Origin of the sequence: Marinobacter sp. bablab_jr003 (genome assembly GCF_016464245.1) — a bacterium.
GTDB lineage: Bacteria > Pseudomonadota > Gammaproteobacteria > Pseudomonadales > Oleiphilaceae > Marinobacter > Marinobacter vinifirmus.
Window position 1 is genome coordinate 55,796 of the sequence record NZ_JADARC010000037.1, and the last position, 56,354, is coordinate 112,149.

Consider the following 56,354-nt stretch of genomic DNA (forward strand, 5'->3'; position numbering starts at 1 on the left):
ATAAAGAAGTGATTGCCCGGTTGTCCGGCGACGGCGTATACGGTGCCCTGAAATTCGAGTCTGGCGCGCACCGGGTACAGCGGGTACCGGAAACCGAATCCCAGGGCCGTATTCACACCTCCGCCTGCACCGTGGCGGTGATCCCCGAGGCGGATGAAGCCGAAGCCATCGAAATCAACAAGGCCGACCTGCGTGTGGACACCTTCCGTTCCTCCGGCGCCGGTGGCCAGCACGTTAACAAGACCGACTCCGCCATTCGCATTACCCACCTGCCGACCGGCATCGTGGTGGAATGCCAGGAAGAGCGCTCCCAGCACAAGAACCGGGCCAAGGCCCTGAGCCTGCTGGCGTCACGCCTGCAGAATGCCGAGCTGGAAAAACAGCAGAAAAGCATGGCGGAAACCCGTAAAAGCCTGGTGGGCAGCGGCGACCGCTCCGAGCGCATCCGCACCTACAACTTCCCCCAGGGCCGGGTAACCGACCATCGCATCAACCTGACGCTGTACAAGCTCGACGAAGTGATTGCCGGCGACCTGGATGCGGTGGTGCTGCCGCTGCAGCAGGAACACCAGGCCGAACTGCTGGCTGAACTGGCCAATGAGCAGTGAGCCCCCGCTGACCTGCGAAGCCCTCCTGAAGAGCGCCGCCGACCAGATTGGCGGCGACTCGCCCCGGCTGGATGCCGAACTACTGCTGAGTTACGTGACCGGCCTGGGCCGAACCAGCTTCCGGGCCTGGCCCGAACGGGAAGTGCCGGCGGAACAGGCTGAGCCGTTTATGAACCTGGTGGCACAGCGCGCCAGCGGCCAACCGATTGCCTACCTGCTGGGCGAGCAGGAATTCTGGTCCTTACCCCTGAAAGTCAGTTCCTCAACACTGATTCCCCGGCCCGATACCGAGTGTGTGGTAGAGGCCGCGTTATCACTGGAACTACCCGCTAACGCCCGGGTACTCGACCTTGGCACCGGCACCGGTGCCATAGCCCTGGCCCTGGCCAGCGAACAGCCAGGCTGGCAAATCCTGGCCAGCGACCGGGTTGAAGAGGCGGTAGCCCTGGCCCGGGACAACAGCCAGCAACTGGGCTTGCCCATCACCGTGGTACAGAGCCACTGGTTCGACCAGATACCGGCTGGAACCTTCGACCTTCTTATCTCCAACCCGCCCTACATCCCGGCCAGCGACCGCCATCTAAAGGAAGGCGATGTGCGCTTCGAACCCGAGTCTGCCCTGGTGGCCGGAGAAGATGGCCTGGACGACATCCGCCTGCTGGTCACCGAAGGCCTGGACTGGCTCAACCTGAATGGCTGGATGCTGCTGGAACACGGCTACGACCAGGGCGAAGCCGTGCGGGATTTGTTTGCCAAAGCCGGATGGCGCAACATAGAAACCCGTAAAGACTACGGCGGCAACGATCGCATGACCCTGGCCCGCAAGCCCGCCCGCGACCAATAGCGAGAACAACCATGCTTAGCGACGAAGAACTGCTCCGCTACAGCCGACAAATCCTGATGCCCCGGTTCGACATCGCCGGCCAGGAAAAACTCAAAGCCGCCCATGTACTGGTCATCGGCGCCGGCGGCCTGGGTTGCCCCGTGGCACTGTATCTGGGCGCGGCAGGCGTCGGTCACCTGACCCTGGTAGACGATGACCAGATCGAACTGGCCAACCTGCAGCGGCAAATTGCGTTTCAACAAAGCTGGCTAGGTGACTCCAAGGCCGAGCGGTTGGCAGAGCGGGTAAGGGCGATCAACCCGGAGATTACCGTTAATGCGGTGAATCGCCGGGTGGATAGTGATGACCTCAAACAACTGGTTGGCGAATCCACCCTGGTGCTTGACTGCACCGACAACTTCAACACCCGCTTTGCCCTGAACCGGGCCTCTGTTTTATCCAAGGTTCCGTTGGTTTCCGGTGCTGCCATTCGTGGCGAAGGCCAACTCTCCGTTTACGATCCCCGCCAGCTTGAGAGCCCCTGTTATCACTGTTTGTATCCCGAACAAGGCAATGAAGATCTGACTTGCTCGGAAGCGGGTGTTATAGCGCCACTGGTAGGCATGATCGGCTCAGCCCAGGCCATGGAAGCCATAAAGGTTATCTCAGAAGTGGGTAACCCACTGGTTGGCCGCCTGTTGATCCTCGATGCCTGGCAAATGGAATGGCGAGAAATGAAACTCGCAAAAGACCCCGACTGCCCGGTGTGCCGCTGACTTGGGCTGACTCCGGAGTGGGGCAGGGTTGGGTTCGCCTTTCCAAAAACCGCTCCTTACGGCACATCCCTGTGGCGCTTCTGCTCCGCCATCCATGGCTCCGCAAATTTTTGGAAAGGCGAACCCAACCCCGCCCACAAGCTTCTGAGTTAGTCCTTTAGCGCCTGAAACCTTGCTATGGCTTCCTTTCGGGATTCTTTCAGGTCCACTATGGGACGGGGGTAGCCTTTCGGAATGACGCCGCCCTTGGATGGATCATGAATCCGCTTGTTATCCAGTTTGGCCAACTCCGGCACCCACTGCCGGATAAATTCCCCTTTCGGGTCAAACCGCTCACTCTGGGTGACCGGATTGAACACGCGAAAATAAGGCGCTGCATCGGTACCGGTTGAGGCGCTCCACTGCCAGCCGCCATTGTTGGATGCCAGAAAACCATCCACCAGATTCTGCATGAACCAGGCCTCACCCAACCGCCAGTCGATAAACAGGTTCTTGGTCAGGAACATGGCGGTGATCATCCGTAAACGGTTATGCATCCAGCCGGTGGCTTTTAGCTGGCGCATAGCGGCATCCACAATCGGGATGCCCGTCCGGCCTTCTTTCCAGGCTTCAAAATTCTCACCGGGTTTATTCCACACCAGAGCCTCGGTTTCCTCTTTGAACGCCCGCCCCATGCTCACTCTCGGGTAGTGGTAAAGGATATTGATGTAAAAATCCCGCCAGGCGATTTCGTTTATCCAGGTTTCGATGCCATCACCAGAAACACCGGCCTGCCGGGCGGCAATCAGGCATTGGCGGCCGGAAAGCACGCAGTTGGCCAGGTATGGCGATAGCTGGCTGGTGCCGTCCAGGGCCGGGAAGTCGCGGTTGTCTTTGTAGTCTTTTGCTCGCTCGGCCAGGAATTCTTCCAGCTGGTCGTGGGCGGCGCCTTCTCCGGTGGGAACCAGGGGTTCCGGTGCATCGCTGAACGGTGCGGGTAGGGTGTCGGTCTGCTCAGGATGTACTTCAGGGCCCTGGGCTGAGGGCGCCGGGTACAGCGTGGGCTGGGTTTCTTCTATCCAGGTGCGCCAGCGCCGTGAAAACGGGGTAAACACCGAATAGGGTTCGTTCTGCTGGGTAAGGATCTGGCCCACCGGTGCCACGGTCTGGTCACGGTATTTGTTTACCTTTATAGACAGTTCGTCCAGGCGGTCGTGGACCTGCTTGTCGCGGCGGCGTTCGTTGATGCCGTATTCTTCGTTGAAGTGCAGGGCGGTAATGCCATGCTCTTTGCAGAAAGATTCAAGCGTGCCGAGGCTGTCGGCAAAGGTGTCGGCGTTCAGGAATGACAAGCCTATGCCCAGCCTGGCGAGCTGCCGGGCCAGGCTGTTGGCGTGTTCCAGCACAAACTGTACCCGGGCCGCAGACCAGTCGTGTTCCTGCCACTGTGTCGGGGTAACAATAAAGCAGGCCCGAACGGGGTTGCCGCTGCGGCAGGCCGCGGTCAGGGCGGGGTTGTCGGCAAGGCGCAGATCGTTGCGGAACCAGACCAGCTGTGTCATTGGAACATCCATTTTGGCCAGAGGGTGAATAAGGGTAATTACACTCTTAAATCATTGGCTTGTATATTCGCTGCCGGGGCGATACTGGATTATAGTTAAACATCACGGCCTGCAATGAAAAGGAGCATTTTCCGCAGCATGACTGTTTACCCCGAAGGCCAGCGCGATGGTGTCTGGGCACACCCGTATCAACTGGCTTCCGGCCAGACCCAGCAACACCGGTTGGGGCATACGCATTTGTGGGTCACCCTGCTGGACCAGGAGTGGCAGGTGCGTTTTGTGGTGCAGCAGCCGGAAGATTCGGCAGACCCGCTTACCTGGTTCGAGACCATCGGCCACAGCCTGCCGTCGTCGGAAATCCCTGTTCAGCGCTTCGTGCGTTCCGGTGATAACGGCGAGGTGTGTTTTATTCCGGCAATGGCCAGCTTGCCCACAGTCATCCGCCCGTCCCAGCCTTTAACGGTGCCGGCCGGTGGCCGCTGCGTGCTCTATGTGGGGACCAATCTCTGGATGAAGGTATGCGTGGGCGAAGGCCGTAGTGAGCTCACAGAAGTGCCGCTGGCGGTGCCTTCACGTACCTGGCTTGGCCGGAACTCGATGGAAGGGGAAATCTGTTACGCATCTTCCACCTATGGCCGGCTGGCCCTGGAGGCAGTACCCAAGCGGCCGTGGCGGGCGGTTACGCCAGTTACTATCATCAACCGCCGGGAAAGGCCTTTGTTGCTTGAGCGGTTCAGCCTGCCCACACCGCTGCTGTCGGTGTACCGTAACGGCCAGGGACTGCTCTGGACGCCGGGGATAACCGTCGAATGCGAAACGGATATGAACTCCGCCAGCCTGCGAATTGATCAATCGGCACCGCAGGCTGCCGGTGAATGCGAGTTGCTGGCACAGGCCAGGGAAAAACTCGCCAAGGGCCGGAGACTGGTGCGTGCGTTTGATCATATATTCGGTTAATCACGGCACAGGGAGCCGAGAAGGTGCTTGAAACGTTACAGACAACCATCGCACAGGTGATCGGAAGTATTGCCTGGGGCAAGTGGCTTTCGGCGGGCTTTTTGCTGGTGCTGGGTATTGTGCTGGCCACCTTTGTTGCCCGCAGTGTCGGCCGCCTGGTAGAAACCAGGACAACCCGCCATCACCAGGTGATGATCCGGCGGGTGTTCTTTTACCTGGTGTTCCTGCTGTTTGCCGTTGTCGCGCTCAGGGAAGCTGGCTTCTCTCTGGAAGTGGTACTGGGCGCCGCAGGTATTCTCACGGTCGCTATCGGCTTTGCCTCCCAGACCTCCGCCTCCAACATCATCAGTGGCCTGTTCCTGGTGATGGAAAAGCCGTTCGAGATTGGTGACACCATCGAGGTGGATGCCACCATCGGGGAAGTGGTAGCAATCGACCTGCTCAGCGTAAAGCTCAGGACGGCCGACAACCTGTACGTGCGCATACCCAACGAAACCCTCATCAAAACCCGGGTGATCAACCGCTCCCGCTTTCCAATCCGCCGGATCGACCTGGTTCTGGGCATCGCCTACGCGGAGGACGTGGAAAAAGTGCGGGATTTGCTGCTGGAACTGGCGCAGCAGAACACTGTGTGCCTGGAAGAGCCGAAACCTTTTGTTCTGGTTACCGGGTTTGGAGCGTCTTCCGTCGATTTACAGTTCTCCTTCTGGGTGCCCAGAGGAGAATTCCTTGATGGCCGGGGCAGCATGATGATTGCCGTCAAAAAAGCCCTGGACGAGCACGGCATCGAAATACCTTTCCCCCATACCAGCGTGTATGCCGGTAGTCATTCCGAGCCCTTCCGGGTGCAATTGATGGCCCCGGAACAACAAAAAGATAAGGATTCCCCGGATGTCGACAGAAACGACTGAAGTGATCAAAACCACTCCGCCCACCGAAGCTGAAAACAAGGTGTCTCTTGGCTGGCGCGAATGGGTGGGCCTGCCGGACCTCGGCATTGGCCGGATCAAGGCCAAGGTAGATACCGGCGCGCGCACCTCGTGCCTGCATACTTTCCGGACGGAACCCTACACTGAAAACGGCGAGCGCCGGGTGAAGTTCTGGGTGCATCCGATACAGAACGACCTGCACCACGTGGTGGAGTGCGACGCCCGGGTGCTGGATGAACGCACCGTGTCGGATTCCGGTGGCCACAAAGAACAACGGCTGGTGATCGCAACCACCCTGGTACTGGGTGACCAGAGCTGGCCCATTGAAATGACCTTAACCAACCGGGACTCCATGCGGTTCCGGATGTTGCTGGGGCGTACTGCCATGGCGGGGCGAACCACCATTTATCCCGAAGCTTCTTACCTTGCCGGCAAGCCGGCACCAAGGAACTGATTATGAAAATTGCGGTACTGTCACGAAACCGTCACCTCTATTCCACTCGTCGCCTGGTGGAGGAAGGCATCAATCGTGGCCATGAAGTGAAGGTGATTGACGCGCTGCATTGCTCCATGAACATCACGTCTGCCAACCCGCTGATCCATTACCACGAAGAAGTGCTGGAAGACTTCGACGTGGTGATTCCCCGGATTGGTGCCTCGGTCACCTTCTACGGCACAGCCGTGCTGCGCCAGTTCGAGATGATGGGGGTGTTTCCGCTGAACGAATCGGTGGCCATTACCCGTTCCCGGGATAAATTGCGTTCCCTGCAACTGCTGGCCCGAAAGGGCGTGGGCATGCCGGTCACCGGTTTCGCCAACAAACCGGACAACGTGCCGGAGCTGCTGAAGATGGTGGGTGGCGCGCCGGTGGTCATCAAACTGCTGCAGGGTACCCAGGGCATTGGTGTGGTGCTTGCGGAAACCCGCAAAGCCGCCGAGTCTGTGATTGAAGCCTTTATGGGCCTGAAAGCCGACATCCTGGTGCAGGAATTCATCAAGGAAGCCGGCGGTGCCGACATCCGCTGCTTTGTCATCGGCGACAAGGTTATCGCCGCCATGAAGCGCCAGGGCGCCGAGGGTGAGTTCCGCTCCAACCTGCACCGGGGTGGCACGGCCTCGCTGGTGCGGATTACTCCGGAAGAGCGCCGCACCGCCATTACCGCTGCCAAGGCCATGGGCCTGAACGTGGCCGGTGTGGATTTGCTGCGTTCCAGCCGTGGCCCGCTGGTGATGGAAGTAAACTCCTCGCCGGGCCTGGAAGGCATCGAGAATGCTACCGGCAAGAACGTGGCAGGCATGATCATCAACTGGACTGAAAAGAACTACAAACCCTGGAAAACCAAGACCCGGGGCAGAGGATAAGCGCGCATGGCAAGAGCACCGTTCGAGATTGCCGGAGTACAGGTAAAGCCGGGTACCCGTGTGACTGTGGAAGTTCCGGTAGCCAAACTCTACACCCACACCCCGCTGCATATTCCGGTGGAAGTGGTGCATGGCCGCCGTGACGGGCCTGTTCTGATGGTGTGTGGAGCCATTCATGGCGACGAGATCAACGGTGTGGAAATCATCCGCCGGGTACTGAAGAACGGCGTCTTGCGGCACCTTCGGGGCACCCTGGTGGCGGTGCCGATCGTCAACATTTTCGGCTTTGTGCAGCGCACCCGCTACCTGCCGGACCGGCGTGACCTGAACCGGTGTTTTCCCGGCAGCGAGAGCGGTTCGCTGGGTGGCCGTATTGCCTACCTGCTGCGCACCCAGATCATGGAAAACGTGACCCATATTATCGACCTGCACACCGGGGCCATTCACCGGTTCAACCTGCCGCAGATCCGCGCCGAGCTGAAGAACCCGGAAACCTCCCGCATGGCAGACGCCTTTGGTGCGCCTATCATTATCAATGCCGGTTTGCGGGAAGGCAGTCTGCGGGCCTACGCCGACTCACTGGATATTCCGGTGATCACCTTTGAAGGTGGCGAAGCCCTGCGCTTTGATGATGTAGTGATTGCCAGCGGCGTAAAAGGCATCATCCGGGTGATGCGCGAGCTGGAAATGGTGCCCGCCAAGAAAGGCCCGAAAGCGCCGAAAAAACGCTCGGAAACCGCTGCGAACTCACAGTGGGTGCGGGCAGATATGGACGGCATCATGCGCCCGGTGGCCAGCCTTGGCCAGAAAGTGCGTAAAGGCCAGAAGCTGGCCATGGTGGCCGACCCCTTCGGCGAAACCGAAGTGGCCATTACCTCGCCCTGTTCCGGCATTGTGATCTGCGTGAATAACCTGCCGCTGGTGAACGAGGGCGAAGCCATCTACCACATCGCCCGCTTTGACGAGCTGGGTGAGGCAGAAAAAGCCATGGACTATTTCCGAAGCTCGTTCGAGAGTGAAGTATCGGAAGATGCAGTGGTACCCGTACACCCGTGGGATGAACTGCAGAAATAGTTGTGATGGCCGCCAAAAGGAGTGCCAGATATGACATTACCGGTTCTTATCAATAACCAGTGGCAAGAAGGCAACGGGCCTTCGCTATCTTCCCTGAACCCGGCCACGGGAGAAGTGCTCTGGCAGGGTAATGCGGCTGATGAGGCCCAGGTGGCGAGTGCCGTAGAGGCCTCCCGGGCGGCCAGTACCGGGTGGTCCCGGGCCGGGTTTGAGCATCGGGTGGCCATAGCCCGCCGCTTTGGCGAACTGCTGGGCGAACATAAAGAAGCCATGGCCCGCTGCATCGCCTCGGAAACCGGAAAGCCCTTCTGGGAAGCCCTGACCGAAGTGGCGGCCATGATGGGCAAAATCGAAATTTCGGTGAAAGCCTACAACGAGCGTACCGGCCAGCGCAGTACCGATATGCCGGGCGCAAAGGCCGTGCTTCGGCACAAGCCCCACGGCGTGGTTGCGGTATTTGGCCCCTATAACTTCCCCGGCCACCTGCCCAACGGGCATATTGTTCCGGCCCTGATTGCCGGCAACACCGTGGTGTTCAAGCCCAGCGAGCAGACGCCGGCCGTCGCCGGCAAAACAGCCGAGCTGTGGCTGGAAGCCGGGTTGCCCGCCGGAGTCCTGAACCTGGTGCAGGGCGCCAGGGAAACCGGCATCGCCCTGGCCAATCATGCGGGTATCGATGGCCTGTTCTTTACCGGCAGCTCCCCGACCGGAGAAATTCTGCACCGGCAATTCGCCGGCAACCCGGGCAAAATCCTGGCCCTGGAAATGGGCGGCAACAACCCGCTGATTGTGGATGACACGGTAGACGTTACTGCCGCCGTGCACGAAACCATCCAGTCTGCCTACATTACCTCCGGCCAACGCTGCACCTGTGCCCGACGGCTGATGGTGCCGGCAGGAGAGTGGGGCGACAACTTCCTGGATGCCCTGGCCCGGGCCGTAGAAGCCATCCAGGTGGGTGGCGCCTTTGACGAGCCGGCGCCGTTTATGGGCAGTGTTATTTCCGAAGCAGCCGCGCAGGGTGTGCTTGAGGCCCAGAGCCGGCTGCTGGAACTCGGTGGCCGTGCACTGGTCGCGAGCCAGCACCTGAAACCCGGCACAGGCCTGCTGTCACCAGGGCTGATTGATGTCACCGCTGCCGTGAATGTGCCTGATGAAGAGATCTTCGGGCCGGTACTTCAGGTTTACCGCTACCAGGACTTTGACGAAGCGATTGGACAGGCCAACAACACCCGTTTCGGGCTGTCTGCCGGTTTATTCAGTGAAAGCCGGGAGCGCTTTGAAGACTTCTACGACCGGATTCGGGCCGGTATCGTTAACTGGAACAAACAGCTGACCGGTGCTTCCAGTGCCGCGCCCTTCGGTGGCATCGGCGCCAGCGGAAACCACCGTGCCAGTGCTTACTACGCGGCAGACTACTGCTCGTATCCGGTGGCGGGTATTGAGACAGACCAACTGGCGTTGCCGGCCAGCCTGTCGCCCGGCCTTAAAATCATTTAAACAGGCTTTAGCGCCGGCTTCCGGTTGCGGTGAAGAAGGAGAGAAACTGTTTCTCCTCGATCTGCGCCTCGTGCAGCGTAACCGGCCGGAACCTGAGCGTTGTGCCCGGTGTTCGCTGGGCCAGGGCATCCAGGCTGCGGGGTGTAACGGCTCCGAGCTTTGGATAGCCACCGATGGTCTGGCGGTCATTGAGCAGCACGATCGGTTGCCCGTCGGCTGGAACCTGGATGGCGCCCTGGCTGGTGCCTTCCGATATCAGGCGCTCTCCCAGCGGTTCCAGTGCCGGGCCTTTCAGGCGCGCACCCATGCGGTCGGTTTGCCGGGTCAGGGTGTAGGGATTGTTGAAAAAGGTGTCGAGAACGGACGCAGGAAAACGGTCGATCTGGGCACAAGGAATCACGGAAAGCACCAGCTCTTCCTGATAGTCCGGCCGCCAGCGCTCCGAGACTTTTCGGTTCAGAACCCTGGCGCTACCCGCGTGGCAGGGCAGGTGGTCGCCTTCCTGCAGTGGGCGACCATCCTGATTCAGGCCTCCGAGGCCCTCTCGCGTAAACGTGGCACAGCTGTTACCCAGCCCCGGCGCTACCTGAAACCCGCCAAGCACTGCCAGATAGCTTCTTATCCCAACCTTCGGTGCGCTGAGGGCAATTCTGTCGCCGGCCTGAATATTGATAACGCTCCAGAGCGGCCGGGACTCGCCGTTAACCCGGCATTGCACTTCTGCTCCGGTAATCGCGATCTGGGTATCAAGGGTAGTGGTGAACTCAACCCCGCCGAAAGTGATTTCCAGCGCGGGCGTGCCGAAGGGGTTATCCAGCAACCGGTTGGCCCAGGCCCAGGCGTTCCGGTCCATGGCGCCGCCAGTCGCCAGCCCCAGGTGCATCACACCCCGGCGCCCGCCATCCTGCAGCAAACTGAGAAAGCCGGGTTTTGTAAAAGTCAGGCCTGGCTGGGTGCTCATATCTGGCCTCCGAGTGCCAGGTATTCCTCCCGGCCGATGGGCCGAAAGCGAACCCGCTGGCCGGCTTGAAGCAGGGAAGGCTGGCCCCGGCCAGGATCAAACAGCGTCAGAGGCGTTCGGCCGATCAGGTTCCAGCCACCGGGGGACTGCAGCGGATAGATGGCGGTTTGGGTATCTGCAATGCCCAGGGTTCCGGCTGGTACCCTGGCGCGTGGCGTTGCCAGGCGAGGCGTTGCCAACTCCGCCGGTACTTCGCCCAGATAGGCAAACCCGGGCGCAAAGCCGATGGCAAACACGTAGTACTCTTCAGCAGAATGCTTCTGGATGACCTGTTCCCTTGATAACCCGGCCCTGGCGGCTACCGAGTCGAGGTCCGGCCCTGTGGAGGGGGCATAGTAAACCGGAATCTCTACAACATCGCCTTTGGCCGCGTTGGTTTCAACCTCGGGAAGCGTTGCTAACGCGCCGGTGATATCCGCTACCAGCGAGGCCAGGTCATCTTCCAGCAAGTTGTAGCGCAGCAGCAGCGTGGTATAGGAAGGCACCATATCGATCAGCCGGGGCCCCAGCCTGTGCGAAAGTGCTCGGGCGGCCCGCTGGATCCGCTCGGTCAGCGCAATATCAATCGCATCACCGAAGTGAAGCGTAATGGTATCAACGCCGGTTACTTCATATCGCCAGAACATTGCGGCTGTTCTCCGGGGGCTTTGGATGGCTCTTTCCATGCGAAGAATACTATCTGACCCCCGAGGGATCACAAAGCCTGTTACCACGGGCCGAGTGTGTTTCAAAGAGCTGAGCTGATGGGTGGAATTCCACCCAAATCGACTTCCATGACGGGTGAGATTTCACCCAACTGATGCCGGCGGCGTCGGTCTCAAAAATCCAACAGTCTGTTTTATAAGTATTTTCCCTGACTGGCCCGCTACTTGCTCCCTTATTTGTCAGCGAGGCCATCAAGGTCTCTCCAGCACCCAACCAACAAAATGAATCGGGAGCATTCTATATGAAACTTCAAACCGTTCTGGCGGCTGCGCTCGCCACCTCCGTTGTTGCAGGCCCTGTGGTTGCCCAGGACCGTGACGGCTGGCCGGATAACTTCACTGTCGGTACTGCCAGTCAGGGCGGCACCTACTTTGCCTACGGCTCTGGCTGGGCGAACTTCGTGGCTGAAAACCTGGGCGTATCCGGCGGTGCCGAAATCACCGGTGGCCCGGTCCAGAACATGGCGCTGGTGCACACCGGTGACCTGAAGTTTGGCCTGACCACCATGGGCCCGGCCCGGGAATCCCGTGACGGCGAAAGCCCGCTGGCTCCGGGCATGAAGATGGACAACGTGTGTGCGATGTTCCCGATGTATGAAACGCCGTTCTCGATTACCGCTCTGTCCAGCTCCGGTATTACCTCCATTTCTGATATTCCGGATGGCGCCACCATTGGCTTCGGTCCTGCAGGTTCCACCTCCGACACCTACTTCCCGCGCATGATGGAAACCCTGGGTGTGAAGTTCGAGCGTCGTAACGGTAGCTGGTCTGATCTGGGCGGCCAGCTGCAGGATGGCCTGATTGACGTGGTGGCCTTTGCCGCCGGTATTCCGATTCCGGCTGTTAGCCAGCTGGAAGTACAGACCGACGTAAACATCATCGGCATGAACGATGACGAGGCGAAGAAAGTGATCGAGAACTTCCCGGTCTCCGAGTTCATCATCCCGGCCAGCACTTACCAGTCCCTGGAGGAGCCGTCCCGCGTGGTGTCCATGTGGAACTTCGCCATGGTGAACTGCGATATGCCGGAAAGCTTTGTGTATGAAATCACCAAGCTGACCATGGAAAACAATGACAAGATGGTGTCTATCCACAAAGCCGCTCGTCATTCCATTCCGGAGAACTACACCAAGAACAACGTGCTGCCCTGGCATCCGGGTGCTGCCCGCTGGTTTAACGAAAACGGTTACACCATCGAAGCAAGCGCCATCAAGCAGTAAGGCCTGAACCCGGGGTGCCTGCATGGCGCCCCGGGACTGGTTGTTCGAATTACCGCCTTACCTCCAGGCAGGACTTAACATGACCAAAGAACACACGCATTCCGAGGGTGAACAGCAACTGGCTGAGAACCTGACGATCAACGAAGACCACCTGCTTGCCCACAACGTGGATGAAGAGCCGGTTGAAGCTAACCGACGCTTGTTCACCGGGTTGCTGCTCAAGTTTGTGGTAATGCTGGCCATCGCCTACTCGGTGTTCCACCTGTACACCCTGAACATAGCGCCCATGGAAACCTGGTCGTTCCGGATTGTGCACGTTGCCGGCGCCCTGGTACTGGGCTTTATCCTGTTTGCCGGCGCCCGTTTTGTATCGGCCGAAGAAGGCCCTGCCCGGCACAAGTGGACCACCTGGATTGGCTGCGCAGCCATGATTCCTGCGTTGTACGCCCTGTACCAGACCTGGTCGTTCAACCAGATGGTCCAGAACGGCACCATGCGTATTCCGGCCGAGCTGGAAACCTGGCACTTCGGCTGGCCGTTGCTGGCGGCCTCTGCAATTGGCATTGTGATGAGCTGGTTCCACCAGCGTGACCGCGCCCGCTTCAGCGTGCCGGACCTGGTTCTGATAGTGTGCTCCGTGGCGGTTGCCGCGTATCTGCTGATTGTCTTTAACACTTCCATGCGGATGACCACCGGCACGGCGTTTGCCCCGGTTGGCATTTCCTTTGCCGCAGTGGCCGGCACCGCGCTGATTATGGAATTGACCCGCCGGGTGGCTGGCCTGGCCCTGGTGGTTATCGGGCTGGTGTTCCTGGTTTATGTGTTCGCCGGGCCCTACCTGCCGGGCTTCCTGGGTTATCCGGGGCTGTCTGCCCAGCGTTTCTTCAGCCAGGTGTACACCGATGCGGGCATTCTTGGGCCCACCACCGCGGTGTCATCTACCTACATCATTCTGTTCATCATCTTTGCGGCCTTTTTGCAGGCCTCCAAGGTGGGTGACTACTTTGTGAACTTTGCCTTTGCGGCAGCCGGTCGCTCCCGTGGGGGCCCTGCCAAGGTGGCGATTTTTGCCTCCGGCCTGATGGGGATGATCAACGGCACCAGTGCCGGTAACGTGGTGTCTACCGGTTCCCTGACCATTCCGCTAATGAAGCGGGTGGGGTACAGCAAGGAATCGGCCGGTGCGGTGGAAGCTGCAGCGTCTACCGGTGGCCAGATCATGCCGCCGATCATGGGTGCCGGCGCCTTCATCATGGCGGAGATTACCGGTATTCCCTATACCGAGATTGCCATTGCCGCGATTATTCCGGCCATCCTGTACTTCGCGTCTGTGTTCTTCATGGTGGACTTTGAAGCCAAGAAGCTGGGCATGCGCGGTATGCGCAGTGACGAACTGCCGAACCTGCGGCTGATGATGCGCCAGGTATACCTGTTTGCACCGATCATTATCCTGATTGTGGCGCTGTTTCAGGGCTACTCCGTGATCCGGGCCGGTACCCTGGCGACCGTATCTGCGGCGGTGGTGAGCTGGATTTCGCCCAACAAGATGGGTTTGAAGTCTATCCTTCGGGCCTTTGAAATTGCCGCCTACATGTCTATCCAGATTATCGTGGTGTGTGCCGCGGCCGGTATCATTGTGGGGGTTATCTCCCTGACCGGTGTGGGTGCGCGTTTCTCGGTGCTGCTGCTGGATGTGGCCGCCCACAGCCACCTGCTGGCACTGGTGTTTGCCATGTTCATCTCGATCTTGCTGGGTATGGGCATGCCAACCACGGCCGCCTATGCGGTGGCGGCCTCTGTGGTAGCGCCGGGCCTGGTGCAGCTGGGTATCGAGCCGCTGACCGCGCACTTTTTCGTGTTCTACTTTGCCGTGGTGTCTGCCATCACGCCGCCGGTTGCCTTGGCGTCTTACGCTGCGGCCGGTATTTCCGGTGCCAATGCCATGTCTACCTCGGTAGCGTCGTTCCGCATCGGTATTGCCGCGTTCATCGTGCCGTTCATGTTCTTCTATAACGGCGCGCTGTTGATGGAAGCCGGCTGGATCGAGATTGCCCGGGCCCTGGTTACCGCTACCTTCGGCGTGTACCTGCTGTCTGCCGGGGTGCTGGGCTGGTTTGCCCGCTCTGCCGCACCGGTTCTGGTGCGCCTGCTGCTGGTAGCGGCCGCGCTGATGACCATCGAAGGCGGCGTGTGGACAGATCTGGCCGGTATCGGGCTTGCGGTGGTGGCGTTCCTGATCCAGCGCAAGCGGGCACCCGGGTTGGCTGCGGCCTGATATGGCAAGGCAAGGGCAGGGCAGCGGGCATGGCGGCCTGTTGTCCTGCCCGGATTCCGGCGCTAGTCTAGAGGCTTTGCCGGAATCCGAACCCATGCTTAACCGGATCAGCATTACGGTTGTTCTGATTGTTACCCTGCTGCTGTCCTGGCTGCTCGGGGGCTGGTTTGGTTACCGGCAACTGGAGCAGGACAGCCTGCAGGAAGCCTTTCGTTATCGCCAGCTGGTGGCCAACGAGCTTAACCGCTACCTGCCGGTTCCTGCCCTGATTGCCGAACACCCCCTGCTGGCGGACGCCCTGAAAGAGCCGGATAACGCCGTTACCCTGCTCCGGGCCAACGAGCAGATGCAGCGGATGGCCACCATTGTGGGCGGCTCCGATATCTACCTGATGGACCTGACCGGGATGACCATTGCGGCCAACAATTTTGGCCAGCCAAATACCTTTGTGGGCAACAATTACGCCTTCCGGCCGTATTTTTCAGAAGCGGTTGCCACCGGCGGCTCCGTGGCCTACTTCGCCCTGGGTAAGATCTCCTCGGAGCGGGGGTTGTACTTTACCAACCCGGTTCGTGACCAGCGCGGCAATATGCTGGGGGTGGTGGCTATCAAGGTTCTGGTACACGAGCTGGAATCCCAGTGGCACCGCCCGGAATCCCGTCAGCAGGCGGAGATGGTGGTGCTGGACGGCGACGGTATCAGCTTTTTGTCCAGCCGGACGGACTGGCTCTACCGGGATTTCAGGCCGACGGATGATGCCGAAGAGAATGCCAGGGTTCGCCAGCGTTATCCCGAGCGGGCGCTGAAGCCCGTTGATTTTGTGGAGCAGGGCAAGCCCTGGGGGCTGGCGGACGAGTCAGCCCGCATCCGGTTAAGGGAAAGTGACAAGCCCGGAACCTACCTGACGGTTGAAACCGGTTTGCCCCGGCTGGACTGGAGTCTGCTGGTGCTGACCGACACCCGGCCAATACTGTGGACCCGCATCGGGTTTATGGCCGGTGGCCTGGCCCTGTTCCTGGCCTGTTTCTTGACCTGGCTGTACCTGCGAGAGCGTTACCGCCGGGAGCGGGAGCTGGCGCTCAGGGGTGAACAGCTGGAGCGCCGGGTTGCCCAGCGCACCGCAGACCTCCGTGAAACCCAGCAGGAGCTGATCCAGGCCGCCAAGCTGGCGGTGCTGGGGCAGATGTCGGCTGGCCTGAACCATGAAATCAACCAGCCCCTGACGGCGATCCAGGCCTATGCCCGTAACAGCCGGAAATTCCTGGAGCGGGGTGCCACCGATATGGTGGATGCCAACCTGGGCGAGATTGTTGGCCTGTGCGACAAGATGGCGGAGCTGATCCGGCAGTTCAAGGTGTTCGCCCGCAAGTCCGAGGGGCCGCCGTCGGTGGTGGACCTGCGCCTGCCGATTGATGCAGCGCTGAAGATTATCCGCGCCCAGAACGCCAGCGAGGGCATCAACATTCGCTGGCAGCGACCGGACAACCCGGTGATGTGCCACGGTGACCTGATCCGGGTGGAGCAGGTGATGGTTAACCTGCTGGCCAATGCGGTCCAGGCGGTGGAAGGCTGCGAGCAACCGCAGATTGATATCCTGGTTGCCGATGAAGGCGACGACTGGCGCTGCGTGGTGAAGGATAACGGCCATGGCTTGCCGGGTAATTCCGAGCAGGTGTTCGAGCCGTTCTTTACCACCCGATCGGTCAAGCAGGGGCTGGGGCTCGGCCTGTCGATCTCCCGGCAGATTGTCGAAGCACTTGGCGGCAGCCTGACCGGCCAGAACCGGGTCGACGGCCCCGGGGCGGAGTTTGTTCTGACACTGAAACAGCGTAAGGCAGAGGGATGACAATACCATCAGTGATTTTTGTGGATGATGACCCGGATATCCGGCCGGTGATGGAGCAGACCCTCACCCTGGAAGATATCCCGGTGGCCTGTTTTGCCGACGGTGCATCGGCGCTGAAGCTGGTGCAGCCGGAGTTCGAAGGCATCGTCCTGTGCGACTACAACATGCCGGGCATGGATGGCATGCAGCTGTTGCACGAGGTACGGAAGATTGATGAAGACATCCCGGTGATTCTGCTCACCGGCCAGGGCGATATCAGCACGGCGGTGTCGGCCATGCAGCAGGGGGCCTATGACTTCATTGAAAAGCCCTTTGACCACGATGAGCTGATCGAACTGCTGCGGCACGCCCTGGAAAAACGGCACCTGGCACTGGAAAACCGGCGCCTGAAGGCCCAGTTGCGGCAGCTGGCCAAGCCCGGGCCGCGGGTTTTGGGTGATTCGCCGGCGATGCAGGCGGTAATGTCGACAATCGGGCCGATCCTGGATATTTCCGCAAACGTGCTGCTGCATGGTGAAACCGGTTCCGGTAAGGATGCCCTGGCCCGGTACATTCACGAAAGCAGCCCCCGCAGTGCCCACAACTTTGTTGCCATCAACTGCGGCGCGGTGCCCGAAAACCTGATCGAGAGCGAACTGTTCGGCCACGAAGCGGGGGCCTTCACCGGCGCCGAGAAGCGGAGGATTGGCAAGATTGAGCATGCCCACCGGGGCACCTTGTTCCTGGATGAAGTGGAAAGCATGCCCATGGCGCTGCAGGTGAAACTGCTTCGGGTGCTTGAGGAATTGCGGGTGGAGCGGCTGGGCAGCAACCAGTCAATAGATGTGGATGTGCGCATTATTGCCGCCACCAAGGCCGACCTGAAACAGCTCAGCGATGAGGGCGCGTTCCGGTCTGATCTCTACTACCGGCTGAATGTGGTGAAGGTGGATATTCCGCCCCTGCGGGAGCGCAAGGAAGACATTCCCACGCTGTTTCACCACTTTGCCCTGATTGCCGCCGCCCGTTACGACCGGGAGAGCGTTCCGCTGGATGCCCGCCAGGCGGCCCGCCTGATGCAGCACTCCTGGCCGGGCAACGTGCGGGAACTGCGGAACCTGGCGGAGCGTTACGTGCTGCTGGGGCCGGCAGCCCTGGATGGTGGTGACAGTTCCGAACAGGGCAACCTGTCCGGGCGTCAGACACTATCCGAGATGATGGACGGGTTTGAACGCACGGCCATCGTCAGCGCGCTCAACGCCAGCCATGGCAGTATCAAAGACACTATGCTTCAGCTGGGAATTGCCCGCAAAACCCTGTACGACAAGATGAAGAAGCACGGCCTGGACAAGGCCCAGTTCAAGGATTAGCGCCCCTCAGGGCGCAATCTTCTTCTTTAGTGCCTTGGTCAGTGGCCGTGGCAAGCTCGGCAGCGACTTCAGCAGCCAGGGCAGTACTTTCCGTTTAACGCCATTCAGCGATTCCGGCACCACTGCTTCAATGAGGTGCGGCCCGGGGTGCGCCTGGGCGTACTCCATGGCTTTGATCAACTCTTCCGCCGTGCGCACTCGCACACCGTGCACACCCATGCTCTGGGCCAGCTGGGCGTAGTGGGTGACCGGCCCGCTGATGTCCAGCTGGGACTTTGCCTTGGCGCCGGCTTCTTCTGCGCCTACTCGTTCCAGCTCCACGTTCAGGATGGAGTAGGAGGCGTTGTTGAAGATGATGCTGGTCACGTTCAGGTTTTCCCTCGCCATGGTCCACAGGGCCTGGATGGTGTACATGGCGGTGCCGTCGCCGATCAGGGCGAACACCGGCCGGTCCGGGCAGGCGATAGCGGCGCCCACGGCGTTGGGCAGGCCCTGGCCGATGGCGCCACCGGTGAGGGTGATCATGTCGTGGCGCGGAGCGCCTGCAGTCATGGCGTTGAGCATCAACCCGGAGGTGATGGATTCATCCACGATGATGCTGTTCTCCGGCATCAGTTCGCCCATGGCCCGGCACACTTTTTCAGCGGTCAGCTTGCCCTTGGGCAGTCCCGGCCGGTCTTCGGCCTGCAGCCTGGGCTCGGCACCGGCAGCGCCCAGGGCTTCAGCCAGTTTGTTCAGGCTTGCGGCGGCGTCTTGCTCCGGAGTACTGAGAGTGTGGGCAGTGCAGTTGTCAGGCACCAGGTAACTCTGCTTGCCGGGGTAGCCAAAGAACGACACCGGCGCCTTGGCGTCTACCAGCACCAGGTGGTCGAATTCAGACAGCTGCAGGGTGGCCAGTTCAGCCAGGTAGGCAATCCGCTCCACCGGCGGCAAGCCGGCCCCCCGTTCAATTCGGGTCGGGAAGGTTTCGGCAAACAGGGTAACGCCACTGTGGGCGGCAATGCGTGCTGCGGCCATCAATGCCGGCTCGCGCAGGGCGCGGCCACCGAGTAACAGGGCGGTTTTCCGGCCACTGGCGATGGCGTCTTTTACCGCCTGAACGGCGGTATCGTCCGCCGCCCGGGCTTCCGGCTGTGGCAGTGGCGCACAGGGTTGGCCGCCTTCGCCCCAGGATACATCGGCGGGCAGGATCAGGGTCGCTACCTGCCCCGGCAGGCCCTTGGCCACTGCGATGGCTTCGGCGGCGTCCTGGCACAGGGCTTCGGTGCTTTGAGAGGTGCGCACAAAGCCCGGAGACACGTTGCGGGCCACGGTTTCGATATCGGATTGCAACTGGGCATCGTACTTCACGTGATAGGTGGCGTGGTCGCCGACAATGTTCACCACCGGCACCTTGCCTTTGCGGGCATTGTGCAGGTTGGCCAGGCCATTGCCCAGGCCGCAGCCCAGGTGCAGCAGCGTAGCTGCCGGCTTGTCGGCCATGCGGGCGTAGCCGTCGGCGGCACCGGTGGCTACGCCTTCAAACAGGGCCAGCACGGCGCGCATTTTTGGTTCGCTGTCCAGCGCGGCCACAAAGTGCATCTCGCTGGTGCCGGGGTTGGTAAAGCAGACTTCAATGCCGGCATCGACCAGTGTTTTCATCAAGGCTTGGGCGCCGTTTGGCATGTTCTCTCTCCTGATCCTGTCGGATTCTTGTTTTCGTTTGATAGTCGGTTACTTAACGGCCGCTGACGATGGACCTTGCCGCCGCCCGGGCGGTCATGATGCAGCCGGGCAGGAAGGTGCCTTCCAGTGATCGTTTACCATTGGCGCCACCACCACCAAAGCCTGCGGCTTCGCCTACACAGTAAAGCCCGCTGACCGGCTGGCCGCTGGCGTCCAGAACCCGGCTTTGCAGGTCGGTACGCAGACCGCCCAGGCTTTTCCGGGTGGTCAGCTGCATGTGGATGGCAATAAACGGCCCCGCGCCGGGCTTCTGCAGCGGTGCCGGCTTGCAGGTGCGCAGCTTGTCTGGCCCCCACTGGCGAGCATGCAGGATCTTGCGGATTTGCGCGTCGTTATTCAGCTGGCTGCCCTTGCTGAAGTTGGCGTCGAAGGCATCGGCGGTGGCTTTCAGGGTGGCCGGGGTGATGTCCAGCGAGCAGGTGAGCGCGTTCATTTTCTCTGCCAGTCCTTCCAGGCTGTCGTCCACCAGGAAGTGCGGGCTTTCGTGGGCCATCTGGTTGACCAGCGGTTTGTTGCCCAACAGCAGTTCTTTCAGGAACAGCGGGAACTGCTTGTCGCGTATGCGGGCGTTGTGCTCGGCGCCGGAGATGGCAAATTCTTTCAGGGCAATGCGCCGGTTCAGCAGGTGCCAGGTCCAGGGCTTTTCCTGCTCCGCTACGCGCTGGCACAGCCAGTGGGTGTCGAAACCGGTTACCAGGGGCTCCGGCCCGATGCGCTCACCACGATGGTTCAGCCACAGGGCGGATTTGCACGGAATGGTCGACAGACCGTGGCCGGGAAAGTGCGGGTAGGGGTGGGGAAAGCCTGCTGCGTAGCTCCACATTTCGCCGGCGTGGGTGATTTTGGCCCCCAGGTGGTCTTCGGCCCAGTGGTGCAGCTTGCCGTCGGCAAAGGGGTGGGCGCCATTGAGCAGGGTGGCCGGTTGTGGTCGGTTTTCGGGCCAGTTGGCCCTGCATTCGGCATGGCTGCCGTTGATGCCACCCATGGCCAGTACCACGGTGGGTGCGCTCAGCCGGACTTCCTCGCCGGTGGATTCCTTGATGGCGACGGCGCCGCTGATGTTGCCCGCCTGTTGCTCCAGGGCCGTTACCTTGTGGCCGTGCAGGATGGTCAGGCCATGTTGGGTGTCGGCGTTGTGCAGGGCATTGATCATGCGGCGGGTCAGTTCCCGGGACGTGCCCCAGACTATGTGGTAGCGGGGTACGGAGTTGCCGTCACCAAACCGGCCGCGTTCTACCCAGTTGACCGCCGGCATGAATTTCAGGCCTTCGTCGATCAGCCAGTCGTGCACCTCGGTGCGGGAGTTTTCCACGTAATAGCGGGCCCACTGCATGGGCCACTCGTCGGTCGGGTCCAGCTCCCCGAAGCTTATCCAGTCTTGCAGGGCCCGCTCCGGGGAATCGGCAATTTTCATGCGCCGTTGCAGGGGGGTGTCGATCAGCGCCATGCCGCCAAAGGCCCAGAGTGCAAGCCCGCCAAGGCGCTCCGGAGTGTCCCGGTCGACAATGGTCACGGTTTTGCCGGCCCGCAGGGCTTCCAGGGCGGTGACAATGCCGGCCAGGCCGCCTCCGGCAATTACGATGTCTGAGGCTATGTGTCTGGCCATTAACGCTATCCCCTTTGTTTTTTGGTGTTTTTATAGCAGAGACAATATACCGCAAGACAGGATTCTGAATTGACCTTCGAGGCCAACATGGTTGGCCTCAAATGCCATGATCAGAGGTTGGCTTCGGCGAACTCCGCCAGTACCGAGCGCGGTACACCCTGAAGGTGGATGTGGCCGCCATGGCGGAAGCCCTTGAAGCGTTCGGTCATGTAGGTCAGGCCGGAGCTCAGGGGGCTCAGGTACGGGGTGTCGATCTGCGCCAGGTTACCCAGGCAGATCACCTTGGAGCCGTTACCGGCCCGGGTGATGATGGTCTTGATCTGGTGCGGGGTCAGGTTCTGGGATTCATCAATGATGATCAGGCTGTGCTGGAAGCTGCGGCCCCGGATGTAGTTCATGGATTTGAAGTGCAGGGGCACCTTACTGAGGATGTAATCCACGCTGGCAGTCATGTTCTCGTCGTCTTCATGCAGGGCTTCAAGGTTGTCCACGATGGCGCCCAGCCAGGGCTCCATTTTTTCCGCCTCGGTGCCCGGCAAAAAGCCGATATCTTCGTCCAGTCCCTGGGTAGATCGGGTGGCGATGATGCGCTTGTACAGCTTGCTGGCTACGGTCATTTCAATGCAGGCCGCCAGGGCCAGGATGGTTTTACCGGAGCCGGCAGAACCGGTCAGGTTCACCAGGTGGATATCCGGGTCCAGCAGCAGGTGCAGGGCCATGGCCTGGTAGATGTCCCTGGGTACCAGGCCCCAGACTTCTTCGTTCATCAGGTCGTGCTGGTGCAGGTCTTTGATCACCAGCTGATCATCGGAGATATCCACCACCTGGCCGATAAAGCCCCGCTCATCAATCACAAACTCGTTGATGTTCAGCCTGGCCAGTTCGCCTTCCCGTTTAAGCAGGTGTTCGGTCACCCCTTCCCGCTGTACGGTTTCCACCTTGGCGATGTTGTCCCAGAAGGAATTCGGAAATTCCTTGTAGCCCCTGGGCAGCAGGTCGATGTCGTCCAGCAGCTGGTCGTTGTGGTAGTCCTGGGCTTCTACGCCAAAGCCCCGGGCTTTCAGCCGCATGTTGATGTCTTTGCTGACCAGGATGATGTCGCGGGATTTGTGCCGGGCCTGCAGGGCCGCCAGGGTGTTGATGATCTTGTTGTCGTTCAGGTGTTCGGGTAGCGAATGGGTGCCGGCACCCTCGGTACTCATGATGATCGACAGGCTACCCAGTGGGTCCGCTTTTTTGCCGCGCAGAATGGGTACGCCTTTTTCAATGTCCTTCGGGCTGGCATCGCCCAGCAGTTTGTCGATGTTGCGAATGGCCTGGCGGCAGTCGGCGGCAACGGTCTGTTTGCCGGACTTCAGGCTGTCGAGTTCTTCGAGGACGGTCATCGGAATGATGACATCGTGTTCTTCAAAGTTCAGGAGGGCATTCGGATCGTGGATCAGGACATTGGTGTCGAGGACGTACATTTTCTTGCGAGCTTGCGGTGCTCTGGGCATAGGGTGAGTTACCTCTCTGGTGGCTCAGTCGTTCTCGGCGCAGCGCCGGCTCAGTTCCTGGTCGGAAACCAGCTTCAGCATGTCGTAGGTAGTAATGATGCCGGTGATTTTTGAATCCCGGGTGACAAAGATCCGGTGCAGGTGCTCGCGCATCATGATGTTGGCAATGTCTCGCACCGGGGTGTCCTCGTCAACCGAGAGTACGATCGGTGTCATGATATCGCGCACTTCCACCGGTACCTTGCCCATTTCTTCGAAAATCACCATGCGCAGCCGCCGGGCTTCTTCCTGCTCTTCTTCGGTGAGCTTGGGCTGATCTCCGGAGCGGGCAGCATTCCAGCGGAATTCGGTGATGTCTTTGAGGGTGGCAATGCCGATGATATCGCCGTTGTCATCGGTTACCGGGCTGCCGGTAATTTCGTTATCGGTGAGGAATCGGGCCAGCCTGTCCATGGTCCAGTGGTGGGGGACGGCTTTGATGGTGGGGGTCATGATCTCATGGGCGAGAACAGTCATTGGCAGGCGTCTTCCATTTGCGGTGCTTTTGCTGAAAGCTTAGCCGTTCCGTGGCCTGCCGTCACCCTTGTTTGTGCGCCGGTCAGCGGTTGTCAGGCACAACGCCTTGCAGGTTGCCCTCTTCGGCCCATTCCAGCCGGTAGCCCTGATACTTGTCAGACTGAGCCACTGCCTCCAGCGCCTGCATGGACTTGACGGGGATATCCACCAGGAGGTTGTTCACCAGCCAGCCGGGCAGGGAGCCGTTGGGCTCGGTGTGCTGTACCCACACCATGTGGGTGCGCTCGCCCCGGGGCGTGAACTGGTAGAGGGTATTGGATACGTCAACCCGCACCCGGCTGCTGTACTCGGCCCGCATGCCCGGAGTGGCGTTCAGGTCCATGATGACCTGGCCGGTGTCGGCATCGCCCCGGGTGCGGATGCGCAGAACATAGTCCCGGTCGGTTACCGGCCAGGGCATGTCGTTTACCGAGTAGGCGTAGCGGTCGTGGAAATCTCCCTGGCCGAAGGCATAGGATTCCGAGCAGTTGAGCACCCATTCCTCGCAGGATTCCGGGTTGATCATGACCGCCATCAGGTTTTCGACAGGGGCGTCCAGTTCGGCTACGGCTTTGAAGGCCTGGAAGCCGGAACCGGGCTGGTCCATTGTGTAGATGCGAATGTTGTCGACTTCTTTCTGCAGGGCCCATTGCGCGGCGTCGATGGCCGGCAGGTTGCCCGTTTCGGCGCCTGTGGCGGGGGCAGACAGGACAATGCCGGTAACAAGGCCGGCCAGACTGATCAAGGAGGCCCTGAAGCCAAGGGCTCTGATAAACAGCATAAGCTACACTTTGATGAGGAAGTTGGCGGCAGTCTATCACGGAGCCCTCGCGGCCTTTGGTGCCGGAACAAGGGTTTGTGAACCAGGTAACTTACTGAATCGCCCGAGGGCGCAATTGGCCTGATCTGACGGAAAATATGACAAAACAAACACTGATCGACGCAAAGGGGCGGTTTACCCCCGGGGTTCTGGACCAGCCGGTGGAAACCATCAATTACCTGGATTACGACCTGCGTACGGTGATGGACAAGCCGCGGTCCCGGCTGGCAAAGCGCTGGCGGTTCAACCAGTTCCAGTTTGTCAGTGCCATGGCGCCGGGCTGGGTGTTCGGCATGGCGATTGTGGACCTGAAGCTGCTGGGCAGCGGGTTTTTCTACCTGTTCGATTTCGAGAGCGGGCAGATGTTCGAACAATCGTTCATGCAGCCGTTGGCCCGGCACACCGTGATCGAGCCTTTTCCGGAGCATGGCGCGTCCTGCTTTCGCAAGGGCGAGGTGAGCCTTGCCATCGAGCCGACGGAGGGCGGCCGCAAGGTACAGGTGACAGCACCGGGAACAATCCGGGTAGACCTGACGCTGCAGGATACCGACCAGCCCCTGCGGCTGGTGTGCCCGGCCGGCTACAACGGCTGGGTGTTTACCCGGAAATCCGCCGGGCTGGCGGTGGATGGGGAGGTACGCTGGGGCGGGCAGGCGTGGCGCTGTGACGAGCAAACCCGGGCGTCCATCGACTGGAGTTGTGGTTTTATGCGCCGGGAAACCGCCTGGAACTGGGCCTGCCTGGCCGGTGTGGCCGAAGATGGCACGTCCATCGGCCTGAACCTGGCCGCGGGGGTGAACGAAACCGGTATGACAGAAAACGCTCTGTGGCTGGATGGCCAGCGTATCAAGCTGGGGGCAGCCCGCTTTGTGTTCGACCGGTATCGGGCCGGTAGTGAATGGCGGGTAACCACCGGGGACGGCCGGGTAGACCTGGCCTTTGAGCCGGCTGGCGTGCGCAAGGAGCGGCTGAATGCCTGGGTGCTGGCATCCAACTTCCGGCAGTTTGCCGGCACCTTTAGCGGTACGGTGACGGATGAAGCGGGTAAAAAAATCCCCGTAGCCGGGCTACGGGGATTGGTGGAAGATCACTTCGCCCGCTGGTAACGCGGGCGCTGCCATTATTTCTCCGGCAGGGTGACGTTCAGTTCCAGTACCGAACAGCTTTCGTTACGGTCCACATCTACCTGGACCATGTCGTCGCTGATCTGCACGTATTTGCGAATCACATCCAGCAGTTCCTGCTGCAGCTGCGGCAGGTAATCCGGCATGTCGCGCTGGCCCCGCTCGTGGGCCACGATGATCTGCAGGCGTTCCTTGGCCACGCTCGCGGTGTTGTTCTTCTTGCTTCTGAAGTAATCCAGAAAACTCATCCCTTAGCCCCCCTTGAACATCCGTGAGAAGAAACCCTTTTTCTGGGCCGTCATGAATCGGTGCTCCCGGTCTTCGCCCAGCAGCCGCGCTACCGCGTCGTCATAGGCCTGGCCGGCATCGCTGTTTTCTTCCAGGATCACCGGAAGGCCCTGGTTGGAGGCGTTCAGTACCACCTGGCTTTCCGGGATAACGCCCAGCAGGGGGATGGCCAGGATTTCTTCAACATCTTTTACCGACAGCATTTCGCCACGGTCTACCCGGTCCGGGTTGTAGCGGGTCAGCAGCAGGTGTTCTTTCACCGGGTCCTGACCCATTTCGGCACGGCGGGACTTGCTCTGCAGAATGCCCAGGATGCGATCAGAATCCCGTACCGAGGACACTTCCGGGTTGGTAACCACGATGGCTTCGTCGGCATAGTACAGGGCCATCTGGGCGCCGTGCTCGATGCCGGCCGGGGAGTCGCACACGATGTAATCGAAGGTCTGCGACAGCTCGTTGATGACTTTCTCTACGCCTTCCCGGGTGAGGGCTTCTTTTTCACGGGTCTGGGAAGCCGGCAGGATGTACAGGGTTTCCACCCGCTTATCCTTGATCAGCGCCTGGTTCAGGGAGGCTTCGCCCTGGATCACGTTTACGAAGTCGTAAACCACCCGGCGTTCGCAATTCATGATCAGGTCGAGGTTACGCAGGCCCACATCGAAGTCGATGACGACGGTCTTGTGGCCGCGCTTGGCAAGGCCGGTGCTGATTGAAGCGCTGGTGGTGGTTTTACCAACGCCGCCTTTTCCTGAGGTAACGACAATGATTCTAGCCAAGGTTCAATTCCTGTTTCGCAGTGGATTCGTCATGTCTTCATATGTTGTTTTTGGCTGTCACAACATCAGGCCTTGTCCAGTGGCGTTACCACCAGCAGGTCGTCCCTGAGCTGGATCTGCACAGCGCTTTTCCAGCCATTGTCCTGAAGATCTTCGGAGATTTTATAGTGTCCGGCGATGGACACAAGCTCCGCTTCAAGTGACTGGCAGAATACCCGGGCGCTCTCGGCACCGTGGATACCGGCCAGTGCCCGCCCGCGCAGGGGGCCGTACACGTGAATATTGCCTGCGGCCAGTACTTCGGCACCTGCCTGCACCGGCGCCAGGATAATCAGGTCTCCCTCCGGAGCATACACCTGCTGGCCGGAACGCACCGGCTGGCTGATGATGCGGGCCGGGGCCGGTTCTGCGGTTGACACCGCAGCGGCCGGCGCTTCAGCTACCGGGGCCTCTTCGGCCGCGACTTCCGGTTCCGGGGCTGCCGTTTGTGGCTTTTCGCGTACCGTACCGCCTGGCAGCAGGGCCAGGGAAGCGCCCCGGGCCAGCCGGCGCTGGTCTTCATTACCGGCACGAACACCAATCACGTGGATGTTGTGGCGGCGACAGGTACCGATGATCTTGAAGAAATCCAGTTCGCTGTCCAGGCCTTCGTATTTCTCCAGGCTGATGATCAGCGGGATGTCTTTGAAGAAACCCGGTGCCTGGCTGATCTTGTCCCGCAGGTTGGCTTCGAATTCTTCGTTGTCGAAGTAGTAAAGCTCCAGGGCCGTCAGTGAGACGTTTGCGCTTTTCAGCTGGAAACTCTGTTTTACCCCGGAGGTGGCGGTATCGCTCATGAATAGCAGTCTTCCCTGGTGTTTTACGAGTTGGTTTCGTTTCTCGGGCGCAATGGCTGGCCGTCAAAGCGGATTCCGGACCAGCCGGTGCTGATGAACTGGCGGATGTTGCCGTGGCTGTCGCCGGCCGGGTCGCCCAGTACCTGCTGGTAGTGCTGGGCAAACAGCTGCAGGGTATCGGCTTCGTTCAGGTTGCAGTACTGGCCCAGGGCAAACACCCGGCAGGAACCGGCGTTCTCGCCGGCCTCGTTACGCAGCGGACCGTTGTTGAATCCGGTGGGCTGGAACTCGAAGTGCTGGTCGATCAGTGCCAGGGTGTCGTCAAAACTGGCGTGGCCGCCCTGCAGGGAGGCCAGGTGAATGCGAACGGCTTCAGCAGCGTTCATTATTTGTGGTCCTGTTTCGGGCCGATCTGGTACTTCGCTTTCCAGTCTTCGTAAGGCATGCCGTAGATTTCTTCACGGGCGGCCGGGTCTGTGATCTCGAACCCGCGTTCGGCGGCTTCGGCGCGGTACCACTTGGACAGGCAGTTGCGGCAGAAGCCGGACAGGTTCATCAGGTCGATGTTCTGTACGTCGGTGCGCTCGCGCAGGTGCGCAACCAGGCGGCGGAAGGCGGCCGCTTCGATTTCAGTGCGATCGTTCTCGGGGATGGGATTAGTCATGGAGCCTCACAGTGATGTACCGGGTTATGTTCTGGGTTTCCTGACATTCTCGGCATGTTACCGTAAGATACAAGGCTGTATAAACGTACAGATTGTTAACGTGAGCCTGCCTGTATGGCCCAGCGCAAGATCATCCATGTAGATTGCGACTGTTTTTACGCCGCAGTCGAGATGCGTGACGACCCGTCTTTGCGGGACGTTCCGCTGGCCGTGGGTGGTGCTGGCGGCCGTGGTGTGGTGACTACCTGCAATTATAAGGCGCGGGCTTTTGGCGTGCGCTCGGCCATGCCGGGCAGCGAAGCCCGGCGCCTGTGCCCCGGGCTGGTGATGGTGCCACCGGACCTGGGCAAGTACCGGGCGGTTTCCCAGCAGGTGATGGCCATTCTTCGTGATATGACCGACCTGGTGGAGCCGCTGTCGCTGGATGAAGCCTTCCTGGATGTCTCCGACATTACCGACCATAAAGGCAGTGCCACCCTGATGGCCCGGCACCTGCGGGAGCGGGTGAAGCGGGAGGTGGGCATCACCATTTCCGCCGGGGTGGCACCAAACAAGTTCCTGGCCAAGATTGCCAGCGACTGGCGCAAGCCTGACGGCCTGTTTGTGATCACGCCGGAGGAGGTGCAGGCGTTTGTAGAGGCGCTGCCGGTGGAAAAACTGTTTGGTGTGGGCCAGGTAACGGCAGGCAAGTTGCACGCGCTGGGGGTCGAAACCTGTGGTGATATGCAGGCTTTAGGCGCCGATGTGCTGATCGAGAAATTCGGTAAGCAGGGCTACCGGCTGTTCGAGATGGCCCATGGCCGGGATGAGCGCCCGGTGGTGGTGTCGCGGGTAGCGAAATCGGTCAGCGTAGAGCGCACCTTCTCCCAGGATTTGCCGGGCAAGGAGGCCTGTGAATCGGTGATGCCGGCGCTGGTGGCCGATCTCAACCTGCGCCTGGCCCGCAAGGGCCGGGACAAGCCCATCCACAAACTGTTCGTGAAAATCCGTTACAGCGATTTTTCGACTCACACCCTGGAGCGGGTGCGGGACACGGTGGCGGAACCCGCTCCGGAGGATTACCAGCCGTTGCTGGATGAACTGGTCAGCAACCGGGATCGTCCGGTCCGGTTGATGGGAGTAGGGGTGCGTTTTCGCAACGACGAAGCGCCGGTTACCCAGCTGCGACTGTTTGACTGAGCGGCAGCAGATCGCCGAACAGCTGTACCGAAGTCCAGCCCATCAGGCCGCCAATCAGGGCGCCGGCCGCCACGTCACTCGGATAGTGCAGCCCCAGCACCACCCTGGAAGCAGCTACAGACAGGGTAAACGGCAGGATGGCCCAGGCCAGCGCCGGAAGGGTGGCAAACAGCATGGCCTGGAAACACACCGCGTGCAGGGTGTGGCCCGACGGGAAGCTGTAGCGATCCAGCGGTGGTGTAGCGCAGTTGATGGCCGGGAAAGAAATAAATGGCCGCTCGCGGATCAGCCAGTGCTTGAGGCCTTTATAGCTAATAGTGCAGGTCAGCCCGGTAAACGCCATCAGTACGGCGATTTTCTGGCCGTGGGCCGGTGCCATAAAGGGTATGGCAAGAATCAGTGCGTACCAGAACCAGCCATCACCCAGCCGGCTGACCAGCTGGAAGTAGCCTTTTACCGGCCGGAAACGAATGGTGCGGTTGATGGACTGGCACAGGGCGTATTCACGCTGGTCGGCCAGTTCAAAGAGTCTGGATGCTTTGCTTGTTGACGCCATGGTATCGGGCCTGTGCAGGTTGGTTGAGTACCAGTTGTTCGAATTGTTCTATCTGGCTGTGCCAGCTCAGCTCCAGTGCGTCCAGCCGGGCCTGGGCCCGTATCCGTTGCAGCAGGCTGGGTTGGTCTGCCAGTCGCAGGGCGTTGTTGATAAAGCTTTCGTCTTCGGTGAGCGGCGCTTTCAGGCCGTTCTCCTCGTGGTGGATGTGTTCCGCCGCCGCAGCATCGTCAAACGCCACCACCGCCAGGCCGCTGGCCATGGCTTCCAGCACTACGTTGCCGAAGGTGTCGGTTTTACTGGGGAACAGGAACAGGTCGCCGGAGGCATAGTGCCGGGCCAGGTCGTCGCCTTGCCGGGTACCACAGAAAATGTAGTCCGGGTGTCGCTCTTCCAGCTGACGCCGCAGTGGCCCATCGCCCACCAGGATAAACCGGGCGCTGGCATGCAGGCCTTTGATGCGCTCGAAGCAGGCCACGGCTTTGCGGATGTTTTTTTCCAGTGCCAGGCGCCCCACATAGAGCACGGCCTTGTCGTTTTCGCCCAGGCCCCAGCCCTTGCGCAGGCCTGCATCACGCTTGTGGGGAGTAAAGCGCTGACAATCCACACCCCGGGCCCACAGGCCGGCGTTGGTGATGCCCATGCTGCGGGTAACCGCCTGCATTTTCCGGGTTGGCACCAGGGTCAGGGCCGTGCGGTTATGGAACCAGCGGCCGTAGGCGCACAGCAGGCGCTCCAGTGCGCCCACGCCGTAGTAGCGGGAGTAGCTGTGAAAGTTGGTGTGGAAGCCGGAGATGACCGGGATCTGCAGTTTTCGTGCAGCAGACACAGCGGCAATCCCGAGGGGCCCCTGGGTTGCCACGTAAACGGCATCCGGCCGGTGGTTCTGCCACAAATTCTTCAGGGTGGCGGGGCGGGACAGGCCGAACTGCAGGTCTTTGTAGCCGGGCAGGGGCAGGCCGGAAACAATCAGCTGCCGGGAACACAGGCCGTCGCCGTTACAGTCGAACAGGCCTTTGCCTTCCCGGCGCTGGCCAGGGCGAACCACCGTAACCACATGCCCACGCTGCACCAGTCCCTGGCACAGGTGCTTCATGGTGTTGGCCACGCCATTGATTTCCGGCGGAAACGTCTCGGAAACAATGGTAATGTGGTGCGCGCGCCGGTCAGTTGGCGGGAGTTCTGTCACGGCTTGTCCTGAAGGTTTTTCTGTCATGCCTCCACTATGGAAACCGGCCATGACAGTAATGCGACAGCCCTGTGACAATCCCTTTACGTATTGTGGTTACTGATCTCTCATTAAAACGAGGAGAATTCATGCAAACGCGAAAACTTGGAAACACCGACATCGATGTCAGTCTGATTTGCCTGGGCACCATGACCTGGGGCGAACAGAATACCGAGCAGGAAGCGTTTGAGCAGCTGGACTACGCCACCGGCGCCGGCATCAACTTTATCGACGCCGCCGAGATGTACCCGGTGCCGCCCCGGGCTGAAACCCAGGGCCTGACCGAAACCTATCTGGGCAACTGGCTGGCCAGCCGGGGCAAGCGGGATGACCTGGTGATTGCCAGCAAGGTGGCAGGCCCCGGTAATAGCCTGGGCCACCTGCGTGGTGGCCCCAGGCTGACCCGGGATCACATCCGTGAAGCCTGTGAAAGCAGCCTGAAGCGCCTGCAAACGGATTATATCGACCTGTACCAGGTGCACTGGCCGGACCGCAGCGCCAATTTCTTCGGCAAGCTGGGTTATGTGCGCAACCCCAGTGAAACCATGACGCCGATCGAGGAAACCCTGGGTGCCCTGGACGAGCTGGTCAAAGAGGGCAAAATACGCCACGTGGGCCTGTCGAACGAGACGCCCTGGGGCACCATGGAATACCTGCGGCTGTCACGCGAGAATGGCTGGCCCCGGGTGGTGTCCATCCAGAACCCGTACAGCCTGCTGAACCGTTCGTTCGAATCCGGACTGGCGGAGTTTGCCCACCGTGAAGGCACCGGGCTGCTGGCGTATTCGCCGCTGGCCTTCGGCATGCTTACCGGCAAGTACCTGGGTGGCAAGTGGCCGGAAAAGGCGCGGCTGACCCTGTATGAGCGTTTCAGCCGGTACACCGGAGAGCATGCTGCCGACGCCACCCGGGCCTATTGCGAGCTGGCGCACCAGAATGGCCTGTCGCCAGCGCAGATGGCGCTGGCCTGGGTAAACAGCCGGGAGTTTGTTACCAGTAATATCATCGGCGCCACCAGCATGGAGCAGCTGAAGGAGAACATCGGTTCTGCGGAGATTAGCCTGAGCCACGACCTGGTCGCTGCGATTGAGGCGATCCACGCCGAGTTCACCTATCCCTGCCCGTGATCAGTGCTGCCCGGGTTACCGGGCAAATGTTACAGGATGCAAAATAACTGATCATTTCTTGACAAAAAAGTGCCGTAAATGCGCCAGATTGCTGGCGCATTTGTGTGCAAATTCACATCAATTTCATGGATAATCACTAGACTTTCGTACAGTAGCCTTTCGGCCAATTTAACGAACCCGGGTCTGTTGTGTTGTCATGATTATCCGTCTGTTTCTGATTCTTCTGGTGCTCAACCTGGTTGCCTTCGCGGTACGCGCAGAGGCGACCGAGCCGGTGTTGTCCGAGCCTATGCTGTCGGAGCGCATGATGGCCGAGCGTGATGGTGCCATGTCGCCCGAAGATATCTACGAATTCCAGGAATGGATGTCTGGCGATGTTGAAGAAGACCGCAGTGATGCCTTTGCAGCCATTGGCTCCAGGCTTCTGAGCCTCGGCCTTGTACGCTCCCGCAATTCGGGTAAATCCTACGCCTCTGACGGTGCCCAGGCTGACCACGGTATCGCCCTGCTCAATGAAGGTGCGTGCCTGAACCTGCGCTGGAATTTCTGATCCCCTTTTTTGCCCCTCCTTTCTGCCGTTTCTCCTGATCTGACGCATTGTCAGCCTCGTTTGCTCGTGTGATCATCACGACTGTTGAGATTCTCATCGAACGAGGAGCCGGAAATGGCCGAGCAGAACGGAATCTATTCCGATAACGCAAATGACTGTGTAGACCGCGTGATCGAGCGGGTAGGCAAGCGGATTACCCTCGGGTTGCCGCTCGGGCTGGGCAAACCGGTGCGCTTTGTGAACGCCCTCTACCAGCGCGCCAAGGACGACCCGGAAATCCAGCTGCACATTGTCACCGCTTTGTCCCTGCTTGCCCCGGAAGGCAGCTCCTCCCTTGAAAAACGCTTTATGGGCCCGTTTGCACGGCGGCTTTACGGCAACATTCCCGAGCTGGCCTACGCCCGGGATGTGACCAACAACCGGTTGCCGGCAAACGTGACCGTGTCTGAATTCTTCTTCAAGGCCGGCAGTTACCTGAATAACCGGGACCAGCAGCGCAATTACGTATGCACCAACTACACCCATGCGGTGCGTGACCTGATGGCCCAGGGCATCAATGTGATCGGCCAGTTGATGTCGCCGGGCGCCGAACACGACCGGCCCGGCGAGTTGAGCTTCAGCTGCAACCCGGACCTGACGCTGGATATCCTGCCTTTGATGCGGGAGCGGGAAGCCCGGGGCACCTCGGTGGCCATCGTGGGCGAAGTAAACAGCAACCTGCCCTGGTTCGGCCACCACGCGGCGGTGGCCGAGAATCAGTTCGATGTGGTGCTGGCAGACTCCAGAACCGATTATCCCCTGTTTTCAGCACCCCAGATGGCGGTCAGCCCCGCCGACCATATGATCGGCTTTTACGCCAGCACATTGCTTAAAGATGGTGGCACGCTTCAGGTGGGCATCGGTTCCCTGGGGGCCGCGCTGGTGCACAATGCCATTCTGCGCCACCACAGCAATGACGCCTGGCAGGCGGTGTACAAACACCTGAACGTGGCGGAAGAGTTCCCGGTGGCCAGCGAGTTTGGCGGTACCGGCCGCTTCGAGGAGGGACTGTACGGCTGCAGCGAAATGATGGTGGACGGCTTTCTGTACCTGATGCAGGAAGGCATCCTGGAGCGGGAGGTGTTCGACGACGCCCGCCTGCAGGAGCTGATCAATCAGGGCGATATCAGCGGGCAGCCTTCGCTGGATATGCTGGATGCACTGCTCAAGGAAGGGCTGATCGAGTCACCCCTTCGGGCCCGGGACCTGCAGTGGCTGATCCGCTATGGGGTGATCCGAGCCGGTGTCGAATTGCGCGGCGGGCGCCTGGTTCTGGATGAACAGCTATCGGTTCAGGCCGACCTGGCCGATGCGGAAACCCGACAGGCACTGGCAGAGCATGCCCTTGGGGACAAACTGGCGGGCGGCATTGTCATGCACGGCGGTTTCTATGTGGGCCCGGAGAAGTTCTACCAGGCCCTGAGGGAATTGCCCCCGGAGCAGCGGGACCGCGTGTGCATGACCAGCGTGAACTATATCAACCACCTGTATGACCATCGCTTCGGTAACCAGAGGCTGAAGGCCGCCCAGCGGGTTCACAGCCGGTTTATCAATTCCGCGATGATGTACACCCTGAATGGCGCGGCGGTGTCTGACGGCTTGGCCGATGGCCGCGTGGTCAGCGGTGTGGGTGGCCAGTACAACTTTGTCTCCATGGCCCATGAACTGCCGGGTGCCCGGTCTATCCTGGCCCTGCGGGCAACCCGCGTATCCCGCGGCGAAACCGTCTCCAACATCGTCTATAACTACGCCCACTGCACCATTCCCCGGCACCTCCGGGACATTGTGATCACCGAATACGGCATTGCTGACCTGAGGGGCCAGAGCGACGAGCAGGTGATGCTGCGGCTGATCCGCATTGCCGATGCCCGTTTCCAGGAAGGGTTGCTGAAGCAGGCCAAGCAGGCCGGCAAGGTGCGGGCTGACTTCAAGATACCGGCACACTGGAAAGACAACACGCCGGCGGCCGTGCGTAACGCCATGAATGCAGCGGGTGAGGGCGACTGGTTCCCGGCCTTCCCGTTCGGCCGGGATTTCACCGACGAAGAACTGACACTGGGGAAAGCCCTTAAGGGGCTGAAGGCCGCAACCGGCTCCCGTCGTGGTAAACTCGCCACCCTCTGGCAGGCCCTGCGGGCCGAGGATGAGGAAGGTCGCTACCAGGCGCTGCTTGAGCGCATGGGGCTGCAGCGGCCCTCCGGGTTGCGGGAAAAGCTGGACCGCAAGCTGGTCATCCACGGCCTTGAACGCCTGGAAACTCCGACACCGACAGGAAAGCCGAAAAACTGATGCAAGCACAAACCCCGCAAGAAAAGCCGGAAGTCTTTACCGTCCACTATGTGCTGAAAAACCGCATTGGCGAACTGGTGGATACCTCGGAAGGCAGCGAGCCGCTGCACTTTCTCTATGGTTCGCCAGAGATTATCGAAGGTATCCAGGAAGCAGTGAAAGGCCGCAAGGTGGGAGACTGCCTGGAAGTGACGATTCCTCCGGAGATGGCCTACGGCGAATACCGGGACGAACTGGTACGCAAGGTGCCCCGCTCGCTGTTCGAGGGGGTGGAAAACCTGGATGTGGGTATGCGCTTCCAGACCAATTCCGGTGACGAAGCCCAGGTGGTCCAGGTGGTCGCGATTGACGGCAACCTGGTGAAGGTTGACGCCAACCACCCGCTGGCAGGATTCACCCTGTATTTTGACCTGGAAATCGTCGGTCGCCGCGAGGCTACGGAAGACGAGATAGCCCAGGGCCGGCCGTTGTTCTGACCGGCAGCGGTTCGCAGGTATCGAATTCGCCGGAATGAATCCGCTTCAGGCCGGCGCTGATCTCCTCGTGGATATGACGGCTAAGTTCGTTCACCGGCTGGTCTGCCGTGACCGGCGGGTGAAATACGATCTCGATGCAGGTTGGCGGCTGGCTGAGCAAGCGCACCAGGTGCCGCTGGAAGCTGTCGTCACCCACGAAGGGCGCAACCGGGTCTGGCCGCTGGTTACGCCGGTAACCGATGGTGACCGGCTGAACAGGAACCCCGGCGTCCCGCGCCGCAGTCAGCAATAACCCGTGCATCGGCAATACCGCAAGCCCGGAACTGGTGGTGCCTTCCGGGAACACCAGGACCGACTCCCCCGCCTGCAGGTGCTCCACCATTGTTTTCTTTATTCTCCGTGCCTGGCCGCCACCGCGTTTGATGAACAGGGTGCCGGCCTGCCGGGCCAGCCAGCCGATCACCGGCCAGTTGCCAACTTCAGCCTTGGACAGAAACCGCAACGGGGTGAGGCTGCCGAGTGCCGGAATGTCTGACCAGCTGATGTGATTGGCTACGTACAGGGCATTGCGGGAGGTTGGCTGGCCGTGTACCTGTACCTGCCAGCCCAGGCACCGGCAAGCCTCCCGGAAACAGAGGGTGGCCCAGGCGTTTTTGTCTGTGGGCTGCTGTCTGAACCGGTCTGCCGCTAACAAGGCCAGAGTCAGCACGCAGGTGCCACACAGGAACACGGCAAAGGCCAGCAACCGGGTGACCAGTCGAATTCCGCTCATGGCGGCTCAGGCCGGTTTGCGCAGGAAATGCCGGCTGTAGCGGCCGGCCAGGTTGCTGACTTCCAGCAGTACCAGTACATCCGCACACCGGAACTCCGGGTCCCAGCAAGGCTCGCCGCAGACTTTGGCGCCCAGGCGCATATAGGCCCGGATGAGCGCGGGGATGTCTTCGGTTTTGTGGGTTTCCGGATGGGTCAGGTGGGGCAGGGGGCGCAGCGGAGTAACCCGGCATTCCGGTGCAGACAAATACTGCTGCTGCAGGTGCTGGGCAATGCGCCAGGCCCGGCCACCACCGTCCGCCATGCTGATGCTGGCGCAGCCGATCAGGTAGTCGACCTGTCTTTCAGTGAGGTACTCGGCAATGGCCGCCCACAGCAAGGTTATGGTGCCACCATTGCGGTAATCCGGGTGCACACAGGTACGGCCCAGCTCGGCCATGGTGCCGGGCAGCTGGCCCAGGGCGGCCAGGTCAAACTCTCCGGCTGAGTAGAATCCGCCGATGGCAGCGGCGTTCTGCTGGTGCAGGATTCGCGTGGTGGCAACGGGTTCGCCGCTGTCTTCGTCCGTGACGATCAGGTGATCGCATACGGCGTCGTAGGCATCGGCGTCCAGGCCCGGAACCGTGGCGCCCAGGTCGCTGCCGTATTCCTCGGAAAACACCCGGTAACGCAGGCGCTGGGCGGCCTCTACCTGGTCCGGGCTGCGGGTCAGGCTGATTTTCAGGTTACGGCCGCGGCGTGGTTGCGTGCGTGCAGTTTGTGCGGTCATGGCGTTGCCTCATTGTTTCTTGTTCAGGTCAAGGCTATGAACCGCGTATGACAGGCCGGTGACTTACCGGTGACGTGTCTGTGACAGCCGCAGGGGTGTGGCAAAAAGCGGAACTGTGTCACAAGCTGTAACCCCTTGCCGGTTCCATGTATATTTCTGAATAGCATGTATAATTGCTGTAACTGAACGTTGCCTGTATTGTCAGGGGCTGTAACCCCGAACAACGGTCACATAACAACAGAGATGGATGGCGTGGAGCAGACAAGCGAGAGTTGGCAAATCCTGATCGTAGAGGATGATGAGCGGCTGGCGGATCTCACCCGAGAGTATCTTGAGACTAATGGCCTGACGGTCTCTCTGGAAACCCACGGTGGCGCCGCCGTTGAACGTATCCGCAATGAGCAGCCGGATCTTGTGGTACTGGACCTGATGCTGCCCGGAGAAGATGGCCTGTCGATCTGCCGGCGGGTTCGGCCTTACTATTCCGGCCCGATCATCATGCTGACTGCCCGCACTGACGACCTCGACCAGGTTCTTGGCCTTGAAATGGGCGCTGATGACTACATCGGCAAGCCTGTTCAGCCCCGGGTTCTGCTGGCCCGGATCCGGGCCATGCTGCGCCGGGTAGAGAACACCCCGATGGCGGCTGAGGAAAACTCCGGCGAAGAGCCAGTGCGCCTGCAGTTCAATGACCTGGTGGTGGACCGCTCCATGCGCGAAGCCTGGCTCAATGAACAGAGCATTGACCTGACCAGTGCCGAGTTCGACCTGCTTTGGCTGCTGGCCAGCAATGCCGGCCGGGTACTGAGCCGGGAAGAGATTTTCACCGCATTGCGCGGCATTGAATACGACGGCCAGGACCGCTCCATTGACGTTCGTGTGTCCCGCATTCGCCCGAAAATCGGTGATGACCCGATACACCCGCGCCGTATCAAGACTGTGCGCAGCAAAGGCTATCTGTTCGTTAAAGAAGCCTGATCGCCTCAGGCGCCGCCCGTTCGGGGCGGTGCCGGTTACCAGGGTTTGTTTCCATGTCCCTGAAGTTCTTCCTGAAAATCTACGCCCGACTGCTGGCCATCACCGCTGCAGTGCTGGTGCTGTGTGTGCTGTTGTTCAACGGCATCAATTCCGTACGGGGTCAGTACTGGCATGAGCAGGCCGCCGAGCCACTGATGCGCTGGCTGGCGGCGGTTCCTGACCCGGCCCGGCAATACCACTGGATGCCTTCGCTGTTCGACCTGCACACACTGCTGCCGGAACAGTTGCAAGACGCCCCGGTGCTGGCTGAGCGCCTGGCCTATGGCCAGGTGGTCGCGGAGCCGGAAGGTACCGGCTACCGGTTCTTTGTGCGTGCCGGCGACGGCAGCATTCTCAGCCTGGCGCTGGAGCAAACCTACCCTGAACTTACCCGTGCGCTGGCTTTGCTGGTGCGCTGGCACCTGGATACGGCTAATCCGCAGCATCTGAACCATATTGCCGAAGAGCTGGGGCAATCGCTGAATGTGTCTGTCAGGCCGTTGCAGTCAGCAGATCAGTTACCGGACCAGACGGTGTTGCAGGACTTGGGCGACCACGGCTTTTCGGTGTTCCATGAGGGGCGCCGTGCCAGTGTGCTGCTCCGGTTGTCGGAGGGCGACTTGGTGCGCATGACCATGCCGGCGCCGTTCAATCCCTGGGGCTGGCCGATGCTGGTGCTCCTGGCTGCGGTAATTGGCGGTGTGCTGGCTCTGGGCCTGTATCTGGGATTACGTTTTGTGGATGGTCGCCTGCGCAAGGTCGAAGCGGTGGCTGTGCGTATTGCCCGGGGCGAGATGGGCGCCCGGGTGGAATCCGAGGCCGGTACGCTGGTGTCCCGTCTGGCCTCTTCGTTCAACGGCATGGCCGAACATATCCAGCGCCTGGTGCAGGTGCAGCGGGAAATGATCCACGCGGTTTCCCACGAGCTGAGAACGCCGGTAGCACGCATCCGTTTTGGTGTGCAGATGATCGAATCCGCCAGTTCCCCCGAGACCATGGAAAAGCAGTTGTCCGGTATTGACGGTGATATCCAGGAGCTGGATGAGCTGATTGACGAGATTCTAACCTATGCCCGGCTGGAGCAGGGTGGGCCGGTGTTCAGCCTGCAGGAAGGCTCGGTTGCTGATATTGCCCGGCAGGTGGTGGAGGAGCAACGACAGATCCGCGAAGGCATCAACATTGAGTGCCGTATTGATAAGGCTTCTGAACGCTGGGCGCTGGCCGACATGGAACCCCGCTATATTCACCGGGCCATCCAGAACCTGGTTGGCAATGCTGCCCGCTACGCCGACAGCCGTGTGGTGGTGAACTGCCAGCTGGATGAAAATACCTGCCGCATCGATGTAGAAGACGATGGCCCCGGCATTCCCGAACAGGATTGGGAGAAAGTCTTCACCGCCTTTGCCCGCCTGGATGACAGCCGTACCCGAACCTCCGGTGGTTATGGTCTGGGTTTGTCTATTGTTCGCCGCATACTTTACTGGCATGGCGGGCAGGCGTTTCTGGGCCGTAGCGACGAGCTGGGCGGAGCCCGGTTCAGTCTGGTCTGGCCCCGCCGGAAGCCGGCCGACTCAATTTTGTGATCCAGTGCTCGCGGCCTCACCAGATGTAACAAACCTCTACAGAACCGCTACTGAACCCGCGGGGCGGCTGATCAATAATCGAAAACGTAAGGGATGACTTTTGAGGTTGTAGTTCTTACGAACTTTCCTTGTTTCATTCGTCATTTGAGGGCCGGTCTTTTCCGGCCCTTTTTTTCTTCCGGTTTTTGTTCCTCGTATCTGTTCCCCTTCATACAGCCCCGGCTGGTAGAATCTTCTGAAAACAACAGGAGAGTTCGATGTCCCGTTATCTCTTAGCCATTGATCAGGGCACCACCAGTTCCCGAGCGATTGTCTTTAACGAAACCGGTAACCAGGTTGCCGTGGCCCAGCAGGAATTCCATCAATATTTTCCAAAAGACGGCTGGGTAGAACACGATGCCCGGGAAATCTGGGACAGCACGCTGGCGGTGTGCCGCGGGGTGCTGGACAAAGCAGGCCTGCAGGCGTCAGATCTGGCGGGAATCGGCATTACCAATCAGCGGGAAACCACCATCATCTGGGACCGGGCGACCGGAGAGCCGATTCATCACGCCATTGTCTGGCAGGACCGGCGCACAGCCTCTTTGTGCACCAAGTTGCGGGCCGACGGCTACGAATCGCTGGTGGTAGACCGCACCGGATTGCTGATAGACCCCTACTTCTCTGCCACCAAGATTGCCTGGTTGCTGGATAACGTGGAAGGTGCCCGGCAAAAGGCAGAGGCAGGCGAGCTGGCGTTCGGTACGGTCGACAGCTGGCTTTTGTGGAACCTGACCAAGGGCGAAGCCCACCGCACAGACGCCACCAACGCTTCCCGGACTGCCCTGTTCAATATCCACACCCAGGATTGGGATGACGAGCTCCTGAAGCTGTTCCGGGTGCCCGCTGCGTTGATGCCCGAGGTGCTCGACAGCGCGGATGACTATGGCCAGACCGCCGGGGAATGGCTGGGGGCAGCGGTACCGGTTGCCGGCATTGCCGGTGACCAGCAAGCTGCCCTGATTGGCCAGGCCTGTTTTGAGCCCGGCATGGCCAAGAGCACCTACGGCACTGGCTGCTTTCTGATGCTCAATACCGGCGACAAGGCCCTGCGATCGGAGAACCGCCTGCTGACGACCATGGCTTACCGGCTCAACGGCAAGCCCTGCTACGCCATTGAAGGCAGTATCTTTGTGGCCGGTGCCGCCATGCAGTGGCTGCGGGACGGCTTACAGCTGATTGCCCATGCCAGCGAATCTACCAGCCACGCCGAGGCCGTGGGCGCCGACAACGCGGTGTACCTGGTGCCAGCCTTCACCGGGCTGGGCGCGCCCCATTGGGATCCGAATGCCCGCGGCGCCATTCTGGGACTGACCCGGGATACCGGCATTGCCGAAATCGTAACCGCTGGCCTGCAATCCGTCTGTTACCAGACCAAGGACCTTGTGCGGGCTATCCGTAACGACGGTGCCCGGCTGGAGTCCTTGCGGGTGGACGGTGGCATGGCGGTGAACGACTGGGTTATGCAGTTCCTGGCCGACATCCTGAATGTACCGGTAGACCGGCCCAGGGTGACCGAAACCACGGCACTGGGGGCGGCCTACCTGGCCGGATTACAAACCGGTGTGTTCGAGAACCTGGAGCAGATTACCGGAATGTGGGAATGCGAGCGCCAGTTCCGGCCGGATATGAAACCGGCTTTGAGAGAATCCCTCTACGCCGGCTGGCTGGATGCTGTGGAGCGGGTGTGTAATAACTGAGCGCGACCGACTCAGGCGGTGCGCTCGAAGGCGATCAGGTGGTCGGCCTCGACCCGCACCGGCACCTGCTCGCCGATGTGGAAGTCCAGGTGGCTGCGGAACAGGGCTTCAAATTCGGTGTCTTCCGAGCACCGGAAGCGGTACAGGGTAGAGGTGCCGGCAAAGGTCTTTTCCACCACTTTGGGCTTCAGGTCCGAGTGTTCATCGTAAACGATGTCGTCGGGCCGGATCAGCACGTCTACCAGGGTTCCCTCTTGCCACTTGTATGCACGGTTACCATGAATAATGCCCAGTTCGGATTCGATGGTATCCGGCCCCAGGGCCTTGCCGGGGATGAAGCCGCCCTGGCCGACAAAGCTGGCCACAAAGCGGTTGGAGGGTTCATGGTACAGGTTGTAGGGCACGTCCCACTGCTGGATCTGCCCGCTTTGCAGCACGGCAATCTGGTCACACATGGCAAAGGCTTCCTGCTGGTCGTGGGTAACCAGGATGGCGCTGATGCCCAGTGTTTTCAGGATTTCCCGCACGTCCAGGCTCAGCCTTCGGCGCAGGTCGGTGTCCAGGTTGGAGAACGGCTCGTCCAGCAGGATCAGGGTAGGTTCCGGAGCCAGGGCCCGGGCCAGGGCCACCCGCTGCTGCTGGCCGCCTGACAACTGGTGCGGGTAGCTGTCGGCCAGGTTCTGCAGGTGCACCAGGTTCAAAAGTTCCATGACCTTCTGGCGGCGTTCGGGCTTTTTCAGGTCTTTCAGGCCAAAGCCGACGTTATCGGCAATGGTCAGGTGCGGGAACAGGGCATAGTCCTGGAAGACCATGCCGATCTTGCGCTTTTCCGGCGCCAGTGTGCGGCCGGGCAGGCTGATGGCCTGGCCCTGCAGCTGGATCTCGCCATGGCTGATGGGCAGAAAACCGGCCAGGGCCCGGAGAATGGTGCTTTTGCCGCAACCGCTGGGGCCAAGCAGGCAGCCGATATCACCATGGCTGAGGGCAAAGCTGACGTCCCGCACCACGGAATCGCCGCCGTAACCACAGGACAGGTTGTTCACTTCCAGTAACCAGCCGGAAGCCGGTGCCGGTGTATTGACCATGGATCAGTCCAGACGGTTCAGAATGAGGAATTCGAGCAGGGCTTTCTGGGCATGCAGGCGGTTTTCGGCCTCGTCCCATACCACAGAGCCGGGATGCTCCATCATGTCGGCGGAAATCTCTTCACCCCGGTGGGCCGGCAGGCAGTGCATGAACAGCGCATCCTTGTTGGCCTGGCTCATCAGTGCAGGGTTGATCTGGTAGTCCCGGAATGCCCGCTCCCGGGCCTTCTGTTCGTCTTCCTGGCCCATGGAGGCCCAGACGTCGGTTACCAGCAGGTCGGCGCCGGTGGCCGCTTCGCCCGGTGTGCGGTATACCGTCACCCGGTCGGCGTGGTCGGCCAGCAGTTTCGCATCCGGCTCGTAGCCTTCCGGGCAGGCTACGTTCAGGTGGAAATCAAACTGTGCTGCCGCGTTGATGTAGGAGTGGCACATATTGTTGCCATCGCCAATCCAGGCCACGGTAGCACCCTTGATGCTGCCCCGGTGTTCCCGGTAGGTCTGCATGTCGGCCAGCAACTGGCAGGGGTGGAAATCGTCTGTCAGGGCATTGATGACCGGCTTGCTGGAGGCAGCGGAAAAACGCTCCACGGTTTCATGAGCGAATGTACGTATCATCACCGCATCCACCATGCTGGAGATCACGATGGCAGAGTCTTCGATCGGCTCGCCACGGCCCAGCTGTGTATCACGGGGTGACAGGAACATGGCAGAACCGCCCAGCTGGGCCATGCCCGCTTCGAAAGACACCCGGGTACGGGTGGATGATTTTTCGAAGATCATCGCCAGGACTTTGTTTTTAAGGGAATCTCTGACGTTGCCCGCACGCCAGTCCCGGCGCAGGCGGGAGGCATGGTCCAGCAGGTCTTCAAGTTCGCTGGTGGACATGTCATTCAGTGTCAGGAAATGTCTTACTGCCATGGAAGGCCCCTTCAAGGAAACTCCGGAACGGATTGGTTCTGAAAAGGGCATCAAGTCTAGCCCTTCGCAACCGCTATGACAACGCTGCCCGGCAGGGCTTGCTCCGGATCAACCGGAGCCGCTTGGTGTGCGCTCCGGCAGGTGTGTACAATAGCCAACCAGAGCCGGAATGCGGCGCCCCCTATTTTCAATCAGAGGTGTATGTTCATGGACATCAATGAAACCATTAAAAGCCAGCTGGAAGAGAACCCGGTCATTCTGTACATGAAGGGTACTCCCCAGGCTCCGCAGTGTGGCTTTTCTTCCCGTACCGTCCAGGCCCTGATGGCGTGTGGCGAGCGTTTTGCGTTTGTAAATATTCTGGACAACCAGGAACTGCGTGAAGCCCTGAAAATCTACTCCAGCTGGCCGACCTATCCGCAGCTGTACATCAACGGCGAACTGCTGGGTGGCTGCGATATCGTCCTGGAGATGGCTGAAAGCGGTGAGCTGGCCAAGGTTGTTAAAGATGCGGTAAAGCAGGCCGAAGCCTGATTTGACCCTTCAGGTCCGTTTCGGGGTGAACACCAGTTTTACCTCGAAACGGTCCGACTCCTCTCCTTTCGGCTCCGGATAGGGGCTGGCGGCCAGCGCGGCCCGATAGGCAGCTTCGTCTATTCTTTGTATCCCTGTTGATCTGATTACCCGGGCCCGGGTCAGGGCGCCGTTGGGCAGTAATGTCAGCTCAAGTTCCATACTTACCTGTTCCCCAAGCTGGGAGATTGCGGGTACCCGCTGCTGGTCCAGTTGTTCGGCCAGGTGGGTGGCCAGCAGGATCAGGTAGGGATCGCGCTCAGCGGGGGAGTCGGTGATCCGGGCAATGGTTTCGGCAGACTCCTGCTCGCCGGTGCGCGGGGCTGACTCGATGCTTGGCGTACTGGCCGGTGCTGGCGCCGGTTCCGGGCTTGGTGTGGGCTCGGGTGTTGGTTCGGGAGGCTCCGGGGCCGGTTTCGGCTTCGGTGCTGGCGTGGAAGGCGCGGTGGTGGTGACGGGTTCCGGTGTGGCCGGTACTTCGAACTCGGGGTGCCGCGGCGGCTGGGCTGAGGAGCTAGCCGGGGTACTGGCCCGGGTGGCCTCAGAGGGTGCGCTGGCCAGACGGAAAACAACGCGGTGGCTGACCTCGCGGACTTCCTGCAAGGGGGCAGGAAGTCCGGCAAGAAACAGGGTGTGTGCCATAAAGGCCAGGGAGAGTGCCAGGGCCAGCCGGTAATGTGCCGGAATTGCCGGGGCGGGTGGTGCTTTCTCCGGCATTACGATCAGGCGGTCTTGGAGCGCAGGCTGCCAACCATTGCGTTAAGCGCGCGATCGATGAGGGCACCCTGTTCCAGCAGTGTCAGCCGGCCTCTGCGCATTTCATGTGCCAGCTCTACCCGGGTTTTCTCGATCACCTTCAGGCCCATGCGGTTCACGAACACAAAACAGTCGGCTTCATCAATGATGGCGGACAGTTTGCAGCGGAAGCTGGTGCCGTTCACCAGGCTGAACTCTACCCAGTGGCCGATTTCCAGCTTGTCGAGCTGGGTAACGAACTCGGCGATGGCTGCGTCGTCCAGATCCTGCTGGTACTCGGCCCTGGAGTGCAGTGACACGGTGTCTTCCTGCACCGGTTCCGGTTCCTTGCGGGCCTTGATGGACGAGTTGGTGCGGAAGGCATCTGCCAGTTCGTGCTTGAGCTGGCCCATCATCTGGTCGAGCCGGTTGGCGTTGTAAGACACTTCTTCGAGCCCGGCGCGCAGGGTTTTCAGCAGGCCAGGTACAACCCGTACCCACTGGTCGCGCTCTTCGTCTTCTTCGTGGGGATGCAGGCACCAGATCAGGTCGTCGACCACCTTGGCGGTTTCCTGCCAGCGGTGCTCGGCATCGTCACGCAGGTAGGCCAGGAACATTACCCGACTCCAGCCGTGTACCAGGATATCGTGTACGGATTCCGGCAGGTCGTAACGGGCAACCTTTTCCTTCAGCAGGCGGTCGACCGCTTCCTGGGCTTTCTGGGATTTGATGCGGCCGCGTTCGGATTCCCGGGTACGCTGCTCAACCAGTGAGGCTTTGCGGTTTTCCCGCTCCAGAAACTGCTCGAACTCCTGGTTCAGGGTTTCGAACAGGCTGATGTCGCCATCGAACTCGTTGAGGATACGCTGCACCACGGTGTGGATCTGGTTGTACAGCTTGTCGCGGCTTTTCTCGTCGCTGCTGCTCCAGCCGATACCGGCGCGGGCCAGGGAGTTCAGGAGCTTGCGGGCCGGATGGGTGGCCTTGCTGAAGAAGCTCTTGTCCTTGATGACGACTTTCAAAATCGGGATCTGCAGGCGGCTGATCAGCACCTGCACCGGCGACGACAGGTTGTAGTCGTCCAGAATGAATTCGAACAGCATGGACACCAGGTTGATGAGATCTTCATCCACCTCGCTCAGGGCGGCGGTTTTCTCGCCCTGGGCAGCATTTCGGGTAATCAGGCCCTGAATAACCTGGCGCAGGTCTACCGACACCGGTTCGCCACTGCTGAGATCACCGGACTCCGGCCACATCTGCTGTGCCGGCAGGGCGCCGAGCAGGTTCATCAGTTCCTGGCCACCGATCACCCGCACTGATGGATCGGCACGGCGGGTCGGCATGCCCGAGTTGGCCCGTTGCTGGGCGAGCATTTGACGGATCTGCTCAAACAGCGCGGAATCTTCTGCGCTGGGCTGGTAGCTGCTTTGTTGTTCCGGCGTGGCGCCCGACGGTTCCCCGGCCTTGGTGGTCGCGGCTTTCTGCTGGCCGGTTTTGCCGTGGTAGCGGAAATTGGGAATGATGCCCGCCTGAATCAGGATGCGGTTGGCTTCATCCAGCAGCATGCCCAGGTTGGATACCACGTAGCGGTCAAATTGCTTGAGCACAATCAGCCGTTCACGAATCTGGATTTCCAGGGTCTGGATGGCTTCGACAAAGGCGCTGCAAAGGTGTTCCGGAGCCATGGGGTTAACCGGGGCAGTTTCGCTGGCATCCGGATAGACTTCGGTAAACCTGGCCTGAAGCTGTAGCAAGGGGCCTTGAAAGTGTGCCTTGGCCTTACTGACCATGGCGTTCAGTGCCACCTGTTCTTCCAGGTCGTCGTCACCCACAAGGGACAGGCTGTCGGCGTTTGTTGGCCGGGAAGCCTCTTCGGTGCGGACTTGACCGGTTACCGGTGGTGTCGCAAAGAACCGTGCAACGGCATTCTGGAAATGGCGTTCGACGCCTTTGCGCTTGATACGGATTTCCCGCATCGCCTCGAAGTAACGGTTTTGTTCATTGTTACTTCTGGAATTGTTTGCCAGCTCGAACAGGGAGTCGTCGACAGCATCGAACGCTCCCTGCAGTAAATCACCCAGCCCCGCGACAACGGTGTCACGGATACGGGCGACCTCCGGTGGAACCGGGCGGGTACTTGCCGCTTCCCTGTGTTCACGGAGGTAATGTATGCCGGACTGCTTTTTCATGGCCGACTCCTGTTTACGCCTTTAACCGGATACATGACCGAGCTGGGTTCTTGCCTGTTCTGATTTTGGTTAAATTTAGCGCATTTTACGCCGGAATGACATGATTAATCATCATTCCGGGTTCCGGTTATGAGCCGGTGCCGCGCTTCTTCTTTTTTCGCGGGTGGACAATGGCGGCCTTCACCACGTTGTCCTTGATTTGCAGGACCTCCACCCGGTGGCCGTCTACTTTCAGGCAGACGTTGGTGTCCGGGATGTTCTCGAGGGTTTCGGTGATCAGGCCGTTGAGGGTTTTAGGGCCATCGGTGGGCAGTTTCCAGCCCAGGGTTTTGTTGATCGACCGGACGGCGGCGCTGCCATCGATAATAAAGGTGCCGTTGTCCTGGGGAATGATGTCCATGGAGGTGGCTGCGAAGTCAGTGGTGAATTCGCCGACGATTTCCTCGAGGATGTCTTCCAGTGTGGCCAGCCCCAGTACGTCTCCGTACTCGTCCACGACAATGCCAAACCGGCGCCGGCCCTTCTGGAAATTCAGCAGCTGGGTGTTCAGCGGTGTGCTTTCCGGGATGAAGTAGGGTTCGGCGCACAGTTGCAGGACCATGTCTTTGTCGATGTCGTCCTGCTGCAGCAGGCGAGCGACGCTGCGCAGGTGCAGAATACCCTGGATGTTGTTGATGTCGCCGCTGAACACCGGAAGCCGGGTGTGCTGGCTGGTCTTGAGTTGCCGAAGGATGACATCGGTGTCGTCTTCCAGGTCGACACCGACCACTTCATTCCGGGGCACCATGATGTCGTTCACGGTGACGTTGTCCAGGTCCAGGATGCTCACCAGCATGTCTTTGTGCTTGGCAGGAATCAGGGCGCCCGCTTCATTCACCACGGTACGCAGTTCTTCCCGGCTCAGGTGATCCTCGGAAGCCTGGGCTGATGACACTCCGAGCAGTCGCAGGATTATGCCGGTAAACAGGTTGACGGCCCATACCAGCGGGTAAAGGATTTTCAGCAGCGGCCCCAGTACGTGGCTGGCCGGAAAGGCTATTTTCTCCGGGAACAGGGCCGCCAGGGTTTTCGGGGTGACCTCGGCGAAGATCAGGATAACGATGGTCAGCAGAACGGTGGCAATGGCGATGCCGGCATCGCCCCACACGCGAATGGCAATTACCGTGGCAATGGATGAGGCGAAGATGTTGACGAAGTTGTTGCCGATCAGGATAACGCCGATCAGCTGGTCGGTCCGGTTCAGCAGGTTCTGTGCCCGGCGTGCGCCCTTGTGTCCGCTTTTTACCATGTGTTTCAGGCGATAGCGGTTCAGGGACATCATCCCGGTTTCGGAGCTGGAAAAGAAGCCGGACAGAATGACCAGGCCGACGAGGAGGATGAACAGCGCCGTGAGCGATGTTTCGTTCAAAAGAGGAGCCCTTACGTTGACGACAAGTTGCGAAAATAGGGGGTGTGAAGCGCCGGTGTCAAGCGGTTTGCGGGATTACAGGCCCCGCTGAAACAGTACTTCCAGCACGAATTTGCTGCCGTAAAAGGCCATCATCAGCAGGGCGCAGCCGGCCAGGGTCCAGCGGCTTGCAGTCATGCCGCGCCAGCCCTTGGTGTAGCGGCCCACCAGCAGGCCGACAAATACGGCCAGGGAGAGCATGGAAAACAGGGTTTTGTGGGCCAGGTCCTGGGCAAACAGGTCTTCAATAAACATGGCGCCGGTAATAATGGCGAGGGTCAGCAGGACTACGCCCGCCCAGACCAGTTCGAACAATACCGATTCCATGGTTTGCAGTGGCGGCAGGTTGCGCACCAGCAGGCTGTTGTAGTTCTGCTTCAGCTGGCGGTTCTGGAAGTACAGCAGGGCGGCCTGAATGGCGGCCAGGGTAAACAGGCTGTATGCGGTGATCGACAGGGCGATGTGGGACAGCATGCCGTAGCTTTCATCCGGCACCAGTCGTGACGGCGTATGGGTGATCAGCGCCATGACTATGGTGGCCGCCGCCAGCGGATAAGCGCCCAGGAACAGGCTGCCCACCGGCTTGGAGAGATTCAGGCCCAGGAGCAGGAAAACGATCAGCCAGGCAATCAGTACCGAGCTTTTGAAGAAGCTGAAATCGAAGCCGCCATCCAGGTGGACCGTCTGGGCAATGAGCAGGCCGTGGCCTATCAGTGCAAGTACGCCAATCAGGGTGGTCAGTGCCAGGTTGCTTTGCACCTTGCCACGAAAATGGAGGGCCTGCAGGGCAGTGCCGACGCTGTACAGGAAAAGTGCGGTAACCGCGAGGATCAGCGTTCCCATGACGTCCTTTATGTTTGCCTTTTAACGTGAAAGCGGCGTGGAGTTGTTCAGAGGCTCCGTAGTCTGGGTATAATGTCGCGATTATGCAACAGGAATCAAGCGGCCGGCGCCGGCTTCTTGATTTGTGTGAACAATTTCTCCGGGGTACGGAAGAGCAACATGTTTGAGAATCTCCAGGACCGGCTATCCGGCAGCTTGCGCAAGATCTCTGGTCAGGCGCGCCTTACCGAAGACAATATCAAGGAAACCTTGCGTGAAGTGCGCATGGCCCTGCTGGAGGCAGACGTTGCGCTGCCGGTGGTCAAGGCGTTTATCGAAGGCGTGCGCGAGCGGGCCATCGGCCAGGAAGTGCAGCGCAGCCTGACGCCGGGCCAGGTATTTGTGAAAGTCGTCCAGCAAGAGCTGGAGCGGGTGATGGGCGAGGGCAACGAGTCCCTTAACCTGTCTACCCGGCCGCCTGCCGTCATTATGATGGCGGGTCTGCAGGGTGCTGGTAAAACCACCACCGTGGCCAAGCTGTCTCGCTTCCTTAAAGAGCGGCACAAGAAATCCGTGCTGGTGGTCAGTGCCGATATCTACCGCCCGGCGGCCATTCGTCAGCTGGAAACCCTGGCGGGTGAAGTGGGTGTCGAGTTTTTCCCCAGCACCACGGACCAGGACCCGGTCGACATCGCCAACGGCGCCATCGAAGCGGCGCGCCGCAAGCACATTGATGTGGTGATTCTGGATACCGCGGGCCGCCTGCACGTTGATGAAGACATGATGGGTGAGATTGGCCGCCTGCACAAGGCGGTGAATCCGGTGGAAACCCTGTTCGTGGTAGATTCCATGACCGGTCAGGACGCCGCCAACACCGCCAAGGCCTTTAACGATGCGTTGCCGCTCACCGGCGTGGTGCTGACCAAGACTGATGGTGATGCCCGCGGTGGTGCGGCCTTGTCGGTTCGCCACATTACCGGCAAACCGATCAAGTTCCTGGGTGTGGGCGAGAAGTCCGATGCCCTCGAGCCTTTCTATCCGGATCGGGTGGCTTCCCGCATCCTGGGTATGGGTGATGTGCTCTCCCTTATAGAGGAAGCAGAGCGCAAGCTGGACAAGAAGAAGGCCGAGAAGCTCACCAAGAAGATCAAAAAAGGTAAGGGCTTTGATCTGGAGGACTTCCGGGACCAGCTTCAGCAGATGAAGAGTATGGGTGGTATCGGCGGCCTGCTGGACAAGCTGCCGGGCATGGGTCAGATGGCCCAGATGGCGCAGCAGCAGGTCAATGACAAGTCTGTAGGCCAGATGGAGGCGATCATCTGCTCCATGACGCCGAAAGAGCGCCGTTACCCGGATGTGATCAATAATTCCCGCAAGCGGCGCATTGCAGCCGGTTCGGGTACGCAGATCCAGGATGTGAACCGTCTGCTCAAGCAGCATAAGCAGATGTCGAAGATGATGAAGAAATTTGGCAAAAAAGGCGGAATGGCCAACATGATGCGCGGTCTTGGTGGTATGATGCCGCCCGGCGGCGGTGGTGGCATGCCCCCGTTTGGCCGTATGTAAAAAGCCTTACATATAAAATGGGGAAACCACGCGTTTCCCTGTTTTCATTGGCGCGTTTTTGGCATAGAATAGCGCCCCTTTCGAGTATGGGTCTTCTCGTCAGCCGTTCTCGGCATGACGTGAATCGTACAAAGTTCGTACAACAGAACAGGATATTGGTCGAAATGGTAACAATCCGTTTGGCTCGTGGCGGCTCCAAGAAGCGCCCGTTCTACCATCTGACAGTCACTGACAGCCGTAACTCCCGTGACGGCCGTTTCATTGAGCGTGTTGGTTTCTTCAACCCGGTTGCCCGCGGTCAGGAAGAGCGTCTGCGCGTTGACCGTGATCGCGTTGAGTTCTGGCTGGGCCAGGGTGCTCAAACCAGCGATCGCGTTGCCCAGCTGCTCAAGACTGCTGAGTAATTGCAATCTGATACCGGGGTTTGACAGGCATGGCACAGCATCCACAGGAAACTGTGATCGGCCGGATCACCTCGGTGTTCGGGGTCAAGGGTTGGCTTAAGGTCTTCTCTTATACAGATCCCAAAGAAGGAATACTGAACTACCGCGACTGGACCCTGGTTCTGGACGGCAAGCGTATTCCTGCAAAGCTTGAGGAGGGTCGCCGCCAAGGGCAGGGGATCGTCGTCAGGCTTAAAGGTATTGATGATCGTGAGCTGGCCCGCAGTTATGGCGGTGCCGAGATCCGGGTTCCGACCGAGTTGCTGCCGGAGCTTCCCGAAGGGGAGTTCTACTGGCATCAGCTGGAAGGCCTGGAAGTGTTCACGGTTGACGGTGAGTGTCTGGGTAAGGTGCATCACCTGCTGGAAACAGGCTCCAACGATGTCCTGGTGGTGCACGCGACAGCGGGCTCCATTGACCAGCGCGAACGGCTCATTCCCTATCTGCCGGATCAGGTAGTTCAGGGGGTGGATCTTGAAAGCTCGCGCATGGTGGTGGACTGGGATCCGGAGTTCTGACGGGTGTGGATTGGCGCAGTCAGTCTGTTTCCCGACATGTTTTCTGCGGTGACAGATTACGGGATTACCGGCAGGGCAGTTCGTGAAGGTCTTCTGACCTTTAACAGCTGGAACCCCCGGGACTTCACGCATGATCGTCACCGTACTGTGGATGACCGGCCTTATGGCGGCGGCCCCGGGATGCTGATGAAAATCCAGCCCCTGCGGGATGCTATCCATGCGGCCCGGACATCGGCACCCGGCAAGGCCTGTGTGGTCTATCTTTCGCCCCAGGGTGAAAGGCTGGATCAGTCGGTAGTGGAGTCTCTCGCTGCCGAACAACAGCTGATTCTCGTTGCCGGTCGTTACGAGGGCGTTGATGAACGCCTGATATCGGCGGAAGTCGACCGGGAAGTGTCCCTGGGTGATTTTGTGCTCTCAGGTGGCGAACTGGCGGCGATGGCTGTGATTGATGCGGTAACACGCCTCATCCCCGGAGCGCTGGGTCATGCGCAGTCAGCAGAGCAGGACTCCTTTGCTGACGGTTTGCTGGATTGTCCGCACTACACCCGGCCCGAGGTATACGAAGGTCAGGCGGTGCCGGAAGTTCTTTTGGGCGGTCACCATGAACAGATCCGGCGTTGGCGATTGAAAGAATCGTTGAGGCGAACCCGGGAGCGACGCCCCGACCTGCTGGAACAGCGGGTGCTTACGGAAGAAGAGCGTCAGCTTCTGGATGAAATTTTGAACGAACCGGGTGCCTCTGAATCATCAGGGCATTGAAAGATTGGGTATCAGGAGCATTACGATGAGCGGCAAGAACAACATCATCAGTCAACTTGAAGCAGAACAGATGACCAAGGAAATCCCTGCGTTCGCGCCGGGTGATACCGTGGTTGTACAGGTTCGCGTAACTGAAGGTAACCGTGAGCGTCTGCAGGCGTTCGAAGGCGTTGTTATCGGCAAGCGCAACCGTGGCATGAACTCTTCCTTCACTGTTCGTAAGATCTCTTACGGCGTGGGTGTTGAGCGTACTTTCCAGACCTTCTCCAAGCTGATCGACAGCGTAAGCGTGAAGCGTCGTGGTGACGTGCGTCAGGCCAAGCTGTACTACTTGCGCGACCTGTCTGGTAAGGCAGCTCGTATCAAGGAAAAGCTTAACTGAGTTTGGCCTTCCGGCCAGCCAGTTTGAAAAAAAGCAGCCTCAAGGGGCTGCTTTTTTTGTGCTTTAATGCTGCCCAGACAGACATTAATGAGGTAATACCTTGCCGCGGCCGGATGACGAGCAGCTGATCAGCCAATTCTCGGATGCCATATGGCTCGAGGATGGTCTGGGTGAGAAAACCCGCCAGGCCTATGCCAGTGACCTGGCCCGGCTTTCCGGATGGCTGGAGCAACAGCCCGGAGCGCCCAGCTTGCGGTCCGCTAAAAGGACCGATCTTCTGGCCTGGATGTCCCGTGGGCTGGCGGAGGGCCTGAAAACCAGTACGGCAGCCCGGCGGCTTTCCGGTATCCGGCGTTTTTACCGGTATTTACTGCGGGAAGGTCTCATCGCCGAAGATCCTACCTTGCGAATCGACAGCCCGAAGTTGCCCCGGCGTTTGCCGGATACCCTTACTGAAGCCGATGTCGAGGCGCTGCTGACTGAGCCGGATCCGGAAATACCGCTGGAGTTGCGGGACCGGGCCATGCTGGAAATCCTGTATGGTTGTGGGCTGCGGGTGTCGGAGCTCACCGGGCTGACCGTAGACCGGGTGAACCTGCGCCAGGGCGTAGTGCGTATCAGCGGTAAGGGCGGCAAGGACCGGTTGGTGCCGCTGGGTGAGGAGGCTATCGACTGGCTGCTAAGCTATATGAAGGAAGCCCGGCCGGAATTGCTCAAGGGCAAGAGCAGTGATGCCTTGTTCCCCGGTAACCGGGCCAGTGCTATGACCCGCCAGACCTTCTGGTACCGGATCAAGCACTACGCGGTGCGTGCCGGTATCCGCAAGCACCTGTCGCCCCACACCCTGCGCCACGCCTTTGCCACCCATTTGCTCAACCATGGTGCAGATTTACGGGTAGTGCAGATGTTGCTCGGGCATTCTGACCTTTCGACCACACAGATCTATACCCATGTGGCCCGGCAACGGCTGCAGGATTTGCACCAGGCCCATCATCCCCGTGGCGGTGACTGATCTCGGGGTGAACTTTTGCCGGGGCGCCCTGTCGCAAGGTTCGGGAATGATGCCGGTAGTTGCGTACGAAGGCCCCGGGCAAGCAAAATGCCTGAATCTATTAACCGGAAAAGGTAGTTTCTGATCCATGAATCTTAAAATTGCGGCCGCGGTAACCGGCCTGATGATGTCCTTGGTGGCAGTGCCCGCCGTGTTGGCCGGTGAAACCGAAGACGCCATCGCCAAGCGGCTGACTGATGCGGTGCCGGGCCTGAAGATCAGTTCCGTGCAGAAATCTGAAGCGGAAGGCCTGTACGAAGTGCAGAGCAGTAACGGCGACACCATTTATACCACGGCCGATGGCGCCTACCTGTTCACCGGCGACCTGCTCAAGATTACCGACACCGGTATTGCCAACGTGACCGAAGAGTCCCGGGCGACCAGCCGTAAGCAGCAAATGGCAGCCTTCGGTAAGGAAGGGTTGATCTCTTACCCTGCCGACGGCGAAGAAAAAGCGGTTATCGATGTCTTTACCGATATCGACTGCCCCTACTGTCGCAAGCTGCATGACGAAGTTCCCCAGCTCAACAGCTATGGCATTACCGTCAACTATTACGCCTTCCCTCGATCCGGCCCCGGCACAGCGTCGTTCCGCAAATATGAGTCGGTATGGTGTTCGGACGACCAGCAGGCGGCCATGGATGCTGCCAAGGGTGGCAAAAACGTACCTCAGCAGAGCTGCGATAACCCGGTTGCAGACCAGTACCGCCTGGGTGGCCAGGTCGGTGTAACCGGTACCCCGGCAATTCTGCTGGAAGATGGCAACATGGTTCGCGGCTATGTGCCGGCCAGGAACCTGGCCGAAGGTCTGGGTCTGCTCTGACCCGTTATCGGAGCCGCAGCGCGGCTCCGGACTTCCTGTGTGACTTGTGACCGATTCAGGGCTTATTCAGCGGGCCCTGAACCGGTATACTATCCGGCCTTATTGCAATCCATCAGCACCCCGCATCGGGATCAGAGGTGAGAGCTTGAAAGACGTAAATGTCGGAATCTGCGGATTGGGAACCGTTGGCGGAGGTACATTCAATGTCCTGAAACGCAATGCAGCGATTATTGCCGGCCGTGCAGGCTGCAACATCCGTGTTGTCCGGGTAGCCAGTCGCCGCAGCCGGGATGACCTGGCGCTGGGCGATGTGCCCTTCAGTACCGACATTTTTGATGTGGTGAATGATCCTGCCGTTGATATTGTGGTTGAGCTGATTGGCGGCTATGACGCCGCCAAAGAGCTGGTACTGGCTGCTATTGCCAACGGCAAGCATGTGGTAACCGCCAACAAGGCGCTGATTGCCGTTCATGGCAACGAGATTTTCGAAGCCGCCGAAAAGGCCGGTGTGGTTGTTGCCTACGAAGCTGGCGTGGCCGGCGGTATTCCTGTCATCAAGGCCGTGCGCGAAGGCCTGGCGGCCAACCGCATCGACACCATTGCCGGCATTATCAATGGCACCGGTAACTACATCCTGACCGAAATGCGTGCCGGACGGCCCTTTGAAGAGGTGCTGAAAGAAGCGCAGGCGCTGGGTTACGCGGAAGCTGATCCGACCTTTGATGTGGAAGGCATCGACGCCGCCCACAAACTGACCATCCTGGCCGCGTCCGGTTTTGGTGCGCCCCTGCAATTCGACAAGGCTTTCACCGAAGGCATTTCTGCGCTGACCCCGAACGATATTGCCCACGCTGAACTGCTGGGTTACCGGGTAAAGCACTTGGGTATTGCCCGCCGCCGTGAAGACGGCATCGAGCTGCGTGTGCATCCGACCCTGGTGCCCAAGAGCCACCTGATTGCCCAGGTTGACGGTGTTCTGAACGCTGTTCTGGTGGATGGCGATGCGGTCGGCCAGACCATGTATTACGGCCCCGGTGCCGGTGACGAAGCCACGGCCTCTGCGGTGATTGCCGATGTGGTCGACGTTGCCCGTGCGGTAGCCAGCAACAGCCAGCAGCGAGTGCCTTATCTGGGCTTCAGCCCGGATGCACTGGAAGACCTGCCGGTATTGCCGATGGAAGATGTTCAGTCTGCCTACTATCTGCGCATCCAGGCCTTTGACCACCCGGGCGTGCTGGCCAAGGTGGCGTCGATTCTGAGTGAGCATGGCATCAACATCGAATCCATCATGCAGAAAGAATCCGAATTCAAGGATGGCCGTATTCCGGTCATCATCCTGACCCACACGGTTCAGGAGCGCCAGATGAACCTGGCCATCGAGGAAATGGAAGCCCTGGCCGACGTTGACGGCAAGGTTGTCCGCATCCGCGCTGAAAACTTTAACTGACAGGTACGCACGTGAGATACATCAGTACACGGGGTGAAGCTCCCGCTCTGGGCTTTGAAGACGTTCTTCTGACCGGACTGGCCACCGATGGCGGCCTGTATGTGCCGGAATCCCTTCCGCACTTCAGCCTGGAAGAAATCCGAAGCTGGCGTGGCCTGCCGTATGCCGAACTGGCCTACAAGGTCATGTATCCGTTCGTGGAAGATGCCATTCCGGCCGATGACTTCCGCAAGATGCTGGACGAAACCTACAGCGTGTTCACGCACCAGGCCGTCGCGCCGCTGGTACAGCTGGATACCAACGAGTGGGTGATGGAACTGTTCCGTGGCCCCACGCTGGCGTTCAAGGACTTCGCCCTGCAGCTTCTGGGTCGCCTGCTCGACTATGTTCTGGAAAAG

55 protein-coding genes (2 of these 55 running past the window's edge) are annotated in these 56,354 nt (G+C 60.0%); 32 read left to right on the top strand and 23 right to left on the bottom strand.

Translation table 11 applies throughout. The features are described from left to right. The 3 genes in view from prfA to H3Z84_RS03185 are tightly spaced (at most 11 nt apart) and all read left to right on the top strand, a layout consistent with a single transcriptional unit that may run on beyond the window. Positions 1-608, top strand: the 3' portion of a protein-coding gene (prfA, locus tag H3Z84_RS03175; protein WP_094624627.1) for a peptide chain release factor 1. Its footprint begins 481 nt before the window's first position; the window shows 608 of its 1,089 coding nt (coding positions 482-1,089); its start codon lies off the left edge, out of view; the stop codon is at positions 606-608. Further along, positions 598-1,452: a peptide chain release factor N(5)-glutamine methyltransferase gene (gene prmC / locus H3Z84_RS03180; RefSeq protein WP_199456239.1), complete on the top strand. Its 855-nt coding sequence runs from the start codon at positions 598-600 to the stop codon at positions 1,450-1,452. The genes prfA and prmC overlap by 11 nt, the downstream gene beginning before the upstream one ends. Before the next feature lie 11 nt (positions 1,453-1,463). After that, positions 1,464-2,207: a HesA/MoeB/ThiF family protein gene (locus H3Z84_RS03185; RefSeq protein WP_199456240.1), complete on the top strand. Its 744-nt coding sequence runs from the start codon at positions 1,464-1,466 to the stop codon at positions 2,205-2,207. Between the two features lie 149 nt (positions 2,208-2,356). Here H3Z84_RS03185 and phrB read toward each other — a convergent pair whose 3' ends face one another. After that, positions 2,357-3,748, bottom strand: coding sequence for a deoxyribodipyrimidine photo-lyase (phrB, locus tag H3Z84_RS03190; protein ID WP_199456242.1), 1,392 nt, complete (start codon positions 3,746-3,748; stop codon positions 2,357-2,359). A 138-nt stretch (positions 3,749-3,886) separates the two neighbouring features. On the opposite strand from phrB, the gene H3Z84_RS03195 reads away from it, so the two are divergent. From H3Z84_RS03195 to astD, 6 genes are read left to right on the top strand one after another with little or no spacing between them, the layout of a single operon-like run. Beyond that, a complete protein-coding gene (locus tag H3Z84_RS03195) occupies positions 3,887-4,705 on the top strand; it encodes a hypothetical protein (protein WP_199456244.1) in 819 nt (272 codons plus the stop codon). Positions 4,706-4,728: 23 nt separating this feature from the next. Further along, positions 4,729-5,616, top strand: coding sequence for a mechanosensitive ion channel family protein (locus tag H3Z84_RS03200; RefSeq protein WP_199456246.1), 888 nt, complete (start codon positions 4,729-4,731; stop codon positions 5,614-5,616). Next, positions 5,597-6,088 (top strand): ATP-dependent zinc protease, encoded by a 492-nt coding sequence (locus tag H3Z84_RS03205; RefSeq protein WP_199456247.1) that lies wholly within the window; start codon positions 5,597-5,599, stop codon positions 6,086-6,088. Before H3Z84_RS03200 ends, H3Z84_RS03205 begins: the two co-directional genes overlap by 20 nt. Before the next feature lie 2 nt (positions 6,089-6,090). Beyond that, a complete protein-coding gene (gene rimK, locus H3Z84_RS03210) occupies positions 6,091-6,996 on the top strand; it encodes a 30S ribosomal protein S6--L-glutamate ligase (RefSeq protein WP_058091875.1) in 906 nt (301 codons plus the stop codon). 6 nt (positions 6,997-7,002) lie between these two features. Beyond that, complete coding sequence (locus tag H3Z84_RS03215; RefSeq protein WP_199456248.1) at positions 7,003-8,070, top strand: succinylglutamate desuccinylase/aspartoacylase family protein; 1,068 nt, start codon at positions 7,003-7,005, stop codon at positions 8,068-8,070. A 30-nt stretch (positions 8,071-8,100) separates the two neighbouring features. Then, positions 8,101-9,570 (top strand): succinylglutamate-semialdehyde dehydrogenase, encoded by a 1,470-nt coding sequence (gene astD, locus H3Z84_RS03220; RefSeq protein ID WP_199456249.1) that lies wholly within the window; start codon positions 8,101-8,103, stop codon positions 9,568-9,570. 7 nt (positions 9,571-9,577) lie between these two features. Here the strand turns inward: astD and H3Z84_RS03225 are convergent, their stop codons facing one another. Beyond that, complete coding sequence (locus tag H3Z84_RS03225; protein WP_199456250.1) at positions 9,578-10,531, bottom strand: biotin-dependent carboxyltransferase family protein; 954 nt, start codon at positions 10,529-10,531, stop codon at positions 9,578-9,580. Next, positions 10,528-11,217 carry a 5-oxoprolinase subunit PxpB gene (gene pxpB, locus H3Z84_RS03230; RefSeq protein ID WP_199456252.1) on the bottom strand — a complete coding sequence of 230 codons (690 nt, stop codon included), beginning with the start codon at positions 11,215-11,217 and terminating at the stop codon, positions 10,528-10,530. Before pxpB ends, H3Z84_RS03225 begins: the two co-directional genes overlap by 4 nt. Positions 11,218-11,537: 320 nt before the next feature. Here pxpB and H3Z84_RS03235 point away from each other — a divergent pair, with 320 nt between their 5' ends. The 4 genes from H3Z84_RS03235 to H3Z84_RS03250 all read left to right on the top strand — a co-directional run bounded on the left by H3Z84_RS03235 (position 11,538) and on the right by H3Z84_RS03250 (position 17,985). After that, the gene (locus H3Z84_RS03235) at positions 11,538-12,515 is read left to right on the top strand and encodes a TAXI family TRAP transporter solute-binding subunit (protein WP_058340339.1); all 978 of its coding nucleotides are present in this window, start codon (positions 11,538-11,540) and stop codon (positions 12,513-12,515) included. 79 nt (positions 12,516-12,594) lie between these two features. After that, a complete protein-coding gene (locus tag H3Z84_RS03240; RefSeq protein WP_199456253.1) occupies positions 12,595-14,790 on the top strand; it encodes a TRAP transporter permease in 2,196 nt (731 codons plus the stop codon). Between the two features lie 94 nt (positions 14,791-14,884). After that, positions 14,885-16,636 (top strand): sensor histidine kinase, encoded by a 1,752-nt coding sequence (locus tag H3Z84_RS03245; RefSeq protein ID WP_199456457.1) that lies wholly within the window; start codon positions 14,885-14,887, stop codon positions 16,634-16,636. Beyond that, positions 16,633-17,985, top strand: coding sequence for a sigma-54-dependent transcriptional regulator (locus tag H3Z84_RS03250; RefSeq protein ID WP_199456254.1), 1,353 nt, complete (start codon positions 16,633-16,635; stop codon positions 17,983-17,985). Before H3Z84_RS03245 ends, H3Z84_RS03250 begins: the two co-directional genes overlap by 4 nt. Before the next feature lie 6 nt (positions 17,986-17,991). Here H3Z84_RS03250 and H3Z84_RS03255 read toward each other — a convergent pair whose 3' ends face one another. The 5 genes from H3Z84_RS03255 to H3Z84_RS03275 all read right to left on the bottom strand — a co-directional run bounded on the left by H3Z84_RS03255 (position 17,992) and on the right by H3Z84_RS03275 (position 24,148). Continuing rightward, positions 17,992-19,650, bottom strand: a complete 1,659-nt coding sequence (locus H3Z84_RS03255; RefSeq protein ID WP_199456256.1) for an acetolactate synthase large subunit — start codon at positions 19,648-19,650, stop codon at positions 17,992-17,994. Positions 19,651-19,702: 52 nt separating this feature from the next. Then, entirely contained in the window at positions 19,703-21,316 is a 1,614-nt protein-coding gene (locus tag H3Z84_RS03260; RefSeq protein ID WP_199456258.1) for an FAD-dependent oxidoreductase, read from the bottom strand. Positions 21,317-21,426: 110 nt separating this feature from the next. Next, positions 21,427-22,812, bottom strand: coding sequence for a PhoH family protein (locus H3Z84_RS03265; protein WP_206768803.1), 1,386 nt, complete (start codon positions 22,810-22,812; stop codon positions 21,427-21,429). A 24-nt stretch (positions 22,813-22,836) separates the two neighbouring features. Next, on the bottom strand, positions 22,837-23,328 hold the full coding sequence (locus tag H3Z84_RS03270; RefSeq protein ID WP_058340332.1) for an HPP family protein: 492 nt from the start codon (positions 23,326-23,328) through the stop codon (positions 22,837-22,839). A gap of 82 nt (positions 23,329-23,410) precedes the next feature. Beyond that, entirely contained in the window at positions 23,411-24,148 is a 738-nt protein-coding gene (locus H3Z84_RS03275) for an START domain-containing protein (RefSeq protein WP_199456260.1), read from the bottom strand. A 137-nt stretch (positions 24,149-24,285) separates the two neighbouring features. Here H3Z84_RS03275 and H3Z84_RS03280 point away from each other — a divergent pair, with 137 nt between their 5' ends. Further along, entirely contained in the window at positions 24,286-25,293 is a 1,008-nt protein-coding gene (locus H3Z84_RS03280; protein ID WP_199456262.1) for a DUF2804 domain-containing protein, read from the top strand. A gap of 14 nt (positions 25,294-25,307) precedes the next feature. Here H3Z84_RS03280 and minE read toward each other — a convergent pair whose 3' ends face one another. The 5 genes from minE to H3Z84_RS03305 all read right to left on the bottom strand — a co-directional run bounded on the left by minE (position 25,308) and on the right by H3Z84_RS03305 (position 27,875). After that, positions 25,308-25,559, bottom strand: a complete 252-nt coding sequence (gene minE / locus H3Z84_RS03285; protein ID WP_094624645.1) for a cell division topological specificity factor MinE — start codon at positions 25,557-25,559, stop codon at positions 25,308-25,310. A gap of 3 nt (positions 25,560-25,562) precedes the next feature. Beyond that, on the bottom strand, positions 25,563-26,375 hold the full coding sequence (minD, locus tag H3Z84_RS03290; protein ID WP_094624646.1) for a septum site-determining protein MinD: 813 nt from the start codon (positions 26,373-26,375) through the stop codon (positions 25,563-25,565). A gap of 65 nt (positions 26,376-26,440) precedes the next feature. After that, on the bottom strand, positions 26,441-27,211 hold the full coding sequence (minC, locus tag H3Z84_RS03295) for a septum site-determining protein MinC (RefSeq protein ID WP_199456264.1): 771 nt from the start codon (positions 27,209-27,211) through the stop codon (positions 26,441-26,443). Between the two features lie 23 nt (positions 27,212-27,234). After that, positions 27,235-27,597 carry a HopJ type III effector protein gene (locus H3Z84_RS03300; RefSeq protein ID WP_058340326.1) on the bottom strand — a complete coding sequence of 121 codons (363 nt, stop codon included), beginning with the start codon at positions 27,595-27,597 and terminating at the stop codon, positions 27,235-27,237. After that, positions 27,597-27,875, bottom strand: coding sequence for a DUF1244 domain-containing protein (locus tag H3Z84_RS03305; protein ID WP_058340325.1), 279 nt, complete (start codon positions 27,873-27,875; stop codon positions 27,597-27,599). Before H3Z84_RS03305 ends, H3Z84_RS03300 begins: the two co-directional genes overlap by 1 nt. A 114-nt stretch (positions 27,876-27,989) precedes the next feature. On the opposite strand from H3Z84_RS03305, the gene dinB reads away from it, so the two are divergent. Further along, the gene (dinB, locus tag H3Z84_RS03310) at positions 27,990-29,054 is read left to right on the top strand and encodes a DNA polymerase IV (protein WP_199456266.1); all 1,065 of its coding nucleotides are present in this window, start codon (positions 27,990-27,992) and stop codon (positions 29,052-29,054) included. Here dinB and H3Z84_RS03315 read toward each other — a convergent pair. Then, entirely contained in the window at positions 29,029-29,610 is a 582-nt protein-coding gene (locus H3Z84_RS03315) for a phosphatase PAP2 family protein (protein ID WP_199456267.1), read from the bottom strand. The genes dinB and H3Z84_RS03315 overlap by 26 nt on opposite strands. Next, on the bottom strand, positions 29,576-30,823 hold the full coding sequence (locus tag H3Z84_RS03320; protein WP_199456269.1) for a glycosyltransferase family 4 protein: 1,248 nt from the start codon (positions 30,821-30,823) through the stop codon (positions 29,576-29,578). Before H3Z84_RS03320 ends, H3Z84_RS03315 begins: the two co-directional genes overlap by 35 nt. Before the next feature lie 101 nt (positions 30,824-30,924). On the opposite strand from H3Z84_RS03320, the gene H3Z84_RS03325 reads away from it, so the two are divergent. The 4 genes from H3Z84_RS03325 to H3Z84_RS03340 all read left to right on the top strand — a co-directional run bounded on the left by H3Z84_RS03325 (position 30,925) and on the right by H3Z84_RS03340 (position 35,316). Further along, the gene (locus H3Z84_RS03325) at positions 30,925-31,962 is read left to right on the top strand and encodes an NADP(H)-dependent aldo-keto reductase (protein WP_199456271.1); all 1,038 of its coding nucleotides are present in this window, start codon (positions 30,925-30,927) and stop codon (positions 31,960-31,962) included. A gap of 196 nt (positions 31,963-32,158) precedes the next feature. After that, complete coding sequence (locus H3Z84_RS03330; protein ID WP_199456273.1) at positions 32,159-32,512, top strand: hypothetical protein; 354 nt, start codon at positions 32,159-32,161, stop codon at positions 32,510-32,512. A 114-nt stretch (positions 32,513-32,626) separates the two neighbouring features. Beyond that, on the top strand, positions 32,627-34,840 hold the full coding sequence (locus tag H3Z84_RS03335) for an acetyl-CoA hydrolase/transferase C-terminal domain-containing protein (RefSeq protein ID WP_199456275.1): 2,214 nt from the start codon (positions 32,627-32,629) through the stop codon (positions 34,838-34,840). Beyond that, entirely contained in the window at positions 34,840-35,316 is a 477-nt protein-coding gene (locus tag H3Z84_RS03340) for an FKBP-type peptidyl-prolyl cis-trans isomerase (RefSeq protein WP_199456277.1), read from the top strand. Before H3Z84_RS03335 ends, H3Z84_RS03340 begins: the two co-directional genes overlap by 1 nt. On the opposite strand, the gene H3Z84_RS03345 is transcribed toward H3Z84_RS03340, so the two are convergent. After that, positions 35,276-36,088: a lysophospholipid acyltransferase family protein gene (locus tag H3Z84_RS03345; RefSeq protein ID WP_199456278.1), complete on the bottom strand. Its 813-nt coding sequence runs from the start codon at positions 36,086-36,088 to the stop codon at positions 35,276-35,278. The two genes, H3Z84_RS03340 and H3Z84_RS03345, sit on opposite strands and share 41 nt — an antisense overlap. Before the next feature lie 6 nt (positions 36,089-36,094). Then, on the bottom strand, positions 36,095-36,856 hold the full coding sequence (locus tag H3Z84_RS03350; RefSeq protein ID WP_199456279.1) for a GNAT family N-acetyltransferase: 762 nt from the start codon (positions 36,854-36,856) through the stop codon (positions 36,095-36,097). Positions 36,857-37,099: 243 nt separating this feature from the next. Here H3Z84_RS03350 and H3Z84_RS03355 point away from each other — a divergent pair, with 243 nt between their 5' ends. The 3 genes from H3Z84_RS03355 (at position 37,100) to glpK (ending at position 41,195) form a co-directional block, all read left to right on the top strand. After that, complete coding sequence (locus H3Z84_RS03355) at positions 37,100-37,834, top strand: response regulator (RefSeq protein WP_199456461.1); 735 nt, start codon at positions 37,100-37,102, stop codon at positions 37,832-37,834. 53 nt (positions 37,835-37,887) lie between these two features. Beyond that, complete coding sequence (locus H3Z84_RS03360) at positions 37,888-39,456, top strand: ATP-binding protein (RefSeq protein ID WP_199456280.1); 1,569 nt, start codon at positions 37,888-37,890, stop codon at positions 39,454-39,456. Between the two features lie 257 nt (positions 39,457-39,713). Then, positions 39,714-41,195 (top strand): glycerol kinase GlpK, encoded by a 1,482-nt coding sequence (glpK, locus tag H3Z84_RS03365; RefSeq protein WP_199456282.1) that lies wholly within the window; start codon positions 39,714-39,716, stop codon positions 41,193-41,195. Between the two features lie 11 nt (positions 41,196-41,206). Here the strand turns inward: glpK and H3Z84_RS03370 are convergent, their stop codons facing one another. Together H3Z84_RS03370 and argF are read right to left on the bottom strand one after the other, a co-directional pair. After that, complete coding sequence (locus H3Z84_RS03370) at positions 41,207-42,280, bottom strand: ABC transporter ATP-binding protein (protein ID WP_199456284.1); 1,074 nt, start codon at positions 42,278-42,280, stop codon at positions 41,207-41,209. A gap of 3 nt (positions 42,281-42,283) precedes the next feature. Next, a complete protein-coding gene (gene argF, locus H3Z84_RS03375) occupies positions 42,284-43,198 on the bottom strand; it encodes an ornithine carbamoyltransferase (protein ID WP_022988909.1) in 915 nt (304 codons plus the stop codon). Between the two features lie 207 nt (positions 43,199-43,405). Here argF and grxD point away from each other — a divergent pair, with 207 nt between their 5' ends. After that, positions 43,406-43,732 (top strand): Grx4 family monothiol glutaredoxin, encoded by a 327-nt coding sequence (gene grxD, locus H3Z84_RS03380; RefSeq protein ID WP_036219402.1) that lies wholly within the window; start codon positions 43,406-43,408, stop codon positions 43,730-43,732. A 9-nt stretch (positions 43,733-43,741) separates the two neighbouring features. Here grxD and H3Z84_RS03385 read toward each other — a convergent pair whose 3' ends face one another. From H3Z84_RS03385 to H3Z84_RS03400, 4 genes are all read right to left on the bottom strand, one after another. Next, entirely contained in the window at positions 43,742-44,488 is a 747-nt protein-coding gene (locus tag H3Z84_RS03385; RefSeq protein WP_199456286.1) for a TonB family protein, read from the bottom strand. 5 nt (positions 44,489-44,493) lie between these two features. Then, entirely contained in the window at positions 44,494-46,695 is a 2,202-nt protein-coding gene (locus tag H3Z84_RS03390) for a DUF1631 domain-containing protein (RefSeq protein ID WP_199456288.1), read from the bottom strand. A gap of 127 nt (positions 46,696-46,822) precedes the next feature. Then, a complete protein-coding gene (locus H3Z84_RS03395; RefSeq protein WP_199456290.1) occupies positions 46,823-48,103 on the bottom strand; it encodes an HlyC/CorC family transporter in 1,281 nt (426 codons plus the stop codon). A gap of 75 nt (positions 48,104-48,178) precedes the next feature. After that, positions 48,179-48,985, bottom strand: a complete 807-nt coding sequence (locus tag H3Z84_RS03400) for a cytochrome C assembly family protein (protein WP_094624664.1) — start codon at positions 48,983-48,985, stop codon at positions 48,179-48,181. A gap of 159 nt (positions 48,986-49,144) precedes the next feature. Between H3Z84_RS03400 and ffh the strand changes: the two genes are divergently transcribed. From ffh to thrC, 9 genes are all read left to right on the top strand, one after another. Further along, positions 49,145-50,530: a signal recognition particle protein gene (gene ffh / locus H3Z84_RS03405; RefSeq protein WP_022988903.1), complete on the top strand. Its 1,386-nt coding sequence runs from the start codon at positions 49,145-49,147 to the stop codon at positions 50,528-50,530. Between the two features lie 164 nt (positions 50,531-50,694). Continuing rightward, positions 50,695-50,934 carry a 30S ribosomal protein S16 gene (gene rpsP / locus H3Z84_RS03410; RefSeq protein ID WP_058340306.1) on the top strand — a complete coding sequence of 80 codons (240 nt, stop codon included), beginning with the start codon at positions 50,695-50,697 and terminating at the stop codon, positions 50,932-50,934. A 29-nt stretch (positions 50,935-50,963) separates the two neighbouring features. Further along, entirely contained in the window at positions 50,964-51,491 is a 528-nt protein-coding gene (rimM, locus tag H3Z84_RS03415; protein ID WP_022988901.1) for a ribosome maturation factor RimM, read from the top strand. Positions 51,492-51,494: 3 nt separating this feature from the next. Next, positions 51,495-52,253: a tRNA (guanosine(37)-N1)-methyltransferase TrmD gene (gene trmD, locus H3Z84_RS03420; protein WP_058340305.1), complete on the top strand. Its 759-nt coding sequence runs from the start codon at positions 51,495-51,497 to the stop codon at positions 52,251-52,253. Positions 52,254-52,278: 25 nt separating this feature from the next. Beyond that, positions 52,279-52,635, top strand: a complete 357-nt coding sequence (gene rplS, locus H3Z84_RS03425; RefSeq protein WP_022988899.1) for a 50S ribosomal protein L19 — start codon at positions 52,279-52,281, stop codon at positions 52,633-52,635. Between the two features lie 100 nt (positions 52,636-52,735). Further along, entirely contained in the window at positions 52,736-53,647 is a 912-nt protein-coding gene (gene xerD / locus H3Z84_RS03430; protein WP_022988898.1) for a site-specific tyrosine recombinase XerD, read from the top strand. Between the two features lie 127 nt (positions 53,648-53,774). Beyond that, complete coding sequence (locus tag H3Z84_RS03435) at positions 53,775-54,509, top strand: DsbC family protein (RefSeq protein WP_199456292.1); 735 nt, start codon at positions 53,775-53,777, stop codon at positions 54,507-54,509. Between the two features lie 145 nt (positions 54,510-54,654). Then, the gene (locus H3Z84_RS03440; RefSeq protein WP_022988896.1) at positions 54,655-55,956 is read left to right on the top strand and encodes a homoserine dehydrogenase; all 1,302 of its coding nucleotides are present in this window, start codon (positions 54,655-54,657) and stop codon (positions 55,954-55,956) included. An 11-nt stretch (positions 55,957-55,967) separates the two neighbouring features. Continuing rightward, positions 55,968-56,354: the 5' portion of a threonine synthase gene (gene thrC / locus H3Z84_RS03445; protein WP_199456293.1), read on the top strand. The gene runs 1,014 nt beyond the window's last position; only the first 387 of its 1,401 coding nucleotides appear in the window; its start codon is at positions 55,968-55,970; its stop codon lies beyond the right edge, outside the window.

Coding starts and splice junctions, on each gene's coding strand:
- prmC (WP_199456239.1), top strand. CDS start 598: ATGAGCAGTGAGCCCCCGCTGACCTGCGAAGCCCTCCTGAAGAGCGCC.
- H3Z84_RS03185 (WP_199456240.1), top strand. CDS start 1,464: ATGCTTAGCGACGAAGAACTGCTCCGCTACAGCCGACAAATCCTGATG.
- phrB (WP_199456242.1), bottom strand. CDS start 3,748: ATGACACAGCTGGTCTGGTTCCGCAACGATCTGCGCCTTGCCGACAAC.
- H3Z84_RS03195 (WP_199456244.1), top strand. CDS start 3,887: ATGACTGTTTACCCCGAAGGCCAGCGCGATGGTGTCTGGGCACACCCG.
- H3Z84_RS03205 (WP_199456247.1), top strand. CDS start 5,597: ATGTCGACAGAAACGACTGAAGTGATCAAAACCACTCCGCCCACCGAA.
- rimK (WP_058091875.1), top strand. CDS start 6,091: ATGAAAATTGCGGTACTGTCACGAAACCGTCACCTCTATTCCACTCGT.
- H3Z84_RS03215 (WP_199456248.1), top strand. CDS start 7,003: ATGGCAAGAGCACCGTTCGAGATTGCCGGAGTACAGGTAAAGCCGGGT.
- astD (WP_199456249.1), top strand. CDS start 8,101: ATGACATTACCGGTTCTTATCAATAACCAGTGGCAAGAAGGCAACGGG.
- H3Z84_RS03225 (WP_199456250.1), bottom strand. CDS start 10,531: ATGAGCACCCAGCCAGGCCTGACTTTTACAAAACCCGGCTTTCTCAGT.
- pxpB (WP_199456252.1), bottom strand. CDS start 11,217: ATGTTCTGGCGATATGAAGTAACCGGCGTTGATACCATTACGCTTCAC.
- H3Z84_RS03235 (WP_058340339.1), top strand. CDS start 11,538: ATGAAACTTCAAACCGTTCTGGCGGCTGCGCTCGCCACCTCCGTTGTT.
- H3Z84_RS03240 (WP_199456253.1), top strand. CDS start 12,595: ATGACCAAAGAACACACGCATTCCGAGGGTGAACAGCAACTGGCTGAG.
- H3Z84_RS03245 (WP_199456457.1), top strand. CDS start 14,885: ATGCTTAACCGGATCAGCATTACGGTTGTTCTGATTGTTACCCTGCTG.
- H3Z84_RS03250 (WP_199456254.1), top strand. CDS start 16,633: ATGACAATACCATCAGTGATTTTTGTGGATGATGACCCGGATATCCGG.
- H3Z84_RS03255 (WP_199456256.1), bottom strand. CDS start 19,650: ATGCCAAACGGCGCCCAAGCCTTGATGAAAACACTGGTCGATGCCGGC.
- H3Z84_RS03260 (WP_199456258.1), bottom strand. CDS start 21,316: ATGGCCAGACACATAGCCTCAGACATCGTAATTGCCGGAGGCGGCCTG.
- H3Z84_RS03265 (WP_206768803.1), bottom strand. CDS start 22,812: ATGCCCAGAGCACCGCAAGCTCGCAAGAAAATGTACGTCCTCGACACC.
- H3Z84_RS03270 (WP_058340332.1), bottom strand. CDS start 23,328: ATGACTGTTCTCGCCCATGAGATCATGACCCCCACCATCAAAGCCGTC.
- H3Z84_RS03275 (WP_199456260.1), bottom strand. CDS start 24,148: ATGCTGTTTATCAGAGCCCTTGGCTTCAGGGCCTCCTTGATCAGTCTG.
- H3Z84_RS03280 (WP_199456262.1), top strand. CDS start 24,286: ATGACAAAACAAACACTGATCGACGCAAAGGGGCGGTTTACCCCCGGG.
- minE (WP_094624645.1), bottom strand. CDS start 25,559: ATGAGTTTTCTGGATTACTTCAGAAGCAAGAAGAACAACACCGCGAGC.
- minC (WP_199456264.1), bottom strand. CDS start 27,211: ATGAGCGATACCGCCACCTCCGGGGTAAAACAGAGTTTCCAGCTGAAA.
- H3Z84_RS03300 (WP_058340326.1), bottom strand. CDS start 27,597: ATGAACGCTGCTGAAGCCGTTCGCATTCACCTGGCCTCCCTGCAGGGC.
- H3Z84_RS03305 (WP_058340325.1), bottom strand. CDS start 27,875: ATGACTAATCCCATCCCCGAGAACGATCGCACTGAAATCGAAGCGGCC.
- dinB (WP_199456266.1), top strand. CDS start 27,990: ATGGCCCAGCGCAAGATCATCCATGTAGATTGCGACTGTTTTTACGCC.
- H3Z84_RS03315 (WP_199456267.1), bottom strand. CDS start 29,610: ATGGCGTCAACAAGCAAAGCATCCAGACTCTTTGAACTGGCCGACCAG.
- H3Z84_RS03320 (WP_199456269.1), bottom strand. CDS start 30,823: ATGACAGAAAAACCTTCAGGACAAGCCGTGACAGAACTCCCGCCAACT.
- H3Z84_RS03325 (WP_199456271.1), top strand. CDS start 30,925: ATGCAAACGCGAAAACTTGGAAACACCGACATCGATGTCAGTCTGATT.
- H3Z84_RS03330 (WP_199456273.1), top strand. CDS start 32,159: ATGATTATCCGTCTGTTTCTGATTCTTCTGGTGCTCAACCTGGTTGCC.
- H3Z84_RS03335 (WP_199456275.1), top strand. CDS start 32,627: ATGGCCGAGCAGAACGGAATCTATTCCGATAACGCAAATGACTGTGTA.
- H3Z84_RS03340 (WP_199456277.1), top strand. CDS start 34,840: ATGCAAGCACAAACCCCGCAAGAAAAGCCGGAAGTCTTTACCGTCCAC.
- H3Z84_RS03345 (WP_199456278.1), bottom strand. CDS start 36,088: ATGAGCGGAATTCGACTGGTCACCCGGTTGCTGGCCTTTGCCGTGTTC.
- H3Z84_RS03350 (WP_199456279.1), bottom strand. CDS start 36,856: ATGACCGCACAAACTGCACGCACGCAACCACGCCGCGGCCGTAACCTG.
- H3Z84_RS03355 (WP_199456461.1), top strand. CDS start 37,100: ATGGATGGCGTGGAGCAGACAAGCGAGAGTTGGCAAATCCTGATCGTA.
- H3Z84_RS03360 (WP_199456280.1), top strand. CDS start 37,888: ATGTCCCTGAAGTTCTTCCTGAAAATCTACGCCCGACTGCTGGCCATC.
- glpK (WP_199456282.1), top strand. CDS start 39,714: ATGTCCCGTTATCTCTTAGCCATTGATCAGGGCACCACCAGTTCCCGA.
- H3Z84_RS03370 (WP_199456284.1), bottom strand. CDS start 42,280: ATGGTCAATACACCGGCACCGGCTTCCGGCTGGTTACTGGAAGTGAAC.
- argF (WP_022988909.1), bottom strand. CDS start 43,198: ATGGCAGTAAGACATTTCCTGACACTGAATGACATGTCCACCAGCGAA.
- grxD (WP_036219402.1), top strand. CDS start 43,406: ATGGACATCAATGAAACCATTAAAAGCCAGCTGGAAGAGAACCCGGTC.
- H3Z84_RS03385 (WP_199456286.1), bottom strand. CDS start 44,488: ATGCCGGAGAAAGCACCACCCGCCCCGGCAATTCCGGCACATTACCGG.
- H3Z84_RS03390 (WP_199456288.1), bottom strand. CDS start 46,695: ATGAAAAAGCAGTCCGGCATACATTACCTCCGTGAACACAGGGAAGCG.
- H3Z84_RS03400 (WP_094624664.1), bottom strand. CDS start 48,985: ATGGGAACGCTGATCCTCGCGGTTACCGCACTTTTCCTGTACAGCGTC.
- ffh (WP_022988903.1), top strand. CDS start 49,145: ATGTTTGAGAATCTCCAGGACCGGCTATCCGGCAGCTTGCGCAAGATC.
- rpsP (WP_058340306.1), top strand. CDS start 50,695: ATGGTAACAATCCGTTTGGCTCGTGGCGGCTCCAAGAAGCGCCCGTTC.
- rimM (WP_022988901.1), top strand. CDS start 50,964: ATGGCACAGCATCCACAGGAAACTGTGATCGGCCGGATCACCTCGGTG.
- rplS (WP_022988899.1), top strand. CDS start 52,279: ATGAGCGGCAAGAACAACATCATCAGTCAACTTGAAGCAGAACAGATG.
- H3Z84_RS03435 (WP_199456292.1), top strand. CDS start 53,775: ATGAATCTTAAAATTGCGGCCGCGGTAACCGGCCTGATGATGTCCTTG.